57 protein-coding genes and 2 tRNA genes (2 of these 59 only partly in view) are annotated in these 57,671 nt (G+C 45.4%); 32 read left to right on the forward strand and 27 right to left on the reverse strand.

From position 1 onward, the window contains the following. Positions 1-242 carry the final stretch of a methyl-accepting chemotaxis protein gene (locus EHO57_RS02005; RefSeq protein WP_135647103.1) on the forward strand. It extends 1,834 nt beyond the left edge of the window, so only the last 242 of its 2,076 coding nucleotides appear in the window; its start codon lies off the left edge, out of view; its stop codon occupies positions 240-242. Between the two features lie 6 nt (positions 243-248). Beyond that, complete coding sequence (locus tag EHO57_RS02010) at positions 249-2,327, forward strand: methyl-accepting chemotaxis protein (RefSeq protein ID WP_135647104.1); 2,079 nt, start codon at positions 249-251, stop codon at positions 2,325-2,327. Positions 2,328-2,476: 149 nt separating this feature from the next. Here the strand turns inward: EHO57_RS02010 and hemW are convergent, their stop codons facing one another. Then, entirely contained in the window at positions 2,477-3,640 is a 1,164-nt protein-coding gene (gene hemW / locus EHO57_RS02015) for a radical SAM family heme chaperone HemW (protein WP_135647105.1), read from the reverse strand. Further along, on the reverse strand, positions 3,641-5,416 hold the full coding sequence (locus EHO57_RS02020) for a glycoside hydrolase family 3 protein (protein ID WP_135647106.1): 1,776 nt from the start codon (positions 5,414-5,416) through the stop codon (positions 3,641-3,643). It lies immediately after the preceding gene. Positions 5,417-5,518: 102 nt separating this feature from the next. Between EHO57_RS02020 and EHO57_RS02025 the strand changes: the two genes are divergently transcribed. From EHO57_RS02025 to EHO57_RS02035, 3 genes are all read left to right on the forward strand, one after another. Beyond that, on the forward strand, positions 5,519-6,199 hold the full coding sequence (locus EHO57_RS02025) for an arylesterase (protein ID WP_135647107.1): 681 nt from the start codon (positions 5,519-5,521) through the stop codon (positions 6,197-6,199). A 213-nt stretch (positions 6,200-6,412) separates the two neighbouring features. Beyond that, positions 6,413-7,273, forward strand: a complete 861-nt coding sequence (locus EHO57_RS02030; RefSeq protein WP_135647108.1) for a hypothetical protein — start codon at positions 6,413-6,415, stop codon at positions 7,271-7,273. Positions 7,274-7,418: 145 nt separating this feature from the next. Continuing rightward, positions 7,419-9,533, forward strand: a complete 2,115-nt coding sequence (locus EHO57_RS02035) for a molybdopterin oxidoreductase family protein (RefSeq protein WP_425460763.1) — start codon at positions 7,419-7,421, stop codon at positions 9,531-9,533. Here the strand turns inward: EHO57_RS02035 and EHO57_RS02040 are convergent. The 3 genes from EHO57_RS02040 to EHO57_RS02050 all read right to left on the reverse strand — a co-directional run bounded on the left by EHO57_RS02040 (position 9,530) and on the right by EHO57_RS02050 (position 11,600). After that, entirely contained in the window at positions 9,530-9,985 is a 456-nt protein-coding gene (locus EHO57_RS02040; RefSeq protein ID WP_135647110.1) for a VOC family protein, read from the reverse strand. The two genes, EHO57_RS02035 and EHO57_RS02040, sit on opposite strands and share 4 nt — an antisense overlap. Before the next feature lie 155 nt (positions 9,986-10,140). Then, positions 10,141-10,494, reverse strand: a complete 354-nt coding sequence (locus EHO57_RS02045) for a YciI family protein (RefSeq protein WP_135647111.1) — start codon at positions 10,492-10,494, stop codon at positions 10,141-10,143. Positions 10,495-10,532: 38 nt separating this feature from the next. Further along, positions 10,533-11,600 (reverse strand): HesA/MoeB/ThiF family protein, encoded by a 1,068-nt coding sequence (locus EHO57_RS02050; protein ID WP_135647112.1) that lies wholly within the window; start codon positions 11,598-11,600, stop codon positions 10,533-10,535. Positions 11,601-11,730: 130 nt separating this feature from the next. On the opposite strand from EHO57_RS02050, the gene EHO57_RS02055 reads away from it, so the two are divergent. The 8 genes from EHO57_RS02055 to clpX all read left to right on the forward strand — a co-directional run bounded on the left by EHO57_RS02055 (position 11,731) and on the right by clpX (position 17,376). Then, complete coding sequence (locus EHO57_RS02055; RefSeq protein WP_281283344.1) at positions 11,731-12,669, forward strand: GTP 3',8-cyclase MoaA; 939 nt, start codon at positions 11,731-11,733, stop codon at positions 12,667-12,669. Between the two features lies 1 nt (position 12,670). After that, complete coding sequence (locus EHO57_RS02060) at positions 12,671-12,913, forward strand: MoaD/ThiS family protein (protein WP_135647113.1); 243 nt, start codon at positions 12,671-12,673, stop codon at positions 12,911-12,913. 1 nt (position 12,914) lies between these two features. Further along, positions 12,915-13,355 carry a molybdenum cofactor biosynthesis protein MoaE gene (locus EHO57_RS02065; protein WP_135647114.1) on the forward strand — a complete coding sequence of 147 codons (441 nt, stop codon included), beginning with the start codon at positions 12,915-12,917 and terminating at the stop codon, positions 13,353-13,355. Beyond that, positions 13,339-13,947: a molybdenum cofactor guanylyltransferase gene (locus EHO57_RS02070; protein ID WP_135647115.1), complete on the forward strand. Its 609-nt coding sequence runs from the start codon at positions 13,339-13,341 to the stop codon at positions 13,945-13,947. The genes EHO57_RS02065 and EHO57_RS02070 overlap by 17 nt, the downstream gene beginning before the upstream one ends. A 55-nt stretch (positions 13,948-14,002) precedes the next feature. After that, positions 14,003-14,074, forward strand: a tRNA-Gly gene (locus tag EHO57_RS02075). 42 nt (positions 14,075-14,116) lie between these two features. After that, entirely contained in the window at positions 14,117-15,502 is a 1,386-nt protein-coding gene (gene tig / locus EHO57_RS02080; protein WP_135647116.1) for a trigger factor, read from the forward strand. Next, positions 15,499-16,092, forward strand: coding sequence for an ATP-dependent Clp endopeptidase proteolytic subunit ClpP (gene clpP, locus EHO57_RS02085; RefSeq protein ID WP_135588381.1), 594 nt, complete (start codon positions 15,499-15,501; stop codon positions 16,090-16,092). The genes tig and clpP overlap by 4 nt, the downstream gene beginning before the upstream one ends. Before the next feature lie 12 nt (positions 16,093-16,104). Further along, positions 16,105-17,376 carry an ATP-dependent Clp protease ATP-binding subunit ClpX gene (gene clpX / locus EHO57_RS02090; RefSeq protein WP_135647117.1) on the forward strand — a complete coding sequence of 424 codons (1,272 nt, stop codon included), beginning with the start codon at positions 16,105-16,107 and terminating at the stop codon, positions 17,374-17,376. On the opposite strand, the gene rktP is transcribed toward clpX, so the two are convergent. The 3 genes from rktP to EHO57_RS02105 are packed head-to-tail and all read right to left on the reverse strand — an operon-like array spanning position 17,373 to position 19,576. Continuing rightward, positions 17,373-18,473 carry an Arg-Lys translocation region protein phosphatase RktP gene (gene rktP, locus EHO57_RS02095; RefSeq protein ID WP_135647118.1) on the reverse strand — a complete coding sequence of 367 codons (1,101 nt, stop codon included), beginning with the start codon at positions 18,471-18,473 and terminating at the stop codon, positions 17,373-17,375. The genes clpX and rktP overlap by 4 nt on opposite strands. 2 nt (positions 18,474-18,475) lie before the next feature. Next, complete coding sequence (gene tatC, locus EHO57_RS02100) at positions 18,476-19,279, reverse strand: twin-arginine translocase subunit TatC (RefSeq protein ID WP_135647119.1); 804 nt, start codon at positions 19,277-19,279, stop codon at positions 18,476-18,478. 60 nt (positions 19,280-19,339) lie between these two features. After that, a complete protein-coding gene (locus tag EHO57_RS02105) occupies positions 19,340-19,576 on the reverse strand; it encodes a Sec-independent protein translocase subunit TatA/TatB (RefSeq protein WP_135647120.1) in 237 nt (78 codons plus the stop codon). A 120-nt stretch (positions 19,577-19,696) separates the two neighbouring features. Between EHO57_RS02105 and EHO57_RS18740 the strand changes: the two genes are divergently transcribed. The 7 genes from EHO57_RS18740 (at position 19,697) to EHO57_RS02135 (ending at position 26,359) form a co-directional block, all read left to right on the forward strand. Further along, positions 19,697-19,864: a hypothetical protein gene (locus EHO57_RS18740; RefSeq protein ID WP_167882318.1), complete on the forward strand. Its 168-nt coding sequence runs from the start codon at positions 19,697-19,699 to the stop codon at positions 19,862-19,864. Positions 19,865-19,867: 3 nt separating this feature from the next. After that, complete coding sequence (locus EHO57_RS02110) at positions 19,868-20,677, forward strand: hypothetical protein (RefSeq protein ID WP_135647121.1); 810 nt, start codon at positions 19,868-19,870, stop codon at positions 20,675-20,677. 50 nt (positions 20,678-20,727) lie between these two features. Continuing rightward, the gene (gene trxA / locus EHO57_RS02115) at positions 20,728-21,042 is read left to right on the forward strand and encodes a thioredoxin (protein WP_135647122.1); all 315 of its coding nucleotides are present in this window, start codon (positions 20,728-20,730) and stop codon (positions 21,040-21,042) included. A gap of 38 nt (positions 21,043-21,080) precedes the next feature. Then, positions 21,081-23,231, forward strand: coding sequence for a cAMP/cGMP-dependent 3',5'-cyclic-AMP/GMP phosphodiesterase (locus tag EHO57_RS02120; protein ID WP_135647123.1), 2,151 nt, complete (start codon positions 21,081-21,083; stop codon positions 23,229-23,231). A gap of 14 nt (positions 23,232-23,245) precedes the next feature. Then, entirely contained in the window at positions 23,246-24,376 is a 1,131-nt protein-coding gene (locus EHO57_RS02125) for an acyl-CoA dehydrogenase family protein (protein WP_135647124.1), read from the forward strand. A gap of 34 nt (positions 24,377-24,410) precedes the next feature. Next, positions 24,411-25,610, forward strand: a complete 1,200-nt coding sequence (locus EHO57_RS02130; protein WP_135647125.1) for an Lsa36 family surface (lipo)protein — start codon at positions 24,411-24,413, stop codon at positions 25,608-25,610. Positions 25,611-25,750: 140 nt separating this feature from the next. After that, positions 25,751-26,359, forward strand: coding sequence for a hypothetical protein (locus tag EHO57_RS02135; RefSeq protein WP_135647126.1), 609 nt, complete (start codon positions 25,751-25,753; stop codon positions 26,357-26,359). Here the strand turns inward: EHO57_RS02135 and EHO57_RS02140 are convergent. From EHO57_RS02140 to EHO57_RS18870, 14 genes are all read right to left on the reverse strand, one after another. Next, positions 26,356-27,624: an RNA polymerase sigma factor gene (locus EHO57_RS02140; RefSeq protein WP_135647127.1), complete on the reverse strand. Its 1,269-nt coding sequence runs from the start codon at positions 27,622-27,624 to the stop codon at positions 26,356-26,358. The genes EHO57_RS02135 and EHO57_RS02140 overlap by 4 nt on opposite strands. A gap of 61 nt (positions 27,625-27,685) precedes the next feature. Next, on the reverse strand, positions 27,686-28,036 hold the full coding sequence (locus EHO57_RS02145) for a YciI family protein (protein WP_135647128.1): 351 nt from the start codon (positions 28,034-28,036) through the stop codon (positions 27,686-27,688). A 107-nt stretch (positions 28,037-28,143) separates the two neighbouring features. Continuing rightward, positions 28,144-29,454 (reverse strand): MFS transporter, encoded by a 1,311-nt coding sequence (locus tag EHO57_RS02150; RefSeq protein ID WP_135647129.1) that lies wholly within the window; start codon positions 29,452-29,454, stop codon positions 28,144-28,146. Between the two features lie 81 nt (positions 29,455-29,535). Next, entirely contained in the window at positions 29,536-29,889 is a 354-nt protein-coding gene (locus tag EHO57_RS02155) for a phasin-related domain-containing protein (protein WP_135647130.1), read from the reverse strand. A 155-nt stretch (positions 29,890-30,044) separates the two neighbouring features. Next, on the reverse strand, positions 30,045-30,620 hold the full coding sequence (locus EHO57_RS02160; protein WP_008592198.1) for a bifunctional nuclease domain-containing protein: 576 nt from the start codon (positions 30,618-30,620) through the stop codon (positions 30,045-30,047). 59 nt (positions 30,621-30,679) lie between these two features. After that, the gene (locus EHO57_RS02165) at positions 30,680-32,557 is read right to left on the reverse strand and encodes an alpha/beta fold hydrolase (protein ID WP_135647131.1); all 1,878 of its coding nucleotides are present in this window, start codon (positions 32,555-32,557) and stop codon (positions 30,680-30,682) included. A 126-nt stretch (positions 32,558-32,683) separates the two neighbouring features. Then, on the reverse strand, positions 32,684-34,156 hold the full coding sequence (locus EHO57_RS02170; protein WP_135647132.1) for a sensor histidine kinase: 1,473 nt from the start codon (positions 34,154-34,156) through the stop codon (positions 32,684-32,686). 403 nt (positions 34,157-34,559) lie between these two features. Beyond that, positions 34,560-34,633, reverse strand: a tRNA-Ile gene (locus tag EHO57_RS02175). Between the two features lie 55 nt (positions 34,634-34,688). After that, positions 34,689-35,315 carry a hypothetical protein gene (locus tag EHO57_RS02180; protein WP_246050453.1) on the reverse strand — a complete coding sequence of 209 codons (627 nt, stop codon included), beginning with the start codon at positions 35,313-35,315 and terminating at the stop codon, positions 34,689-34,691. Beyond that, positions 35,312-35,806: an LIC_11959 family protein gene (locus EHO57_RS02185; protein ID WP_425460759.1), complete on the reverse strand. Its 495-nt coding sequence runs from the start codon at positions 35,804-35,806 to the stop codon at positions 35,312-35,314. Before EHO57_RS02185 ends, EHO57_RS02180 begins: the two co-directional genes overlap by 4 nt. Next, a complete protein-coding gene (locus tag EHO57_RS02190) occupies positions 35,806-37,173 on the reverse strand; it encodes a HEAT repeat domain-containing protein (protein WP_135647134.1) in 1,368 nt (455 codons plus the stop codon). The genes EHO57_RS02185 and EHO57_RS02190 overlap by 1 nt, the downstream gene beginning before the upstream one ends. Beyond that, entirely contained in the window at positions 37,106-37,597 is a 492-nt protein-coding gene (locus EHO57_RS02195; protein ID WP_135647135.1) for a response regulator, read from the reverse strand. The genes EHO57_RS02190 and EHO57_RS02195 overlap by 68 nt, the downstream gene beginning before the upstream one ends. A gap of 102 nt (positions 37,598-37,699) precedes the next feature. Beyond that, positions 37,700-38,818, reverse strand: coding sequence for a 6-hydroxymethylpterin diphosphokinase MptE-like protein (locus EHO57_RS02200; RefSeq protein ID WP_246050455.1), 1,119 nt, complete (start codon positions 38,816-38,818; stop codon positions 37,700-37,702). Between the two features lie 285 nt (positions 38,819-39,103). After that, positions 39,104-39,598 carry a DNA primase gene (locus EHO57_RS18870; protein WP_210410067.1) on the reverse strand — a complete coding sequence of 165 codons (495 nt, stop codon included), beginning with the start codon at positions 39,596-39,598 and terminating at the stop codon, positions 39,104-39,106. Positions 39,599-39,729: 131 nt separating this feature from the next. Here EHO57_RS18870 and EHO57_RS02210 point away from each other — a divergent pair, with 131 nt between their 5' ends. The 11 genes from EHO57_RS02210 to EHO57_RS18745 all read left to right on the forward strand — a co-directional run bounded on the left by EHO57_RS02210 (position 39,730) and on the right by EHO57_RS18745 (position 52,300). Continuing rightward, complete coding sequence (locus tag EHO57_RS02210; RefSeq protein WP_135647137.1) at positions 39,730-40,359, forward strand: TlpA family protein disulfide reductase; 630 nt, start codon at positions 39,730-39,732, stop codon at positions 40,357-40,359. Next, on the forward strand, positions 40,356-41,051 hold the full coding sequence (locus EHO57_RS02215; protein WP_135647138.1) for a type 1 glutamine amidotransferase: 696 nt from the start codon (positions 40,356-40,358) through the stop codon (positions 41,049-41,051). The genes EHO57_RS02210 and EHO57_RS02215 overlap by 4 nt, the downstream gene beginning before the upstream one ends. 71 nt (positions 41,052-41,122) lie before the next feature. After that, a complete protein-coding gene (secA, locus tag EHO57_RS02220; protein ID WP_135647139.1) occupies positions 41,123-43,840 on the forward strand; it encodes a preprotein translocase subunit SecA in 2,718 nt (905 codons plus the stop codon). After that, complete coding sequence (locus EHO57_RS02225; protein ID WP_135647140.1) at positions 43,837-44,319, forward strand: hypothetical protein; 483 nt, start codon at positions 43,837-43,839, stop codon at positions 44,317-44,319. The genes secA and EHO57_RS02225 overlap by 4 nt, the downstream gene beginning before the upstream one ends. 207 nt (positions 44,320-44,526) lie before the next feature. Beyond that, positions 44,527-44,781 carry a hypothetical protein gene (locus tag EHO57_RS02230; protein WP_246050457.1) on the forward strand — a complete coding sequence of 85 codons (255 nt, stop codon included), beginning with the start codon at positions 44,527-44,529 and terminating at the stop codon, positions 44,779-44,781. Positions 44,782-44,885: 104 nt separating this feature from the next. Further along, positions 44,886-46,319, forward strand: coding sequence for a TolC family protein (locus tag EHO57_RS02235; protein ID WP_135647141.1), 1,434 nt, complete (start codon positions 44,886-44,888; stop codon positions 46,317-46,319). Beyond that, positions 46,316-47,311, forward strand: a complete 996-nt coding sequence (locus EHO57_RS02240) for an efflux RND transporter periplasmic adaptor subunit (protein ID WP_135647142.1) — start codon at positions 46,316-46,318, stop codon at positions 47,309-47,311. Before EHO57_RS02235 ends, EHO57_RS02240 begins: the two co-directional genes overlap by 4 nt. A 5-nt stretch (positions 47,312-47,316) precedes the next feature. Then, positions 47,317-48,057, forward strand: coding sequence for a hypothetical protein (locus EHO57_RS02245; RefSeq protein WP_135647143.1), 741 nt, complete (start codon positions 47,317-47,319; stop codon positions 48,055-48,057). After that, positions 48,054-51,353, forward strand: a complete 3,300-nt coding sequence (locus EHO57_RS02250) for an efflux RND transporter permease subunit (RefSeq protein ID WP_135647144.1) — start codon at positions 48,054-48,056, stop codon at positions 51,351-51,353. Before EHO57_RS02245 ends, EHO57_RS02250 begins: the two co-directional genes overlap by 4 nt. A 141-nt stretch (positions 51,354-51,494) precedes the next feature. Further along, the gene (locus EHO57_RS02255) at positions 51,495-51,899 is read left to right on the forward strand and encodes a hypothetical protein (protein ID WP_135647145.1); all 405 of its coding nucleotides are present in this window, start codon (positions 51,495-51,497) and stop codon (positions 51,897-51,899) included. Between the two features lie 254 nt (positions 51,900-52,153). Next, a complete protein-coding gene (locus tag EHO57_RS18745; RefSeq protein WP_167882319.1) occupies positions 52,154-52,300 on the forward strand; it encodes a hypothetical protein in 147 nt (48 codons plus the stop codon). 87 nt (positions 52,301-52,387) lie between these two features. Here the strand turns inward: EHO57_RS18745 and EHO57_RS02260 are convergent, their stop codons facing one another. The 5 genes from EHO57_RS02260 to EHO57_RS02280 all read right to left on the reverse strand — a co-directional run bounded on the left by EHO57_RS02260 (position 52,388) and on the right by EHO57_RS02280 (position 56,835). Beyond that, on the reverse strand, positions 52,388-54,034 hold the full coding sequence (locus EHO57_RS02260; RefSeq protein ID WP_210410068.1) for an outer membrane beta-barrel protein: 1,647 nt from the start codon (positions 54,032-54,034) through the stop codon (positions 52,388-52,390). 302 nt (positions 54,035-54,336) lie between these two features. After that, positions 54,337-55,716 carry a CCA tRNA nucleotidyltransferase gene (locus tag EHO57_RS02265; protein ID WP_135647146.1) on the reverse strand — a complete coding sequence of 460 codons (1,380 nt, stop codon included), beginning with the start codon at positions 55,714-55,716 and terminating at the stop codon, positions 54,337-54,339. Further along, entirely contained in the window at positions 55,713-56,072 is a 360-nt protein-coding gene (locus EHO57_RS02270) for a hypothetical protein (protein WP_246050459.1), read from the reverse strand. Before EHO57_RS02270 ends, EHO57_RS02265 begins: the two co-directional genes overlap by 4 nt. Positions 56,073-56,122: 50 nt before the next feature. Beyond that, complete coding sequence (locus EHO57_RS02275; RefSeq protein ID WP_135647147.1) at positions 56,123-56,518, reverse strand: ribonuclease HI family protein; 396 nt, start codon at positions 56,516-56,518, stop codon at positions 56,123-56,125. A 2-nt stretch (positions 56,519-56,520) separates the two neighbouring features. Continuing rightward, positions 56,521-56,835, reverse strand: a complete 315-nt coding sequence (locus EHO57_RS02280; RefSeq protein WP_135647148.1) for a hypothetical protein — start codon at positions 56,833-56,835, stop codon at positions 56,521-56,523. A gap of 64 nt (positions 56,836-56,899) precedes the next feature. Here EHO57_RS02280 and EHO57_RS02285 point away from each other — a divergent pair, with 64 nt between their 5' ends. Then, a protein-coding gene (locus tag EHO57_RS02285) for an arginyltransferase (protein WP_135647149.1) crosses the window boundary here: on the forward strand, positions 56,900-57,671 show its 5' portion. It continues 17 nt past the right edge of the window; 772 of the gene's 789 nt are visible here — the first part of the coding sequence; its start codon is at positions 56,900-56,902; the stop codon falls past the right edge of the window.

The raw sequence follows: 57,671 nt of genomic DNA on the forward strand, positions 1-57,671 counted from the left end.
AAGATAACACGAAAGAGATCGCTGAGAGTGCAAATACTCTTATGAGTTTCAGCCTTCAGATAGAAGAGGCAGTAACCGAGCAAAGACGCGCAACGGAAGAGATCACTAAAACGATCTTAAGCATATCCGGAGGAACTCAGGAGATCGCCAACGGTGCGGATGACCTGACTACTTTCTCAGGCGATATGCATGGTCAATCGGAGCAGTTGTCGAATTTAATTGGAAGGTTCAAGGTAAATTAAAATAAGATGAGCATTCGACTTCGGATTTCTCTTTATATTTCCGTTATTCTATTCGTTGCGTTTGCGATACTCGCGACTTACAACTCTTACTCCGCTTACCAAAATCTAAGGGAAGAGGTGGAGCAAAGCTCGGATGTAACTGCAGAGAGATGGAGTTATGAGGTCATGGAGCAGTTGAACACTCTCATGGGGCTGATCCGAGGCGTTCGTTTTCCTTTGCTGTATGCTGCACCTCCTAGGGAACAAGTCATCCAAACTCTAAAAGAAGTACTGAAACGAAATGAGGATTATTTCGGGATGTGGCTTTGCTATGAGCCGAACGCGTATGACGGAAAGGATTTCTTATATAGAAACGCTCCCGGTCACGATGGAACTGGTCGTTTTATTCCTTATGTCAATCGGGCCAAGGCAGTCGACAAGATCGATCTGGAACCTGTGAAAGATTATGAGAACACGGACGGCTCCGGAGATTTCTATCAAGTCGCTAAGAAGACTGACAAGCCTACGGTTGTTGGTCCGTTTAGTTATACTGTGAACAATAAGCCGGTCCAAATGATCTCGCTTGTTGTGCCGATCAGTATGCCTGGACATTTTTATGGCGCCGCTGGAATGGATCTAGACCTTCAATTCTTACAGGAGAAGCTAGGAAATAAGAAGCCCTTCCGGGGCAAAGGATTCATTGCGCTCATTTCGCCTGTAGGTGTGTATGCGGTGAACGGAGAAAACTCCGACTTACTGGGTAAGAAGATCCAGAGCGCTGAAGAGTTAAAGATGTATTTGGAGAACGTGGAGAAGGGAAAAAGATTTACCTTTGAAGAAGGCGGTCATACCGGCTATTATTTCCCTTTTCATATCGGAAAGGATCCCAAGCACTGGTCGCTCTTGGTTAGTATTCCAAATTCGGTATATTATGAAAGCATTGGAGAGATTATTTTCGAGACGGCGCTTTCCACATTGATCATACTGTTGGTCGTCCTAGTCGCTTTGAACCTGATCTTTAAACAATTGGTAAGTACCGAACTCTTGAAGGCGATCGGTTTCTCGGATGAGATCGCAAAAGGAAATCTAGTCGTCGTAAACGATTATCCTAGGCAGGACGAGATCGGGACATTGTTCACTTCTATGAACCAGATGAGAGAGAATCTCTTGAATGTGGTTCGAGAGATGAGGACTTCTTCCCAGAAGTTACAATCCAAATCGGAGGAGATGTCCACATCCTCCCGTAATTTTTCGGATATCGCGCAAGCGCAGGCATCTGCGGCAGAGGAATCTTCCGCTGCGGTGGAGGAACTTGCTTCGTCCGCCCAGAATGTGGGGAAATCCATGGAGAGGGCAGTCGAGAATACCAAGGAGATCGATGGGAACTCGATGCGATTGAAGGAGCAGATCGCAAGTATAGACGGAGAGATGCAAGGCCTAGTTCATCTTGCTTCTGAATCCAAAAAGCAGGCAGTGACTGGAGAGAATGCGATGATCGCTTCTACAACCGCTATGGGAGAGATCGGAGAAAGCGCCTCTAGAATTACGGAAATCTTATCGATCATTACAGAGATCTCGGAAAAAACGAATCTTCTCGCGCTGAACGCCGCGATAGAAGCGGCTCGTGCCGGCGAGGCAGGAAAAGGTTTTGCAGTGGTCGCAGAAGAGATCGGAAAGCTTGCTTCTCAGACTTCGGCCAGCGTACAGGAGATCGGTGAACTGGTGGACTCCACGAATGATGCCGTGACGAACGGGAACGCGAAAGTAGAAGAAGCCTCTCAGATCCTGAAGCGCCTAAAGGGAAGCGTAAACGAATTCGAGACTTCCGCCAATAAAGTGCTCGGTTCCGTCAAGACCCAGGAGTCGAATACGAACCAGATCCAAAAGAGTTCCAATACACTCATGAACTTCAGTATCCAGATCGAAGAAGCTGTGAATGAACAGAAGAATGCAACCACAGAGATCACTAAGACCATCATCAGTATCTCGGAAGGGACCCAGGAGATCGCAAGCGGTGCAGACGACCTAACTTCATTCTCGGAAGAAGTGAAGATGCAAGCGGAACAGTTAGCAAAACTGATCGAGAGATTTCGAGTCGAGGAGTAGGGTGGCCCCCACCCTCATCGGGTGGTGGAGGTGGGTCGCCTAGTGGGAAAAGCCTGCGTTTCCTCTATCATAAAATCCTGATCTTTGCAAACGAAAAAAGATCAGGATTTTCATGTGGGAACTATCGTGAAATTTCGAATTTAGATTCCTTATTCCGTTTGAGCTAAGTCCAAAATCTCCGAATCCAAAAACAGGACCGCCTCCTTATTCCATTGGAAAATATTCCCATCCAGGGAACATTTCCCTTCGGAGGCCTTTACTTTAAGTTTACATAATATTCTATCTTTCTGATCCGGAATTAGATCTAAAAACCCACTCAGATCTACTGGCATAAAGATCCTGAATAGAGAAACTAAAAGCTCTTCAAATATATCTGGCTTTTCGTAAGGATCATATTGGATTTTCCTTAAATAGGTATTCGTATTCCGAGGATTGGAGTATCTTCCGCTAGGTAGGAAGCCGTGAGCTCCAGGGCCGATACCTAAATAATATTCGTATGTCCAATACTTCATATTGTGTCTGGAATAAAGTCCCGGTTTGGAATAATTCGAGACCTCGTATTGCAAGAAACCACGATCGGCCAGAAAATCAGGAAGATGCATTAGGATATTTTCCTGGACTTCTTCCGTAGGAGGAGGCACGGTCCCTGCAGAAACCTTTCTACTATATTCCGTTCCTTTTTCTACAGTGAGAGCATAAATACTGATATGGGAAACACCTGCTTTCAGAACCTCTTCGGCATCGGAATAAAACTCCTCTTCGGTTTGCTTCGGAACGCCGAACATCAGGTCCGCACCGAAATTTTGGATGGGAGAAGAAGTTAGAGCCTCCAGGATCCTAGGGTAGGTCTCCGGATCATAGTATCGATCCAGGAATTTAAGATTCTTAGGCAAGAAGGACTGGATCCCCACATGTATCCGATTGACGCCGGCATCGTGCAGTCCTCTCAAATATTCCGGACTAATATCCTCCGGATTGCATTCCAGGGTAATTTCCGAATTTTCCGAAAGTTGAATATTCTCTTTTAGGAATTTTATAAAATCTGCATATCTTTCCGGAGAGGCTTTGGAAGGAGTCCCTCCACCAAAAAAGACAGTGTCGAAGGTCATGTTTTTGTGATCGGGAAATTTTCCTATTCTTGTAAGGAATTCTTCCTTATACTTTGCAAATAATTCTCCTTCTAAAGGAGAAGGGGCCAAGCCTATCCCTTCGGAAAAGAAATCGCAATAGCTGCATTTATGAACGCAGAAAGGATAGTGTACATAGATTCCCGGTCGGTTGATCTTTCGAATGGCCGGGAATCCCGTTTCCAATTAAGGATCTACCTTCGCCGTTTCTTGTTCCGTTTCCGTAGCCGAGGATTTTTTGCTGGGCTTCAAGATCAGGTCCACCACGGGGATTTCTTCCTTTCTCTCCAACACGGAATATAATAATGCCTTTTTAGATTCGGGTGTCGGGGAGAAGGAGAATAGGATCTTCAGATTTGGGGTCTCCGGCAATTCCAAGAAAGGAGTCCCATAATGAAGAAGTACGAATTCCAAATTCGGATACCTCTTCGCTAAGGAAGAGGCAAGATCCAATTCGAGTTGGGTAAAGGAAGTCAGAACGACTCTTTTTCCTTCCTTCTTCTCTAGTTTCTTTTTTAAACTAGCGAGATCCAGATTCGTTAAAGAACGCGATTTGAGATCGGAAGAAAAGTCCTCGCCCTTTAGAGCAAACAAGGTGTCGGAAGAAGAGATCTTTTCAGGAGAAAATCCTTTCGGGAAAGAGACGATGGACTTTCTGCTTACATCCCTGTTTAAGAATTCCGAATTGTATTCGGAGAAGGAGAGATCTCTCTTCTTCTCTTGTTCGATGAAATGGTTTTGCAACGTTTCGGAGAATCCTTTCGGGAAGATGGAGGAAGCCTTTCCCTTTTTTTCCTCTTTGGAAAATTCCCAGACGATCCCGTACTTAAGTTTATGTAGGATCTGGCGTTTGACTGCTTCTTTTAGAACGTCCTTTCCTTCTCTAATTAAGGAACCTTTATTATAAGCCTTTAATATTTGATCTCTCATGGCTTCGGTAGTCTTACCCCAGCTTGTCATGAGAATGATATCGGCTCCCGCAAGAAGAGCTAGGACGCCTGGATCTTCTTTTTGGTAATGCTCGTCGATCGCATCCATTTCCATTGCGTCTGTGATGATCAACCCTTTGTACTGAAAGTCTTTTCTCAGTACATCTTGCAGGATCTTAGAAGAAAGAGTGGCAGGAAAATTAGGATCGATCTTAGGATATACGATATGCGCGCTCATCACCGCGTCCGCTCCGTTTTCGATTGCGGTCTTAAATGGGATGAGTTCGAACGCTTTCAATTCATCTAATGTTTTTTCTATTTTAGGGAGTCCTAAATGACTGTCCACATTTGTGTCCCCATGCCCTGGGAAATGTTTGATAACAGGAATGGAACCGCCGGATCTAGCTCCTTCTTCGAAAGCGATCCCCGCTTTTAAGACTGTTTCTAGATTGCTTCCTAAGGATCTGGTGTTGATCACTGGATTGAACGGATTATTGTTGATATCTAGATCGGGAGCGAATAGGAAATTCAAGCCAAGCTTTCTGAGTTGGTAAGAGGTTACGAAACCAACTTTCTTTGCTAGATCCGCATCTTTGGTCTGGCCTAAGGCCATGGCTCCCGGAAATTGTGTGACCCCGTCTTTGACCCGGATCACTCTTCCTCCTTCTTGGTCGACAGAGATGAGAAGAGGAAGTCCTGTGTTTTCCAATGCGCTTGTCTGCAGAGCCGAATTCAAAGTCTTGATCTCTGACTGAGAACCTAGGTTTCTCCCGAATAGGATGACTCCACCCGGTTTGATGGTCTCGATCTCTTTCTTAGCGATCGGATCCAAGGTAGTCGCAGGAATGGCGACATGGATGACCTGTCCTACTAATTCTTCCGGACTCAGTTTCCCGGTAATCTCCTCGGCTTGACGCAACATTCCGTCTTGGATTTCCTGGGCTTGTAGTTCGCTTCTATATTGGCTTATCCAATGGAAGAGAAAGAAAACGAGTACGGCAATGAGGCCGGTCAGTAAGATACGCTTGAGCATACATACTAGATCCTAGTCGTGTGCGGTTTCGTAAAGCAGAACTTACTCTTGGATTTTCGGGACCGATCCGCAAGTAAGAAGGTCCGATAGATAGGAGAAGCAATGAGCCGTTCGTTAGTATTCCATTCAATTTGTGTTTTGTTATGTGTATTTTTCCTGAGCGAATGCAAACAAGAGTCGTCCGAAAAAGATGGGGGAGTATCGCCTAAATTGGAACAGAAAACTTCCGGCAAACGGATCTTATTCTTCGGAGATAGTTTGACTGCGGGTTATGGATTGAACGGGCCCGAGGAATCCTTCGTTCACTTGGTCTTCGTCGAATTGAAAAAGAAGTATCCGGACCTGGAATATGTGAATGCCGGGGTCAGCGGCGACACCACTTCCGGAGGCCTCGCTCGTTTGGATTGGGTCTTACATTCTAAATTCGATGTATTCGTTTTGGAGTTAGGGGCAAACGATTCTCTGAGAGGTGTTTCTCCTAAAACCACGGAATCCAATTTAAGAGAGATCATTCGCAAGACTCGGGAGAAATTCCCCTCTATTAAGATTTTATTAATTGGAATGAGAACCCTCCCGAATATGGGACCTCAATACACCAAGGAATTTGCGGCAGTCTTTCCTAAGGTTGCCAAAGAAGAAAAGGTGACCCTTATGCCTTTTCTGTTAGAGGGAGTTGCCGGAAACCGGAGCCTGAACCAGAACGATGGGATCCATCCTACTGCCGAAGGTCATAAGATCCTAGCGAAAGACGTATTACCATACGTAGCTAAGCTATTGAAATAGACCTTTGAACAACAAATAGAAAATAGTAAGAACTGTTTCCATTTCAAATCATTATTTGTGGGAATGTTCGCAATTTACGTTAATCCGATTGTAGCGTACGTACGCAGTGTTTCATTTCATTTTGCTACTTGAGATACTTTTGGTCTGATGAAAAAAGGATATGAATTCTTAATACCTCTCTCCGGTCTAGAGGAACACGAAAGAAAGGAGAAAATGTCCGAGTTTATTCTGCTCGGATATGATATATCTCCGATCGTTAAACCTGCAGATTGGGGCTTTATCGTGAATCTTTTTGACGATGATCCGAATTACAAAACTAAACTTGCATATTTATTCGATCAAAGAGAGATTAATGGACCAAATCCTATAGTAGAATATTCAAAAAATGAAATGGAGAATGCGGATTTTTTCCTTGTGCGCCTTTTTCCTTCTTTGAGATCGGATTGGCCGATCCCACATCCGGATTATGACTACTGGTGGGATCAGCTTCTGCATTACAATCGGAAGCTTCTGGGATTGAAAAACTTACCGGAAAAAAGAATGAACTACGATAAGATCTTTTATGATCAGGGATTGCAAAACGAAGAGAACGCTTTTCAATTGCTTCAGGTCACGGATCTTTCGGTAAATAAGGTTTCTAAAAAATTAAAGGGAATTTTTGGTTTAAGCCAAGGTAATGTTGCGAAGCATATTCTCGCAAATCGGGATCTGTATGAGAAACATATAAAGCCTTTAGGTATCGGATCTCGTCCGATTCTGGACAGAAAGCGACAGAAAAAAATCGAACATGCGGTTCAGCTTGTACCTCAGGAAATTTCTCAGAAACGTTTAGAAAGTGGTTTCGAGTTTAAGGTTTTCGGTAAAAATAAGGTCTATATTCAACACCCGCATATTCCGTTTTCTGGATATTCAAGAGAGATCGGCCTGGATTATTTCGAGACTTCCGAACTGTTCGAAGATCGGATCTATGGAGTTTCGTATCGTTTACCGGTTATTTCCAGAAAACTCTATGATATCTTGCTTTCATATGAAAGTGGCGGAAATATATCTTATATTCCATTCTTACAAAGCTAATAATTAGTTCGGATATCAAATTAGATATTCGGAGTTTTTTCGGAAATGCTTGCTTTGGGATCCCAAATCGAGGATAACAATCCCTCGAAGGGAAGAGGCAATCATGGTCCGACAACATTATCGATCCTGTACTTTATGCGAGGCTATGTGTGGTCTCCGGATGGAGATTGAGGATGATACGATCGTCGCAGTTCGAGGCGATAAGGATGATGCGTTTAGCCGAGGTCATTTATGCGCCAAGGGACCGGAGCTCAAGAATCTTTATGAGGATCCGGATCGATTAAGGTACCCTCTAAAGAGAACTGCAAATGGTTGGGAGCAGGTGGATTGGGTATCCGCCCTAAGCGATATCGCTAAGAGACTCGTGGAGATCCAAGGGAAATACGGAAACGATTCCGTGGCAGTATACAGCGGAAATCCTAGCGTTCATAATTATGGATCCATGCTCTTCGGGCAAAGATTCATAGGCCGCCTAAGAACTAAGAATAATTACTCGGCCACTTCCGTGGACCAACTTCCTCATCAATTGCTGTCCTATTGGATGTTCGGGCACCAACTCATGGTCCCGATCCCTGACATAGATAGAACGAATTTCTTTTTGATCCTGGGGGGGAACCCATTCGCATCTAACGGAAGTCTGATGACGGTTCCCGATGTGAAGAAGAGACTGAAAGAGATCCAAGAGAGAGGAGGAAAATACGTAGTCGTCGATCCTCGTAAAACGGAAACGGCAGTGCATGCGGACGAACACCATTTTATCCGTCCCGGCACAGATGCGTTCTTCCTATTTTCCATTATAGATATCTTATTTAAGAAAAAATTAACAAATCCGTCCCCATTCGTAAATGAGGAGGATCTGCGCGAGTTGGAAACGTTTGCCTCCAAATATCCTGCGAAAGAGACACAAAAACTTACCGGGATCCCGGCCGAGACCACCGAAAGGATCGCATTAGAATTTGCGAATGCGAAAGGAGCGGTTTGTTACGGAAGAGTAGGCGTATCCACTCAAGCTTTCGGAGCGCTCTGCCAATGGCTGATCAATTCCATTAATGTGATCACAGGGAATATGGACTCTATAGGAGGAGCGATGTTCACTCTTCCTGCGGTAGATATGATCGATCCGAAAGGAGTCATGAAAAGTTCTCCCGGAAGTTTTCACCATTACGGATCACGCGTTCGGAACCTACCCGAGTTTAACGAAGAACTTCCTGTTGCGGCTCTCGCAGAAGAGATCTTAACCCCTGGAGAAGGTCAGGTAAAAGCATTCGTGAGTTCGGCAGGAAATCCTGTGCTATCTACTCCGAATGGAGCCCAATTAGAAAAGGCGCTTTCCGGTTTGGAATTTATGGTGAGCGTCGATTTTTATCTGAACGAGACGACCAAACATGCTCATTATATTCTTCCTCCTAGCTCTGCTTTGGAGCACGATCATTACGATCTAGTATTTAATATTTTTGCAGTCCGAAATACTGCAAGATACAATCAGCCTGCCTTCGAGCCGCAAGAGGGAATGCTCCATGACTGGGAGATCTTTTCCGATCTTACAAAACGTATCGAGTTATTGAAATCCGGAAAACCTCTGCCAAGCGAACTCATTCGCACAAAGATCACTCCATCCGCCATTTTGGACCATGCATTGAAGTCCGGACCGTACGGAGAAAAGTCCGGATCGTCCATCGAGATGAGCCTGGAATTATTGAAGAACAGTCCTCATGGAGTGGATCTAGGAGCATTGAAGCCTTGCTTTCCGAATCGACTCTGGACGGAAGATAAGAAGATCCGACTTACCCCGAAAGAAGTGGTCGGAGATCTAGATCGATTATGGAAGCATCGAGAAAAGTTACTCGCAGAAGCGGACCCTCGGGATAATTTCCTTTTGATCGGCAGAAGACATTTACGAAACAATAATTCATGGATGCATAATCTTCCTAAGCTTATGACAGGAAAAGATAGATGCACGATCATGATCCATCCCGAAGACGCAAGTATCTTAGGAATTGGAGAAGAAGAACTCGTGGTCATAGAATCTAGAGTAGGTAGGATACAACTTCCTGCAGAACTCACGGATGAGATGATGAGGGGAGTGGTCAGTATTCCTCACGGATTCGGTCACGGAAAAGAAGGAACTTCCATGAACGTAGCTGCAAAGTTTGCCGGCTCTAGTATCAACGATCTTACGGATGACCAGGCCTTGGACGAACTTTCTGGAAATGCCGCATTCAGCGGTATCCCGGTCTCCGTAAGAAAAAAGACCGCCTAAGATTCGTAAGCCTTTTTTAGAGCCGCAATGTCTATCTTGCTCATTTGCATCATAGACTGCATTACCTTTTGGGCCTTGGTCCTATCTTTGTCCCTTAGGAGTTCCCCAAGGATGCGGGGAATGATCTGCCAGGATAATCCGAATTTGTCCTTTAACCATCCGCATTGGGATTTTTCTCCTCCTGCGGAAAGCTTTTCCCAATATTCGTCGACCTCTTCTTGGGTGCTACAGCTTACGAAAATAGAGACTGCTTCCGAGAATTTGAAATGAGGTCCTCCGTTTAACGCATAGAATTCCTGTCCTTCTATTTGAAAGGTGGCGGAGAAGATCCCGGAATTTTCTCCCATGCGGGTGATCTCGCTCACTTTCATATCCTTGAAAATGGAAGAATAAAAATCCACTACCTCTTGTAGATCATTATTGTAACATAAGAACGGGGTGATTTTCGACATGACAACCTCAGGATCAGTAAATTTTTATATAACCAATAGGTTATATTTTGAGGAAGAGCAAGTCTTTTTTAGATTTGAGCGCTCGTTGAGCGGAATTTTTATAAAGGATCGATCCGCATTTTAGATCGGACTTTTCCGCGTGGATGATCCAGGCCCTATCTATCGTCCCTTCCCATGATCATTCTGACTTCTACGCTGTTACCTTCTCCCTGTAGGATGGGGCATTTTTTCGCAATGGAAACCGCTTCCGCAAAATCCATTGCTTGTACAAAGATATAGCCTGCCAGTGATTCCTTATCGCTTACATAGGGCCCGTTTTCGATCTTCGAATTGGACCGAAGCACCTTTCCTTCGACGGAAAGACCGATCCCTCCCTTGAATTGGCCCTTTGCCACGATCTCTTCGATCCAACGATCGTACTCTTTCATATATTCCTGCATTTGCTCGGGAGAAGGCTGGGCCTCTTCGCTTAAAAGATCCAGGCGCATGAGGATGGCGAATTCTTCCATATAGTGTTACTCCTTAATGCAATATTACAATCTAAGTCTTACGAAGTCTTGATCTGTTCTTGTCTCAATACTCTTCTTCCTCCTTGGAGGGAGTAAGATTTGAATCCTTTTTCTTGCAAGATCCTTGCCGCTCTCTTCGAGCGCATTCCCGACTCGCAAACCGCAATATAGATCTTATTCTTGGAAAAAGGGGAGAAGTCCGCATCGTCTATCTTAGATAAAGGAAAGAAGATCGAGTTAGAGATAGGAAATTCAAGGGTTTCCTTTAATTCACGAATATCTAATAGAACCGTATTCGGATCTTCTTGCAGCGAGATCCATTCAGAAAAAGTAATTTCCTCTTTGGGAATAGAGGAAGTCGTTTTTACCTCTCCACAAACGGTGCAATGGGGATCTGCTTGGATTTCCACTTCGTATACAAGAGGGGATTCCCATTCTATTTGAAAGGAAGATCTTGTAGGAGATCTTTCCGGAAACAGTAGATATTGGATGGCAAGAGAAGCTTGGTACATTCCTGCAATTGCAGTTTGTATTCCGAGAACGCCTCCTTCCGCGCAAGAAAGAAGGTCCGATCCATCTAGATCGGGATAGAGGCATTTATAGCAAGGCTTACCTTCCGGAGAGAAGATAGATATCTGAGCGCTTGTACGAAATACCGAAGCCGTTACGAACGGTTTTTTCTTTCGATGGGCGAGTCGATTGATCGCATATTTAGCAGGGACCTGGTCTGTACAATCTAAGATAATATCCCAGGCGTCGAATCTCGCCTCGTCTATGGGATCTCCAAAGACCTCATGGAAGATCTCCGTCTTCAATCCGGGAACTCGAGCGGTTAGGAATTGTGCAGTGATATCCGTTTTTCTTTTTCCTAGATCGGAAAGAGTAAATGCGGTTTGTCTATGAAGATTACTTAATTCTATCGTATCGAAATCCCAGAGGCCGATTTTTCCAATGCCGGCGGTTGCTAGGTGCAGACTGGCAGGAGAACCTAGGCCTCCTAATCCGATGACTAGGGCAGAGCTTGCCCTAAGTTTTTCCTGTCCGGGTTCTCCCAAAAAAGGAAGTTTGATCTGTCTAGAGAAATACTTTCTTTCTTCCGGATCCATAGAAGGATCATTGAACCAATTTTAGATCCGAATACAAGGAATTTTGCACAAGAGTACCTTCTTTCCTTGAAAAGCAAGAAGAGTATAAATTCGCTTTCTTTGAGAATGGACTGTGATAATCTGAGTTCTCGTGGATGCGTACGCAAGAAAATTCGAAGTGCTTAGAGTAAGTGTGACTTCTCTTTGCGGATTCGGATGTATGTATTGTGCTCCGGGAACCGCGGCCGAGTCCCAAGTTTCTGTCCCTGCTTCCTTTTTGAGTCCCGAACTATTTCAGAGGAATCTGAGCTTATTGTCTAAGAAGCTCTCGATCCAAGAGATCCATTTGACCGGAGGAGAACCTACTCTTCATAAGGAGTTGCCGGAACTCGTTCGGATCTCTAACAAAGAAGGTATCCAGGATATTGCAGTGACCTCAAACGGTTTCTTTCGGGATGGACTAATCCGCGATCTAAAGGACGCCGGGCTGACTCGAATGAATTTTTCTCTGGATGCGCTGGAACAGACTGCTTTTTCTAGGATTTCCGGCAAGAACCTTCCCCTAGATCGGCTATTGAACCGAATAGAAGAGGCACTCTCTTTCGGTTTGGATGTAAAATTAAATTGCACTGTATTAAAAACTTATAATGAAGATCAGATCCTTCCCTTATTGCATTGGACGGGAGCAAGGAATATATCGATCCGGTATCTGGAACTCATGAAAATGGGACCCTTGCAAGAAAAGCATTCCGAATTATTCTACTCGGCGGAAGAGATCCGAGATCGATTGAGCTCCGACTTCGAATTTCTTTCCGTTCCCACTCCTTTGGAGTCCACGGCTCGTTATTATGAGACCAAGGAAAAGTATAGATTCGGGATTATTGCCAACCATACGGAACCGTTTTGCGAGGGATGCAACAGGCTTCGCATGGACTCCCGAGGAAGGATCTACGGATGCTTGAGCGATTTTCGCTCCTTCCCGGTTTCGGAAGACGGTACCGAGTTAGAGGCTTCTTTACATGCTGCCATGCAAACCAAGAAAAACGTGTTTACTGGAAGCGAGCTTTCTATGAAATACATAGGCGGATAAGATGGTTGTTCAAATTTTATTCTTTGCTGCAATGAAAGACTATTTTCCTTCCCAGGATAGATTAGAGCTTTCGGAAAGTACGAATGTTAGGAGTTTGAGAGAGACCCTTGCTGAAAGAAAGCCGGAGGCTTCTTCCCTTTTGAGCCTAAGCAGGTTCGCCGTGAACCAAACCGTAGTCAATGACGATCATATTTTGCAGGAAGGGGTGGTGATCGCTGTTCTTCCCCCATCCAGCGGAGGTTAGAGTGTCGGTCTTAGAAACATTCGCCCATATTACGTTTGAGCCGATCCCTATCCCCACGAAATTGCCCGAGATCCCTGAAATGGGAGCGTTTGTTTTCTTTTCCGGAATTGTGCGTAACGTAAACGAAGGAAAGAAGGTGACCCATCTAGAATACGAAGCCTATGTACCGATGGCGAATGAGACCATTCGCAGGATATTGTCAGATGCAAAGGAAAAATGGGATCTATTGCATGTGGATTGTACCCATAGATTAGGGAAATTGAATATATCTGAGATCGCCGTAACTGTTGAAGTGGGTTCCATGCATAGGGCAGAAGCATACGCTGCAAATCGATATATCATAGACAGGGTCAAACACGAGGTACCGATCTGGAAGAAAGAATTCTATTCGGACGGTTCCTCCGAATGGTCGCAAGGCTGTTCTCATGAAGCGGAGCACTGAAAGTTCCGGTATCTTACTCGCAGGCGGCTTGAGCTCCCGAATGGGAAGGGACAAGGCACTTCTTTCCTTACGGGACGAGACCAATTTTCTGCAGAGATCCTATCGCAAACTTTCTAGACTTTGTGAAAGGGTATACGTTTCCATTCGGGAAGAACAAAGACAGATATATTCCGAGTACATTCCGAGCGGATCCTTGGTTTCCGATTCTATGGAGAAGGTGCAAGGACCCTTATGTGGCATCTTAAGTGCGTATTCCCTAGCAAGAAGCGAAGGAAATCCTAGTTCTTTTCTGGTTTTGGCAGTGGACATGCCTCATCTAAAACCTAAGACCTTACTCAGGCTTTTGGTCTATGGAAAGGATTCGAAAGACGGAGCCTTCTATCGGACTGAGGCCGGGATAGAGCCGTTATGCGGCCTTTATCGGTCCGAATTTCTCGCTTCGATTCTGGCAAGATCCAGGAAAGAGGAGGGGATTTCCTTTTCTCCCAAGGAATTATTGGAAGAAGCGGACCTCTCTTTATTCGAAATACCTGTTCGAGAAAAAAGGGGATTTTCCAATCTGAATACCCCTAAGGATCTGTTGGGTTTTTAGGCAAAAACCGATTTACAGGGGGTCTCGGAGAGAAATTATGGCTCTACCAACCAATGCGGGAATAGCTCAGTGGTAGAGCACCTCCTTGCCAAGGAGGGGGTCGCGGGTTCGAATCCCGTTTCCCGCTTATTACAGAGGAAAGCCTGTCCGCCCTCTGTCTTCTGAAACCATGGAATTCAAGACAAAAAAAAATCAAAACGCATCCGTAGAATTAAAACTTACCTTCGACAAGAACGATCTAGAAAAAGCGTTCGAAAAGGCTTATAAAGAAAAGCAGAAGGAGCTAAAGGTTCCCGGCTTCCGCCCGGGCAAGGCTCCTCTGGACATGGTCAAGCGTCATCTAGGCGACTCTGTCGCAAACGACGCGATCAACCTTCTTCTTGTAGAATCCATCAGCGATCTGTCCGCAAAGCTGGAACACAAGATGGTCCGCTTTCCGAAATTTACCGTAGAGGACTATGTTCCCGGTAAGAGCTTGGTTGCGACTGCAGTATATGATTCCGAGCCGGAAGTCACTTTAGGAAAATATAAAAAGATCAAGATCAAACTTCCGGAAGTCCAAGTTACGGACGAGGATGTTCTGGACGAATTGCAACTTGTTCGTAAGCAGTTGGCCCGTAAGCTCTTGAGAGAGCCTCAAGAAGGTTCCGAGGCTGGCGATATCGTGGACATGGAGTTCGAAGTGAAGGAAGAGGGCAAGGAGCCTACCAACGCTAAGAACGGTTCTTCCGATTACAAATTGGGAGAGGCAAATAATCTTCCTGGTTTCGACGATCATCTCTACGGAATGAAGACCGGAGAGCTAAAGAACTTCTCCTATACGTATCCTGCTGATTATGGGCGGGAAGATCTCGCAAATAAGACCGTCGAATTTGCGATGACCCTCAAGGCGATCTATAAGGAAGTATTACCCGAGTTAGACGACGATCTGGCAAACGAGTATGACGGATCTACTTCTCTGCAAGCATTGAAGGACAAATTCAAGGAAGAACTCACCAAGAATTATATCGAAGGCGTAAAATCCAAGAAAATGGAAGAGATCTACAAGGAACTCGTCGAGGATTCCAAGTTCATCTTCCCAGATTCGTATGTGAACGAAGAGTCGGAGCATGTATACCAAGGTATGATGCAGGACATTTTGGGTAGAGGCCAAGGGGGAAGGATCCCCAAAGAAAGTATTCCGAGTATCGAAAAATACGCAGAGATGGTCGGAAAGCCTTTGGAAGAGATCAGAAGCTCTTTCAAGGATATTGCGGAAAACCGACTTAAGGGATACTTCGCAAGACAGAAATTGGCCGCAGCCGAGAATATCTCCCTAAGTGACGACGATTTCGATAAGGAAATTGGGACACTTGCCTCAAGATACGGTATGTCCGACGCCGATTTTAAAAAAGAGTTGGAAAAAGGTAAACTAATCGAGACTTATCGGGACAATTTTTTAGCAAAAAAGATCGACGATACCCTCTTCCAGCTTGTAGAAAAGAAATACAACGAGAAGATGAGTATCCGTCAGCTAAAGGAATTCCTTTCGAATAAGGAAACTGGAGGAGTATGAGCGTAATTCCTGTCGTTATCGAACAAACGGGTAGGAGTGAAAGATCCTATGATATATATTCCCGTCTTTTAAAGGACCGGATTATTTTTCTTGGGAACGCAATTTCTGACGAGTACGCGAATGTTGTGATCGCACAACTTCTATTTCTAGACGCGGAAAACCCCGACCGAGATATCTATTTATATATCAATTCTCCGGGAGGATATGTTTCTTCCGGGCTTGCCATTTACGACACTATGCAGTATATTAAGGCCGATGTTCGGACTCTTTGCGTAGGTCAGGCTTCCTCAATGGCGGCGCTATTGCTGGCAGGAGGAGCGAAAGGAAAACGTTCCGCTCTTCCTCATTCCAGGATCATGATGCACCAGCCTACCGGAGGAGCTACCGGCCAAGCTTCCGATATCGCGATCCAGGCAAAGGAAGTATTGAAATTGAAGGAAGTCCTGAACGGACTCTATGCAAAACATACAGATAAGACCGTTGAGATGATCCAAAAGGATACGGAACGAGATCTGTATATGACTGCAGAAGAAGCGCAGGCCTACGGGATCATAGACTCCGTCATTTCAATCGAGCGCCAGAAGAATTAATAGGGGGATCCCGTGGCAAAGAAACCTACCGGAACCAATAGTAAGCAAAAATTATTTTGTTCGTTTTGCGGAAAAGAACAGGATTCCGTCAAACGGTTGGTCGCCGGTCCCGGTGTTTATATTTGCGACGAGTGTATTTCCCTCTGTAACGAGATCATCGCCGAAGAGCCTGAGCAGGAAAAAGAACGCACAGAGCTTTTGGGCGAGGTCCCGAACCCAGCCGCCATCAAGGCAATCCTAGACCAATATGTGATCGGACAAGACCATGCGAAGAAGGCTCTTTCCGTTGCGGTCTACAATCATTACAAAAGAATTTATCTCAAAGACAAGAAAGCCGATATCGAATTAGAAAAATCGAATATTCTTCTGATCGGGCCTACCGGTTCGGGAAAGACCCTTCTTGCACAAACGCTCGCTAAGATCATCAAGGTCCCTTTTGCGATCGTGGACGCTACCGCACTTACCGAAGCCGGATATGTGGGTGAGGATGTGGAGAATATTATTCTCAAGCTCATCCAAAATGCGGACAACGATATCAAAAAAGCGGAGATCGGTATCATCTATATAGACGAGGTGGACAAGATCGCACGCAAATCCGATAGCGCCTCTATCACGAGAGATGTGAGCGGAGAGGGAGTGCAACAGGCTCTCTTAAAGATCATAGAAGGTACAGTGGCCAATGTCCCTCCTCAAGGCGGAAGAAAACATCCTCATCAGGAATATCTGCAAGTAGATACCAAGAATATCCTTTTCATTCTGGGTGGAGCCTTTGTGGATCTGGACAATATCATCAAGACCAGGACAGGTGTGAAAACCATCGGTTTCGGTAGCGATGAGAAAGAAGGAAAAGTCCTCCGAGACGAGTCCAAGGGAGAGATCCTAGCAAGAGTGATCCCAGACGATTTGATGAAGTTCGGGCTGATCCCTGAGTTTATCGGTCGTATGCCTGTGATCGCGACTCTACAGGATCTGAGCATCGAAATGCTAAAACGCATCTTCAAAGAGCCTAAGAACGCAATTTTACGCCAATACACTAAGATTTTGGAAATGGAGAATGTGAAACTCTCCTTCGAAGAATCTGCCATAGACAAGATCGCGCAACTTGCGATCGAAAGAGAATCTGGAGCCCGCGGTTTACGAGCCATAGTCGAGAATTTGATGTTGGATCTGATGTATGAGATCCCTTCCCGTAAAGATGTGGAAGAGGTCATTATTACCGAAGACGCGGTTAACGGACTCAAACCTCCTAAGTTAGTCTTGAAGAAAGAACCTAAGATCGCTTAATCCCAAACCCGACCTACAGTCAAAATTGCCGCCTTCGAAAGGCCTTTCTTGCCGGTTTCGGCTTCTAGGAATCTTCCGAAATCTAAGGTGAGATCTCTGGAATTCTTATACTCTTTATTAGAGCTCCAATTTTGGAGTTTTGGGAAAAAGTGGGTTTCTGCGTTCCCGCTAGAGAGTTCCAACAAACGATCGCTCAGAACGACGAGAAATTCTCCTCGCTTTAAAGAGACTTTTTTCACATCTCTTTGGTTGCTTCGAAAATCATAGAAGATCTGTTTAGAATTCGGTAATACGTTCGTATTCCCATTCCTGTGAATGAATGCAGGAAGTTTTTGGTATTGCAGGATCCCAGCTTCTCCGTTCCTGGTCTCTAGATAAAAGAGGGTCAAATTCAAATAAGAGATTGGTGTGGAGCGAATGGCTCTATCAATTTTATATAATAGATCTTCTCCACGAAGCCCTGTAGTTTCTTGGGCAAGCGAGATCATTCCCTCCAGTCGGACCTTCAAAGCGGATTCCAAGGCACCGTAATTCGGGAAACCTGCGATAATCCCTAGGCAACCGTCCGCGGTAGGAATGATATTGGCGTAATCGTTTTCTGCCTTCTCCGAACTGCGAGGAAAGACCGTTATATCCAGATTCTTGATCTTATGCAAACGGACCTTATGAAAGAATTTCTGGATCTTGTCAGAAAGCTCCCTTTCCTTTTTGCCCAAAGCTTCTTGGGATACATTTTCCTCTTTCGCTTTCCTTTGATAGAGCGCGATCCGGAAATGTCTGGCCAGTTCTCCTAACTCATCTTCTCTTTCTGCCTCACCCGAATCTTCATATACGTCCTGGGTCCAGTTTTGTAATAGCTGGGTGAGAGAACGCAAGGATCTGAAATTAAACTGCAATAGATAGAATGTAAGAACTCCCAATATTCCGGAGAATAGGAATCCTACTAGGAGCCTGAGCCAAACAAAATGCCTGAGTTCCTTTCGGATCTCTTCCCCGAAAAGAAAATCGTCCAGGAGTAAATATAATAAAAATAGAATGAAAGAAGCGGTGAATGCTGCAAACGCCAACCTATGCTTGGATTGAATCTGGGAAAACATGACTACTTCCTTTCGATAATTGCGATCAAGACGAGAGAGATCGCGAACAAACCCAAGAGAGGGATGAAAAGCATAAGCATGGACATGATATCCGGTCCGGGAGAAAGTACCGCTGCCGCTACTGCCAGACCTAGGATCGCTTCTCTCCAATGAGAAAGTAGGAAAGAAAGTTTTAATATGCCAAGAGCAGCAAGTAATACCATGAGCACGGGCAATTGGAATGCAAGACCGAAGATCAGGTGTATATTAAAGAATACGTCGTAGTATTCGTCGATGGGAAGCTTTGTTTCTATATCCAAAGGACGAAAGGTGACTAGAAAGATCCTAAGAAAATTCTCGAAGGCTTGCGTCCAACAGAGCCATACTCCCAGCCAAAAAAGGATTGTGGAGAACGCGATGAGCGCTTTTCCGAGCCTTGCCGTCTTAGGTTCGAGCGCAGGGGCCACAAATCCCCAAAGAAAGACGAGAGTGAAGGGAAAACTCACGAGCACGGAGACCATAAACCCCGTTCTCAGATAGACCATGAACGGAGCCATCAGTTTGATCTGGTAGAAGGTGGCGCCTTCCCCCAAAACATTTTTATAAGGTCTCGTGAATATCTTATGGATCTCTTCCCCAAAGAACAAGGACGCTACAAAGAAGAAAGAGAACACAAAGATAGTCCTTAAAAGAACGCTCCTTAGTTCCTCTAGATGCTCTCCCAGGGTCATGAATTTTTCCCGCTCCTGTGTGAGAGCGTCTGGATCCGGACTGAGTTTCGGGGATTCTAGGTGTTTTTCTTTTAGAGGCTTTGTTTTTGAGGCCATAGGGTAAGAATGCAAATCATCCGAGAGGAATTTGCCCGAGAAAAAGCTCGGGCGATTCGATTACGCGGATTTTTTGGATTTCTTAGTGCTGGTTGCCGGCTTTTCTTCCGGTTCTTGGATCTTAGCGGATTCGCTATCGTCTCCTGAGAGGGACTTCCTAAAGGAGCGGATTCCGTCTCCTAAATCTTTTGCCAAAGAGGGAAGTCGCTTGCCTCCGAAGAGGAGAAGAGCTAAAAACAGGATAATGAGGATCTCCGGCCAACCTAAGTTTCCTATGAATGCAAGGGGTGAATACATGGATCTTCCTCCTTTGTTAGGATTTCGCGTCTGCAATATATGTCAAATAGTTAGTGGTAAAGATCCGATAATTCTATTAGGACCAAGGTCCTAATAGAAGGGTAAAGGAACCGAACCGGTATGAGAATAGAAACTTCTGCCATAGATTCGATCACAGTCCCCCTTCCAGTACAACAGCCCGGAAGCGAAGCGTCTATAGAAGAGGATCGGAAAAAAGAGGAGAATACTCCGAATTCCGATTATCTCTATGCACTTTCCGTTGGTAGCTTGATCAATGTGCAGGTATAAACAATGGCTCTGACAAAGGAACAAAAACAGGAATTCCAGGAGAAACTCGTAGATTTTCGGGCATTTCTGGAAGATTTGAAAAAGGAAGGAACCCTTCTAAAGGCTCAGTCCAGAAAGGAACCTAAGATGGAGCCGTACTTTAATGTGGCTCTTTCTCTCAATGCTATTAAGAATATAAATACCTGTCTTTTGATAAACGAAATCTCCGTGGCTGTCTTGGATCTGAAATCGGATACCTACCTGAACCAAGGACGGAAGGAAATTTATAGCGCAATTTCTTTCATGGAGAAGGTCGTGGGCACCGACTTTGAGTCGGGTCTTGCCGAAAACAAGGATCTGCTCGCTAAGATCGAGGAGTTCAATCCGGTCCAAAGACTGAATTACGTAAAGGGGCTTCGCGTATGTACCACGAATACGATAGAGGCATTCGGTTCTAACTCCAAATGGAAATGGAGCTTTCCCGAGATCCATTTTAAAATCGCCATACTTAGTAAGAATCTTTTTGACTTCCGAGCTTTTGAGAGGGAAAGAGACTTAGAGAATCCGTATTATTATCCCAGACAAGAGCATTATAATTTGATCCTGGAGCTTTGTAACTATGCGGCCCAGGAATATCGGGCAAAATTCGATCTATCTACCCAAGACGCGGGAGATCTGAAAAAGTCCATTTCTCTCTTGGAGGTAAACCGCAAAATCTTACAAACTACGGGCGAAACTGAGGACTTAGGGAAGACAAAAACCCTGATAGAATCCTTAAAAGAAAAGGTAGAAGCTATAGAAGCGGAGAAGGAAAAGAAGAAAAAGAAGAAATAGACCCGTCCAATTTGTTATAAAGAGTGGGAAAAAAGGAGAAAATCTAGCTCATGGCATTGACCGAAATAAACGACTCTACTTTCAATTCCGAAATCACTGAGGGTATGGTCCTAGTGGATTGCTGGGCCGAATGGTGCGGACCCTGCAGAATGGTTTCCCCGGTTTTGGAAGAACTTTCCTCGGAGTTGAACGGTACCTTAAAGATAAAGAAATTGAACGTAGACGATAATCAGGACACCGCTCAGAAATTAAATATACAATCCTTGCCGACACTTTTACTTTTCAAAGACGGCCAATTGGTGGATAAAATTATTGGAGCCCTTCCTAAGGCGCAAATCAAGAGCTTCATCGAAAGGCATAAATAAGCTTTTTCTAAAAACAAAAACACTGCGGCAGAAATCTCATGCTAAAAGAACAAACCAGGGGATACATTGAACTTCCTAGAGGGGGCTATCTCGTAGATACGAGTGAAGGTTATTTCCAGATCGGCTCTCCTCCCGAAACCATCAAGGACACGATGGCGGAAAAGAAGACCCCCCTGGTATTCATTCTACCGAACAAATTCTTTCATGTAGAAAAAGGGATTAGCACTGCAGAGCTTGAATTTCCCATCTACTTTAACTTCTTCTTAAGACAAAAGAAAACCACCATTATCTGTACTGCGGAACAAAAAGACCAGCTGATCACTGTATTAAAGGAATCCTTAATGGGTCCCGAAGAGATCAACTTGGAATCCGAGTATTTGAATGGGGCAGAGTCCTACGGCTTCCCGGATATGAAAGCGGAAATGGGATATTTCCGAGGATACAAAGGACTGAACGATGTAGTTGAGTTCCTAGTATTCGATACGGACAATATGGTGAACCTGGGCAAGGTGCTGGTTCGCAAACTTCCTTCCGGAGATTTCAGGATTACGGATGGTACCAAAGAGACCGAGATCCCCGGAGAAGTGGGATTCAATATCAAGTATGAGATCGGTCATAGGTTAGAAGAGCCTTTCCAGGCTCCTATATTAGGAATTACTTGTTTAGGACCTTCTCATGGGTTCGATCCTGAGGACAATACTTCGGGCTTTATTATCTGGTTGAACCACCAAGGGATCATGGTAGATCCTCCAGTAAATTCCACGGAATGGCTTCGCATGTCGAATGTGAATCCTAAGCTAATCAACCACGTTATTCTCACTCACTGCCATGCCGATCATGACGCAGGAACCTTCCAAAAAATCATGGAAGAGACAAAGATCACGATCCATGCGACTGCGACGGTGATGGAAAGTTTCATTCGTAAATATTCCGCACTTACCAAAATTCCCCGTAAAGAATTATTGGAACTATTCAATTTCCAACCGATCATCATCGGAAGACCGGCAATGATCAACGGGGGAGAATTCAATTTTCATTATGCACTTCATTCGATTCCTTCCGTAGGATTCGAGTTCTTCTTTCAAGACCAATCCTTCGTTTATACTTCGGATCATTTGAACGAACCCGAAGTTCACGAGAAGATGTTCCAAAAGGGAGTTCTTCCTGAATCTCGTTGGAAATTCCTGAAGGAGTTCCCTTGGGACAGAAGGATCATCTATCATGAGGCTGGAATTCCGCCGCTGCATACGAGAGTCAGTTACTTAGCGAGCCTTCCTCCGGACATCCAAGAAAAGATCACTGTGTATCATATCGCCAGAACGGATATGCCGGAAGGCACGAAACTGAAGCTCGCCCGCTTTGGGATAGAGAACACTGTTTATCCAGAGATCACTCCTCCGAAGCATATGGAGGCTTACAACCTTCTGGATATCCTAAGCCAGATCGATATCTTCAGCGGTTTTCCGATCGAAAAGGCGAAGGAGTTCCTACTGATCGTCCGAGAAGAGAAATACAAGCGCGGAGATCAGATCATTAAGAAGGGAACTCCGGGAGATAAATTCTATATCATCGCTTCCGGGAATGTAAAATTCGAAGGACTACTTGCGAACGCAGAGATCGGACCGATCAAACGCTACGGGCAATACGAGTATTTCGGCGAGGCTTCTCTGGTTTTAGATCTACCAAGGGCCGCAGACGTATATGCAGAAACGGATGTAGTAGCTCTTACAATAGATAAGAACAAGTTCTTACAATTTATCCGTAATACGGATCTCAGACAAAACCTGATCCGACTGAACAGCATTCGCGATAGCAATTCTTGGAAGACCCTGATCGATTCCAGACATTTCAAAGGACTGACTAGCCATCAGGTCACTCAGCTTGAGATGATTATGCGACTTTCGAAGGTGAACAGGGGTTCAGTGCTCATCGCGGAAAAAGCGTTTTACCACGAAGCATATATCATTCGTCATGGAAAAGTAAGCGTATATCAGGGAGGCAAAAAATTGGCCGAACTGAGCGACGGAGACTTCGTGGGAGAGATTTACGCGATATCCAAAAAACTGGCATCCAGCTATACGTTCCAGGCGGAGTCGGAAACGGAATTGTTTTCTATTTCACAGAACGAACTAATCCAGTACATCAAACGGAATCCCGGCGTTTACATGAGAATGAATACCGTCTACTAAGCGGGGGGATAGAAATGGATAGAGTCCTACAATTTACCGAAGAGCATGAAGCTTTTCGCGACATGGCGCGCAAATTCTTTGAAACGGAAGTTACTCCTCACCACCATGAGTGGGAAAAAGTGGGAATGGTCCCCAAGGAGCTTTGGAAAAAAGCAGGAGCGAGTGGACTACTCTGTCCAGATGTTCCAGAAGAATACGGTGGCTCAGGCGCAGACTTCCTATATAACGTTGTTGTAATAGAAGAATCTTCCAGATCCGGGAATAGCGGATTTTTTGTTTCCCTCCACAACGATGTGATCGCTCCTTATATCTCCGCTTACGGAAATGAAGAGCAGAAAAAGAAATGGTTACCTGGCTGTTGCAGCGGGGAAAGCATTTTAGCGGTCGCTATGACGGAACCTGGAGCTGGTTCTGATCTTAAAAATATCCGCACGAGCGCCGTTGACAAAGGCGACCATTACTTAGTGAACGGTCAGAAAACATTTATTTCCAACGGTCAGCTTGCAAATCTGGTAATTACTGCAGTTAAGCATGAAAACGGAACGATCTCACTTGTTATGATAGAAGAGGGAATGAAAGGCTTCGAAAGAGGTCGTAACCTCGAGAAGATCGGGCTCAAGGCTCAGGATACCTCGGAGTTATACTTCAACGATGTCGTGGTTCCTAAGGAGAACGTCCTCGGAAAAGGCGGACAAGGTTTCCGTTATCTGATGATGAAACTCGCGCAAGAGCGTCTTGTATTGGCGATCGCGGCGGTGGAAGCTACCGCTCTAGTCCATAGAATGACGTTAAAATATATCAAAGAAAGGATGGCTTTCGGGAAGAAGATCGGATCTTTTCAACACATCAAATTTCAAATGGCGGAGATGACCACGGAACTAGAGATGTGCCGCACCTTCGTCGACAAAGTGGTATCGGAGCATATCGCAGGAAAAAAATTGACCGTAGAGGCTTCTATGGCTAAATATTATTCCACCGAGATGCAAAAACGTCATACCGACCTTTGCCTCCAATTCTTTGGCGGTTACGGTTATATGATGGAATACCCGATCGCAAGAGCGTATTTGGATGCTAGAATCCAGACGATCTACGCGGGAACCACCGAGATCATGAAAGAAATTATTGGTGGAAGTTTAGGTCTCTGAAATAATCTCGAAATTGCCCTCGTCCAAGGTAAAGATGGTACGAATGGCTCCGAAAACGAGTTTTCAAGGGCGGTGCGTGCGAAGCGCCGCCTTCATTATTTTAGGCGTTAATCTGTATTTTTTCAATTTCTCGCCTGTACAAGCCCAGGTGACTTGTACTCCTCCTACCTCCGGAAATAATGTATGTAGTATTATTCCGGCTTCTACTTACGCAGAGTTCAACGGATTAGAACAAAAGATCAGGACAGATTATCTGAACGAGATCACCAAGTCCATGGCGGACTCCGCAGTTCTTTCCAACTTGAACGCCTCCATGATGGGACCTGGAACGATCAATCGTTTCCAAGTGGGTGCGGGCGTTACCTTGGCTGGAGTAAAGAGAGACGATATCAATATCCAATACCAAGACATCTCCATTCCAAAATTGCCGAATGCGGGTGCTTCCTTGAACACAAGTGCTATGGCAGGCGTGAACTTGGGATGGCTTCTGGGTAATGGAGCCTCGGACCAAGACGCGGAAGCGAGATCCTTTCTACATCGTATCAATATCTATGCACATGGTTTCCAAGGAAAGATCGGACAAGGAGATCTTAGATCCGTAAGTAGCTCAGTCTCTAACGATCTGACGGTGAATGGAAGCATCAATAGTTTTGGGGCAACAGTTAGATTCCAACTCTTGAGAGAGAGATATACTCGATTGGATTTCTTCGGATTTACCGGTTTGAATCTTGGGATAGGGTTCCATAGGACTTCCGAAGACATGAACTTTAACTATCATCCGGGAGTGGCCAATGCGGTAAAGGTGGCCTTCGGACCTGCTACAGGTAAATGGGATGGGGATGTGAACTTCGGATACCAGTCCAGAGTGCAATCCGTTCCAATCGATGTCCGCACAGGTGTGCGCTTGTTTTACTTCTTAACCGTATTTGCTGGAGCAGGAATGTCGAGTAATTCGGGCAATACCAAACTGAACTTAAACATTTCCGGACCAGTGTATCTGGCCTTGGATCCAAACGCATCCGGCCTTCCTCCGCAAGCGATCCAACAATTGAATGGGAACGCTTCCGGAAAATTGGGCTTAAGAACGAGCGGCTCTGCTAACGTAAAAGGCCAAATGAACTATTTGATCGCCGGCTTTGAGATCAATATACTTATGTTTAAACTACTCGCAGAAGGAATGATGACTGACGACAAAATCTACTCTGCAAACGTAGGCATTAAGTTCGCCCTCTGATCTCTTTGCAAAACCGCTTTTTTATTCGGTTTCTTTAGAAAAGGGCACGCCTTTTGCATTAAGTAGATTAGAATGCAAAAGGCGCTAGTCTTCCTGGATAGTTTGTTTAGGAATTCAGCAAATAGCATCCAAGGTAAGAAATGATCACCACTCCTGGAAAACCGCTACACCTTTCCTGCATCCCCCGAGGGGATGCATATGCCTTAAAGGTCAATATTTCCAAGAACGAAATTGGGATTATTTATAGGGTTACTGCGGTTCTGTATGTCCATGGTTGGAATATAGAAGAGGCAATCGCGGAAACTTCTACCGACGGTTATATCCAAGACATCTTTATTGTTAAGAGAATTGACGGAAGTCCTATGACGGACGAGCACTTGAGTGCCATCCACGCGGATCTAAAGGAGTTATTTTACGGAGGAATGTCCGTAATGAATTACTTAGCGCAACATCCGGAAAAAATGGAAACTCTTCGTTCCAAATTGGAAACTTCTCCGGAGATCTTTCTATTCAATTCTGAGATCAGCGATTCTACCGTTATGGATCTTAGAATGGAGGATAGGCCGGGGATCCTATTTGAGATCTCTCAGATCCTATTCTTGTTCGGTGTGGATATTCTCTCTTTTAAGGCTGTTACTGATTCCGGACAGGTGAGAGATACATTCCTTTTGAGACTCGAAAATGGTTCCAAGCTGGACGAGAACCTTCACTTCTTCCGATTGAAAGAAGCTTTGAACGCAGTTCTTTAATTTACTTCCTCCAGGCCGCAGATCTTTTTTCGGATAAATTCCTTTTCCACTTCATTCTGGGTGAGTTCGAGAGCGTCTCTATAAGATTCTTTTGCCTCTTGTATTTTCCCCATTCTGAATTGGATATCTGCCTTGGCTAAATAGAAGGGTGCGAACGCTTCTAATTCTATTCGGATCGAGTCTAAGATCGCGAATCCTTCTTCCAAATTACCTGCCATGGAGACTGCAACCGCATAGTTCAATCGGATAACAGGGGTATCTAGGAAACTCAGAAGGATCCGGTAAAAGTGGACGATTTCCTTCCAACTTGTATATTCCGGACCAGGGGACTTAGCGTGAAGAGCGCTAATCGCCGCTTGGATCTGGTACGGACCTAGATGGCCCATATAAAATGCCTTTTCCACCAGACCCAATCCTTCTTGGATCTCGGACGTGATCCAGAGAGTCCGATTTTGTTCATTCAATAATTTTAATTCTCCATTGTGCCCGAGTCTCGCATTCCTTCTGGAATGGTTCAGGAGCATTAGGGAAAGTAAGCCCAAGATCTCGGAGTATTGCACAGTAGGGATGTCGATCTTTGTCGGACTGCTTCGAACCAGCAATTCCAAGACTCTACAAAGACGAATGGCTTCTTCGCATAGATCTCCTCTGATCAGTTTGTTGCCGGTGGTGGACGCATACCCTTCCGTAAAGATCAGATAGAGTACGGTAAGAACCGAATCCATTCTTTCTGCCAATTGTTCCGCAGAAGGAACGGAATATGGTATCTTCTCCTCTTTGATCTTTCTTTTTGCACGAACCAGTCTTTGGGCGATCGTAGGAATGGGAACTAGAAAGGCAGAAGCAATTTCCGCTGTGCTCAATCCACCTAATGTATGTAATGTGATTGCGATTCTCTGTTCTGTAGAAAGAGAAGGATGGCAGCATGTAAAGATCAACTTTAACCTTTCGTCTGGGATCTCCGCGTCATCTTCTTGAGATTGCTCTTCCATTTTGATCAGTCCTTCTAGAATGCTCGGATCTACGGAGTCCGGTCTTTTTTTCCGGAATCGATCTATGAGCTTGTTTCTTGCAACTGTGGTCAGCCATGCACCGGGCTTTCTAGGGATCCCGTTTTTTGTCCAATTTTCTAGAGCGACCAGGAATGCATCCTGCAGTACTTCTTCTGCGATGCCCAGATCTCCTGCCATTCCGACGAGTACAGAAAGTATCTGGCCGTATTCTTTACGGTGCAGTTCGTCTATTCGCGTATGTACTTCATTCATTTTCGAAATTATAGAATAGAGGAGAAACCTGTCGGAATTAATTCTCCGACAGGTTTTTCTTTTATTTCATTGCTACGATCGGGCGAACTTCGACTGCGCAGCGTTTGGCGGCAGGACATTGGGAGGCCCACTCGATCGCTTCTTCCAGGCTTTTGCAGTCTATGATATAGAATCCTCCGAGTTGCTCTTTGGTTTCTGCAAATGGGCCATGGGTCGAGACTATTTTGCCGTCCTTGCTCCTAACGGTCGCAGCGGAAGAACTCAAATGAAGTCTTTCCCCGGATACAAATACGGAGGCCTTGATCAGATTCTCCGTGAAGATCTTATAGTCCTCGGAAGTTTGTGTGAATTCGCTTTGAGGGATATCCGCGAAATCCTTTTCATCCACGTAGATAAGCAGTTGGTATTGCATGTTTGGCTCCTTAGAGGTTCTTAACCTCTGCAAGACCGACGCAATCGGTATCTCGAAATCGACATACTCCCGAAAAAGTAGGTCTTCTTCCGAAATTTATCGAGGTTTTAATTCTTAGGATTTGGCTGTTTTACGAAGAGAAACAAGCCTAAAAATACGAAGCTTAGGATCCCTGAAATTAAAAAGGAGAATTGGGGGCCTTTTTGGGAGTATAAAATACTGAATAAAATAGGGGAGAGTCCTCTTCCCAGAGAACCTAAACTCCTCAAGATCCCTAAATTCTTTCCTTGTTCGTCCGCAGCAGAGAATAAGGAAACGATAGCGGAGATAGAAGGGTTTAAGAACGCACTTCCCATCGCGAGAAAGGTCAAGGCAGCAAAGAGTATGTACTTGGATTCCTCGGGTGTTAGTAAAGAAGCGGTGTACAAGAGTGAAAATCCGATCACTAAGAAGAAGGAGGCGAGGAGGCCAACTTTCTTTTCGGGGACCTTGCCGCTCATTCTTCGGATCACTCCGCCTTGGATAAAGACGATGATCATTCCGATATAAACGAAGGTATATCCGATGCTGATCGGTTTGAATCCTAAAAACTGATCCAGATAGAAGTTCAAAGAGAATTCGAAACCGGAAAAGAATAATAGGAAAAACAAATTTAGAAAAGCGATATATAGGATTTCCTTGGAGCCTAGATCGAACACTCCTAATACGGGATGCATCCTTCCTTCTCTCGCTTTTCTTAAGTTATGAGGAAGCGTCTCCCTGAATCTAAATAGTACAAGGAGTAAATTCAATAGAGAAGCGCAGGTCGCCATCAAAGCAACTGCGGGAAAGATCGTCATTTTTTCCCAAGGGAAAAATGGGAAAAGATAAGAGGGATCCGTATGTGCTAAGATCCCACCTAGAGAAGGTCCTGCGATGAAGCCAAGGCCTATTCCTGCGCCAATCATTCCCATTCCCTTACTTCTGTCTTGCTCTGTAGTGGAATCTGCGATCGCTGCCGTTGCGACCGAAATATTCCCACCCATCAAACCGGTGATCAGCCTGGAGAGAACGAATAAGGAAAAACTACCGGAGAAGAGCCAAACCAAATAACCTAAGAAACTACCCGTGCAAGTAAAAACTAAAACAGGTCGTCGTCCCGTGCTGTCGGAAAGTTTTCCCCAGATCGGAGAGAATAAGAACTGAAGAATGGAATAAAGACTCGCTACGATCCCACCGAATAAGGCCACGAAGAGTTTCCAATCGGCAATCCTTCCTTCCAGGATCCTGGAAGTGAGACCTGCCAAAAGATCCAATACAGGGTCTCCCGCTTGGGCCAGAAAATGATTTAGTGTTTCAGGAAATACAGGAAAGATGAGAGAGAATCCCATCATATCGATGAAAACTGTAAGGACTAGGATAAGGGATTGTTTCCTCATGGGCGGGTCAGATGTATTACCTAATATTCGGGACCCAGTTTCTTTGTCCCGAATTTTTCTCCGCCCTTGAGAAAGGGAGACTTACTTCTTGGTGAGTTTTTTCAATTCCTCGATTGCTGCCTTTGCCTTTGTTTTAATATCCTCTGGTAGCATTTCGTCTATCTGAGTTGAGATCTTGGCAAAGTTTTCCTTGAGCTGATTTACGACTGCAACAGAGCTATCGTTCGCAGTCTTCAGTTTCTCCTGCGCGTCCCAAACGGTTTTTTGAACCAGATCCCGGAGTCGATTTGCTTGTTCGGATTGGTCCTGAGATCCCTTAGTTTTTAGTTCTTGGTAGACCTTGTCCAGGTCTGCTAAACTTTGTTTGAGTTTCCCTTCTCCAGATTGAAAGAGTGCAATGCCGGCGTTTAGAACGTCCATAAGTGCTTTTTCCATAAGCGATTCCTCCGATACAGGGAACCAAGATTATAATAAAGAGTCGGATCGGTCCAGCGACTTGCGGATCATACTTGGAAAAAGCCTGATTTTATTAAAGCGCGCTCTGGTACCGCTGAAGGATCTTAGATTTTTGGTGAGAAAACAGGAAGGAATTAGGAGGGATTCTCTAGAAGTTTGCGGATTTGGTCTCGGATCTTTGCGGCGGTCTCGTAGTCCTCAGCCTTGAGAGCGTTGTCCAGGGAATCTTGTAGTATCTCCAACTGGGATTTAGGCAACTGGGAGATCTTTTCCTTTCCGATCGTCTCTCCTGGGATCTCGTCGTCTTTCATGACGATTCCCGCCTCTTCGATCACCTTTTTTGCCAGATAAATGGGAGCATTCGCACGAAGCGCCAAGGCAATGGAATCACTCGGACGAGCGTCTAGAACGATGAGTTCCTCGTCTTTTCTCAGAGTGATCTTTGCGTAGAAGGTATTGTCTATGATCTCTTCGATCGCGATCTTTACGATCTGCACTCCTAGAGTAGTCAGAAGGATCGTCATCAGATCGTGAGTCATCGGCCTAGGAGGTTTTGTACCTTCCAAGACAGAAGTAATGGAATGAGTCTCTAAAGGGCCGATAAAAATCGGGACCACCCTCTGATCCGAATCGTCCTTCGCCTTTAAAAAAACAGCGAATCCGACATTGGTCAGAGAGATATTGTATATGGTCGCTTCCAAGAGATCCATTTCCTAGTATTCGAACCTACCTTCGATTCCCGAAATGTCAAGCCTTCTAATCCTGGGGCTCAAGTCGAGTTTAATCCTTTAATCCAGGTGTCGATTTCGGCGCACATTTCTCTCACTACAGGCATATGAAAAACGATACCTAAGTGTCCCTGTTCATAGGTAACGATCTTATTCTTTTTGTGAGGAAGTGCAGCTAAATCGTTCTCGATGGTTTCGCTCGGGACCACTTTGTCCACGGAACCGAGAACGGAAAAAAGTGGGACCTGCAAATTTTTCTGTAGAGCGGTGTAATCCAGAGTTCCGTCATAAGAAAGGAAGGATCGGTCTTGGCTCAATTGAGATCTCAAAAATTGTAGAACAACCTTCGTAGACTCTTCGCAGAAAATATCTTCGATCAGAAAATACCATTCTGGAGGAGAGATCTGTTTGTATCCCACGAAGTCTCTCAGGTTGACCACCTTCGCGTGTAAGTCGAACGAGACGGCACGCAAAGAAGAATGAAGTCCTAGAAGGAACTTGAAGAATTTATTCAAGTCAACGGTAGGCAGAGTAGTCTGCAAAGAGAAGGAAGTAAGATCGAACAGAAAATCGGAAATCGTTTTAGAAGGAACCAATTTCAAGCCCATCTTCAGAATATCCAAGCCGGGGATCTGCGCTTGTAAGCGGATGAAATTGGGAGAAGTGATGGATACGATCCCTGCGATCGTTTCTTCCGGATTCGGAAGTGTTATGCCGGAATTGGATTTGCGTTTTACGATCTCGTCATATGCGGAAGAGTAGAAGCGAGGGATCATTCCCCCCATGCTATGACCGACTACTACGAGTTTTTCATTCGGGAAATTCTCCCGTATCCAAGCAAGCACCGCTGGGAAATCCTCTTGGATAAAATCGTCCACAGTCCAGCCTTCTCTGATCCCGAATAAGGGAAGCGTCCTTCTGGACCTTCCCCGCATATCCATGGAGAAGACCCTATATCCGTAACGAAGGCAGAGTTCTCTTGCCACCTTGTCCATAACGGATCTTCTGCAGAAGAATCCTGGGATAAGTAAAAGGTTTTTGCCGGAATCGTTCCTGTCCTTTGGCTCGAATCGTTTCAAGCTAACGGAATAACCATCTCCCGAAGGGATGATATAACTCGCATCCAAACGATAGGATCTTTGGTAGGTATGAGAATCGAATACGATCGTTGTGACCGGTTCCGCTTGGCCAAAGCCTCTCGTATAAAAGAGATGCTTAGCTCTGGAATGAAGGTCCGATTTCTCTATATTCTTTCTTGCGTAATACGGATCGCCTTTGACCCCCATTTCCTTGGAGATCACGAAGTCCACGATATCGTAGAGGCTGTACAATTGCTGGCGGACTTCTTCTTCCTGCTCGGGAGTCATATTGTCCCTGCGGATCCCCCAAAGCATTCCGATCGGAAAGCCTTTGATAAACAGAGGAATTCCCGCTGCATAGTTCATTGTCTTGGTAAGAAGCTGCTTTAAATTGGGATGCACTCTTTCGTCGTGCAAGCTATGGAAATAGACATCCGGTCTCGCCTTTTTCTCGACGGAGACAATCGCCTCTCTCAAGTATTTGGCGGAAAGATTGTCCGGATCCTGGATGGAAATAGGGATGGTAGTCTTGATGAATTCTTCGATACTCTGGACCCCGATCCTTTCCGTGACCTGTTTCATCTTAAAATGAGTAGAAGAGGCAACGATCTTGAGATCCTTATCCTGAATGGCCTCGAAAATAGAATATTGGAATACTGGCTTTCCGTTCGGAAGGGTCATGGAGACCATCTTATTCACGAAGGCAGTCCATACTTTCTGTAGGAACAGATTCGTGCTCTCGGAGAGAGGGAAGATATAGATATCCTCGGCTCCTACGGAATACGAGCCGCCTTTTCTACGGGGCTTGGGGTTGACCTTTCGGGCTAGGGTCTGGTCCATTGTTTAAGTTTCCAACCGGCCCTTTTGGCTGGCAATCTGGAATTCTATAAGAATTCTCGCTTAAAACGCGGATTTGAGAGAGATTTATCAAATTTTTCTGGATCTAGTTTAGAAAACCTGGATGGATCATTCCCCTACGCAGAGACGAATTTGTATTTTCTTCTCTCCGTTGAATTTCCAATGCAGATCTCCTTTCATTTGGGTGACTAACAATTTTACCAGTTTGAGACCCAGGCCCTCTGAGGAATCCAGATCGAAATCTTCTGGGAAAGGGACACCGTTATCGGAGACTTCCAAATTCACAACTGTTCCTTCTTTGCGAAGAAGGATATGCACCTTACCTTCTTTGTTTCCGGGAAAGGCGTATTTGAGAGTATTTGTTAGAAGTTCGTTTACTACCAAACCGAATGGGATTGCCGTCTTTGCATCCATCTCTAAAGGCTCCAGATCCTGGAGCAGGGAGATCCGATTCGTATCCTGATGGAAGGCGTTAAGTAGGGTTATGCTGATCCTGTCTATGTACTTATCCAAGCGAACTATGTTCAATCCTTTGGAGGTATAGAGCATATCGTAAAGATTGCCTACGGAATGGATACGATGTACAATATTTGCAAGGGAATGCTTAACGTTTATTTCGGAGGAATTCTCCGCTTCGATCTCGATGATACTACTGATCATGGTCAGACTATTTTTAGTCCTATGCTGCAATTCCTGAAATAAAAACTCTCTTTCCTCCAGATCCTTGGAAAGGGATTCAAGAAGATTGCATTCCTTAGAAATATCACGAAAAACTAATACTGATCCTATGGTATAGCCTCTTGCCGAACGAATAGGCGCAGAAGTCTCTGAGATCCTGTATTCAGCTCCGCTTTTGGAAAGAAGAAGGGCCTCGTTCTCCAAACCCATGATCTTTTCCCGAGAAGTTACGTGGTCGATCGGATTTCGGATCCTTCTTCTGGTCCTAGCATTTACGATCTTAAACACCCTTTCGATCGGTTCTCGGATCGCATCCTCCGCTCTCCAACCAGTCAATACTTCGGCAACATAGTTCATATCCGTAATATTGCCTAACTCGTCTGTGGAGATGACCCCGTCCCCAATGGACCTAAGAGTGGCTTCTAATAATTCTTGGTTCTCTTTTAGAGACTCTTCGCTTCTTTTTAGACGAAGATGTGATTCATAAAGCTTGAACGCCATCTTGATGGACGCGAGAAGAACGGTTTCCCCCGAATTCTTTACCACATAACCGTAAGAAGTAATCTTTTCCGTTTTTGCTACAACTTCAGGCTCCGTATGACTGGAGAGGAATACGATCGGAATTTCCCGTAATTTAAGGATCTTTAATGCAGTATCGGTGCCATCCTCTTCTTCTCTGAGATCGATATCCATTAGAATGAGGTCGATCGTATAATCATTCGTTGCGATTCGGATGGCCTCTTCGGCTGAATAGGCAGGAATCACCTTGTATCCGTTTTTTTCTAGCCTCTGGGTTTCGGAGAAGGCAATGATTGCCTCATCCTCCACGAGAAGGATGGTCTTCTTTCTCTCCTCTTGGCCTGTAAAATTTTCCTTAAAGATACTGGCGACTGTCTGGATCATTGGATTTCTCCTAACGTAAATTGTGTCAACGGTTGAGATGTTATCTATATTTTGACACAATTTCCCACGGGAGAAATTCCGAGGCAAGCAAAACCGGAGAAAATGAATTTTTTGGAGCTAAAGTAAAAGGAAACGAAAACTAGATCGAAGGATCTAGTTGGAACATAATAAAAACGTTATTCTGTCGCATAACAGAAGGACTTGCCGTTTTGCAGTTTGCCTTCCTGGCAAACTTGGCTCCACGGCGTCTTTTGCACTCGCTTTGCCATCCTGGCTCGCGGCGCAATCGTTTACGCTTCCTATGGGGCGCTACGATTGCTTTCGTGCAAAAGCTTCAAGTCCTACTGGGCTAAGCTTTATGAGATTTTTGGATTTGATCTGTGAATAAATGAAGAAGATATTTTGGGCCCAGAAGGACTTGAACCTTCGACCCGCAGATTATGAGTCTGCCGCTCTAACCAACTGAGCTATAGGCCCGAGAGCCTCCAGTTTTTTGGAAGCTCGATGCGTTTCAAGTCGATTTTGTTAGAAGTCATTTTGTTTTCAGGTAACGACTCGGATTTCCAAACCATTCTTTTAGATCGGCTCTTTCCTTGTAGAAGGCAATGTAGATCGTGTAGGCCTCGTCTCCTTTTCTGATGAGATAGAATAGGATCTGGAGAGGATTCCCTCCGGAGTTATCTTCCTTGGTCCATTGTAGTATCTCCGCGTTTTCTAGTTTTATTTTTTCCGGAGAATGATTTGGAAATACCGCTTCCAAAGCCTGGATCCCGGTTTGTTCCTCTCCGGTTCGGTCCAATTTTCTCCAGATCACGAGCCAGGCCCTGTCCTTGAGCGGAACGGCCCTCCATCTTTTTCTGGATTCGGTACGGACGAGCGCCTTCTCCGGAAAATCGATTTTCAGGAAATTTTCCTGAAAAAGTTCTCCCGGTTGATAGACTTTCTGGTCCGGATCCAGAGGGACTGCGAAGAGAGCGCCCGTGACTGGAAATAGGATCAGATAAAGAAGGGCGAAGGCGGAGAGGAAGGTAAAAATGGAATTTTCCCTGATCATGGAAACGGAAGGAATACGGATAAGACTGCGAGAGAAAGAGATCAGGATGGAGGATAGAGAAAAGAGTAAGCGACGAAGAAGAAACAACAGTTGCAAGAAGATCAAAAAATAATCTCCTCCAAGATGAGTTCTCTGTATTTCGTGAGTTGAAAGACTGGAATGGATTGCTTTTCCTTACGATCGGCGAGTGTATCTTCTCCTTTTTTCTTGAATTTGGAAATGGTCTTATTCTCGAAGACAATGACTCCCATATATTCTCCGCTTACCTCGTAAGGTGCTCCTCCAGCGAGTCTGGAAACGTATTTTCGTAATCTTCTATCGAATTTGTTGTCTCTATATTTATAATATACAGTGTGCCCGTTCCAATCGTAAAAGACCGCATAGTTTCCTTGCAGTCCTTGGAAGAACAGTTTTAGGTTTTCCGGATAATTGGGAGAAGAATCGTTTAGGCGATCTTTTAGGTCTAAGGCTCGGGGCTCCTGGAGCGAGATTGTGCCTCTATAGGTGTTTCCGGCCGGTTCTGCGAGTAGATTAGAAATACTGAATATACTAAGTAGGATCCAAACTAGACCGAATGAAAGGCCGGAGAAACTCACTATTCGCTCTCTAGATCTTCGGATTCGGGAGGTTTTCCGCCCCCGCCGCCACCACCGGAAGGAGGTGACCCGCCGCCGGGTCCGTCCCCGCTAGGAGCTCCTCCGCCCGAAGGGGAGGAATTCGAGCCTCCGCTGAGAGGAACTGGACTCGAGCCATCTCCTCCGCTGCTAGGACGGGATCTTCTGGAGCCTCCCGTTCTACGAGGCCCGGTCTTGGAAGTTTCCTTTTGTTCCACTGTGGGAGGAGTATAGGTCGGATCCAATTTTTTTCGAAGCTGGTCTAGTGCCGCCTGAGCCGCTCTCTTTACTTTCTCACTCGGATCTCTTTGAGCCTTATATTCTAGGATCTCTATGACTGCGGGATCTTCCGTTTCCGCCAAATGCTTGATGGCTCTCAATCGCACGGTAGCATCGTCGTCCCTGGCAAAAGAATATAATTCTTCTATAATGTCTTTATCGCCTAAGGAAACAAGAGCGGTGATCGTATGTATCTTTAGGGCTTGGTAGTCCTGGATATCATTCTTGGATTTTAGATTTCTGATCTTATCCAGCAATTCTCTAAGCGGTGCAATGGCAGCTGTGGATTTGATCTTTCCGAGAGCGTTTACGGAATAGGCTCGGATCGTGATCGGTTCCTTCTCATCTTTGACCGTAGTGATTAGCACGTTCTCGATGGAAGAGTTCTTTACCTTTCCAAAATACAATGCGATCTGGGCACGCACTTCCGGATCGTTGAATTTCTCCTGAAATCTTGCCTCCAAAACGGAGAATGCATCGTGCGCTTCCGGAAATTCTCCCAGAGCGTCTATGAGTGCGATGAGGAAATTGGAATTCTTAGTGAAGTCCTGAGCCTTTAATAGCTCGGTCATGGTGGAAATTCCGGAACTCAACTTGAGTTTCTTTACCACATAGACTGCTTCTTTCTGCACATCTTGTTGGTCGTACTTGAGTAATGCGATGATCTTGTCTTCGAATTGGGTGAGACTCAGGATCCCGGAGATCCGAAGGGCATAGATCCGCATGGACCAATCGGGGTCTTTGGCGAGGATAGATCCTACTTGGTCGTAGAGTTCTCCCGCTTCTTCTTTCGGAAAATCTTCCAGTTCTCGGATGGCAGTGGCTCTTTCCTTGGTAGTTCCGTATTTCAGGACCTTGGAAAGGACTTCTCTTTTCTTGCGGATCTGTTCTTCCGTATATTTGGGCTTAGGCGGAGCTTCTTTAGCGAATAAGAGTCCGGTCTCGCCGGAAAGGCAAAGAGTTAGGCAGAGGATCCAAAGGTACTTGGGAGAGACCCTAGGTCTATTCTCCTGTTTGTTGTAATTTGCGGTTTTCTTCTTCAAGGTCCTTAATTCGTCTATTGAGTTCATTGACTAAGTGTTGGTTCTCCAGATTCTGCCGGAACTTTTCTATCAAAGATCTGATATCTCTGGTTAGATCCTCTATATTCCAAGGTTTTTCCACGTATCTGCTTAAACCGCCGAAATTAATCGCATGAATGGCCGAATCCAGACCCGCCTGTCCGGTAAGCAGAATTTTGATCGAATCAGGGGACCGTTTGTGGACGGATTCCAAGAAATCCGCTCCCTTCATTCCCGGCATGACCTGATCCGTAATAATGACTTCGATCACAAAGCCGGAGGACTGGATCTCCTCTAAAAGTGCTAAGGCTTCCTCAGCGCTTCTAGCGGTCTCGATCTCATGAGTCTTACCGAACTCGTTATGAAGTTGTTCTTGGAGAGTTTCCAGAACCGACACTTCATCATCGACACAAATAATATAACCTTTATTCATAATCCTGACCAGGACCGGCTTCCCGGAACTATAGAGTCTTTGGGATTTGAGCGAGAATGTCAAGAGGAAGAATTCTTCCTCCATTACAGCTTAGAGCTTGTTTCAGTCCTTTGGGTCCAAGAGCCGACTCATATTCGGGACGAGCTTTCTGATCTCCTGGGGAAGGTCAGGCACTTGTTCGCAGAAGGATCTCCAGTTCTTTCCTGTCCCAGGAAAGGGAGAATGAAATTCCTCTAGGACCTTCTCCCAATCCGAAAAAGAAGGAGTATCTGCAGAGAGTTCTGTTTCGATCCGGATCGGGCTCCAACTCTTAAGAGAATCTAGGACGACCGTTCTTGTTTTCCAACGGGATTCCGGGGAATATCTGGCAGAATAGAGACTTCTCTTTCTGTTTAGAAAAAAACGATCGTATCTTTCGTATCCACTCGCTCTGCAATGAGTCTTTCCTCCTTCTCGAGTAAAACCAAATCCTTTGAGTAGAATTGCCTCTGCTCCCAAATTCTGGAAAAACGAGATGGCCAGTCCGGAAACATTTAGGCTCGGGTTCTCCAGGATCGGAGCCTTGGGAAAGAATCTGGCTCTGAGGATCTGGTCCAAGGGAAAAGTGGAAAGATAGATGATCTTGGGATTCTTCAGTTCGAAGATCCTGGTAGATCCTCCAAACCAGGTCAGGATGGGAATGTCCTCCGGCACATTTTGTGGAAAATGGTAAGAAGTCCCGAGCCCGCTGTCTATAGAAAGAACTGCGTTTGGTCGGATCCCGCTCTCTAACAAGAACCCGAGAGAAGTGTCCGAAGAAAGTAGAAATACTTTTTCTTTGTTTGCAAGGATCCAATCCAGTTCCTTCTCCAAATTGGGAGATGCGCCTAGAAAGCAACCGATCCGTTTTGGCTGGGTGGGAAGGGAATGAGTTAGGATTTTGTAGTAACTTCGACGTTCTTCTACATCTTTCAAGTGCTTGAAGAAGTTTCTGACCCAAAGTCTTCCGTATTCTGCCTTGGCGGCCTCATTCTGGGATCCTGATTTCCGGGTTTGGAAGAAGGAAAGGATCTCTCTACAGATTTCGGGATAACGTCTCTGGTAGCTGGGATGTACAAAGACCCGGATGGAACGGATCTCGGGACTCAGCCAGGATCTGAGATCCAGGGACTCAAACTTCTTCCAATCGAAGAAGATCTTCGGGATCTCCGTTTCGGATCTTTCGGAAAGAAGACTTTGCATTTTAGGGATCCACTCCGGAGCGGCAACGGATTCTAATTCCCCAAAAGGCTCCAAGAGAAGAAGGGGAGAAGGAACCGGTCTTTCCTTCAGATAGGAAAGAAGATGATAGCCGCAGCCAATCCCGATGAGTACGAGTAACTCGTCTTTCTGGAGATCGGAGGGAATTTGGCGAGAGATCCTCTCGCCTTCTTTTTGTGGGTCTTGGGTGGAATGTAGATAAAAGGAGGAAGACTCCTCCTTAAGATTGATAGAACCGTCGGATTGACGAACTAACTGAAAGATAGATCAGTCCTCGTCTTCTTCCTCATCTGAATCGTCTTCTTCGTCCTCGTCCAGATCGTCATCCTCTTCTTCCTCATCATCGGAATCCTCTTCTTCATCGTCGTAGGATTCTCCCTCTTCTCCATCTTCCATGTCCATAAGAGGTTTCGCAGCCTCTTCTGGGATGAAATCCTCTTCCATATCTTCTTCTGCGATAGGAGCTTGAGGTGCTTCGAAGAGTCCGTTGAATTGGGAATAAGTAGCTCCGCCTGCTTGCGCATTCTCTTGCTCGATAGCGGCTCTTTCTTCTTTCGTTACGTATTTGTATTGTACTTCTTCGTTGGCGAGTGCGAACATCGCTTGGACTGCGAGTTTGCGGCCTTTTATTTTCTTAGGCAGTTCTAACCTTTCGATGCGATCCAGAATTTGGAAGCCGGCAACGGCTCTTTCATACTTGTTTTTTTTGGCCAGTTCAATTAATGTAACAATATCGAATTCTGAGTTCTGATTCTGGGTCATTTTTCGTTCCTGTGAAGGGGATGAGGCCTTAGAATCTACCATGATTCTCGATTTCCCTTCTCTGTCAATCCCTTATGTCTTCCGTTTATTCCTTGAATTTCAGGGGGAATCTCGGATTTTGGTAAACGCCCATGGATTCTCAGGCCAACTCCGATTCCAGGCTTAGTTACCCTCGTTTCCGAGGGATTTTCTTCCGCCTAAACATTCTTTTTATAACGGCTGCCCTAGCAGTCTGTGCTCCTTCCGAACAATCCAATTTAGGAGTGCAATCCTTTGAGGGAATTACCTTGGAAGGAAAGCCCATCCGGATCTCCGAGATCCCAGCAGAAAGGGTCGCTCTCAATGTGTACGGTCCGAACTGCATTCCTTGTGTGAAGGAAGTTCCTGTTTTAAATTATCTGCATGCGGAATTGCAAAAGGATCCTCATATCAAGTTGTACATGGTCGTAGATCCTACAGTTTTCTTTGATAATCCGGAGACTCTTTCGGAAGAAGAGTTACTCAAGCAGGCTTCCGTTCTTATGAAGGAAGAAGTAAGGAAATTCGGGATCAAGCTTCCTGTCATTATCATGAAGAATCCTTTTCGCATTTCTCGCAGCGAAGGCTTAGTAACCGGAACTCCGGAAACTCTCCTATTCAAGACCAAGCCATTAGTACTATATTATAATTTTATAGGTCCCATCAGCGAAGAGGCGGATGCTGCCAAGATCCCGAAAGATATGAAAGTGATCTTCTTCAAGAGAATGGCCGGTCAATCATGAGATGCCTTATCGTTCGATTCAAGGATTGCGAAGGACCAGGCACCTTATTAGAAGCAATCGAATCAAGAAATTATAAAATTACCTATCTGAACGCATACGACCACAGGGTGCACTTGATGCCAGGTGCGCACCAGATGTTCGATCTAGTAGTTCTTCTGGGCGGTCCGCAAACTGTACATGATCCTGCGCAAGGGAAATTCTTTCGTCCTTGGTTAGACCTCGCGTCCAATCTGATCTCTATGAAGGACAAGAAAGTGATCGGGATCTGTTTAGGTTCTCAGATCCTCGCTTCTGCCTTCGGTGCGAAGGTTTATGTTGGGGAGAAGGGACCGGAAGTCGGCTTCTCCGATGTAAAAATAGAGAACTCCTCTCATCCTGCTTTTAAAAAACTTCCCGGCAAGACTTCCTTTCCTGCATTCCATTTACATGAGGATGTATTCGAACTTCCAAAGGGAGCGAATCGCTTGCTGCAAGGAAGCTTTTATCCGAACCAGATGTTCGAGTTTGAGAACAGGATCTTTGGCATCCAATGTCATTTGGAAGTAACAGAAGCGATGCTTTCTACCTGGAAGAAGGTACATGTGGAGTTTATCCAAAAAGCAGGATGGATTCCTGGACCGGAAACGGAAGATCTGAGGTCTCAAATGGAAGACGCCGGAAAAGCCTTATTCGAAGGGATTTTGGATTTATAATATTCTTTGACGAAAGGCTTCGGTGCGATTCCGAAGCGATATACTGAATTGAAACGATTGATGGTGCATACATGATACAGAAAATTCTAAGGGTCCTATTCGGAAGCAAATACGAAAGAGACCTGAAACGACTTACTCCGATAGTTCTTCAGATCAACGCTTTGGAAGAATCCATTCGCGCGTTAAGCGACACTGATCTGGCTTCCCAAACTAGAAAGTTCAAGGAGAGATTGGCCAAAGGGGAAACCTTGGACGATATTCTTCCGGAAGCATTCGCGACTGTGAGAGAGGCCGCTCTTAGGAAATTGGGCATGCGCCATTTCGATGTGCAGCTCATGGGAGGGATCGCTCTTCATTGGGGAAATATCTCCGAGATGAAGACCGGAGAGGGTAAGACCCTGACTTCCACGTTAGCTGTCTATTTGAATGCTCTTGCCGGTAAGGGTGTTCATTTGGTCACAGTGAACGACTATCTTGCCAGAAGGGATGCCAACTGGATGAAGCCGATCTACGATTTCTTGGAATTAAGCGTAGGTATCATCCAGCACGATATGGAGCATGATGAACGAAAGGCGGCTTATTCTTCGGATATTACCTACGGAACGAATAACGAGTACGGTTTCGACTATTTAAGGGACAACATGGTCTCTCATATCGACCATAAGGTACAAAGAGGACATTACTTTGCGATCGTGGACGAGGTGGACTCCATCTTGATCGATGAGGCTCGGACTCCTCTGATTATTTCCGGACCTTCCGACGAATCTACAGACAAGTATGTTCGAATTGATCGCATCATTCCTAAATTGATAGAAGGCGAGGATTACGAGAAAGACGAGAAGGCTAAGAACACTCTTCTTACTGAGAAAGGTGTAGCTCATGTCGAAGAGATCCTTCAGATCGATAACTTATACGCGCCTCAGAACGTGGATCTTGTGCATCACGTTCATCAGGCATTGAAAGCTCATAAGATCTTCCAAAGAGACGTGGACTATGTGGTCCAAAATGGGGAAGTCATTATCGTAGACGAGTTCACCGGTCGCTTGATGTCCGGAAGAAGATACTCCGACGGTCTTCACCAAGCCTTAGAAGCGAAGGAAGGGGTTACGATCGCTCGAGAATCCCAGACTCTCGCGAGCATTACTTTCCAAAATTATTTCCGTCTGTATGAAAAACTTTCCGGTATGACGGGAACTGCGGATACGGAAGCGGAAGAATTCCATAAGATCTACAATCTGGATGTGATTGTAATTCCTCCTAACGTTCCGGTTCAGAGAAAGGATTCCGCCGACAGAGTATATAGAACCGAGAAGGAAAAGTTCACCGCCATATTGAACGAGATCAAGGATTGCCAGGCCAATAAGCAACCTGTGCTTGTGGGAACTATATCCATCGAAAAATCCGAAGTTCTTTCGAGGCTTCTTACTCAATCCGGAATATCGCATAACGTATTAAACGCTAAGTTCCATGAGAAGGAAGCGGAGATCATCGCAAATGCCGGAAAACCGGGAGCTGTTACCATCGCCACAAACATGGCGGGTCGAGGAACGGACATCGTGCTCGGAGGAGCTCAACTCTTTAAGGAAAGTCTGGAATCCTGGACGGAATCCGATCCGGTGATCAGCGAATTCAAGGAAGCTACAGTAAGAGCAGACTTTGATAGAGCGGGAGAGATCGCTGAAAAACTGGATTCTCAGAGTAAGAGATCTAGAGCGAACGAAATACTTACAAGCGCCAAGATCTGGAGAAAGAACCATGAGGACGTGCTTAAATCAGGCGGTCTGCATATTCTGGGAACGGAAAGGCACGAGGCGAGACGGATCGATAACCAGCTAAGAGGTAGGTCCGGTCGCCAGGGAGATCCAGGTTCCAGTCGATTCTATCTTTCTCTCCAAGACGATCTAATGAGGATCTTCGGATCGGATCGGATCGCAGGCATCATGGAAAGATTGAAGATGCCGGAAGGACAGGAAATCGAACATCCAATGGTGTCTAACGCGATTGCCCGAGCTCAGAAAAGAGTAGAGGGCCATAACTTCGATATCCGTAAACATCTACTCGAATACGACGACGTGATGAACCGCCAGAGGATCGTCATCTATAAGATGAGAAACGAGGTCTTAGAAGGCGGGGATGTTACTGCTCTTGTGAAGGATTTCTTAGAAGAGATCATCGAGGCGCAAGTGGTCCTTACCTGCGACAGCGGAAACCCGAACAACTGGGAATGGGAAGCTCTGCAAGAATGGTTCGTGGGACTCGGACTTCCTTGGGAAGTGGATCAGGACGAGATCAAGAAGGCGAAGAATGCGCAACTCGCGATATTCGATTCTTTGAATCACACCGCTCAGAAATTTTATCAGAACAAAGCGGACGGCATTGGACCGGACGTTTGGAACTTACTAGAGAGAAACATCTTCCTGGATATTTTGGATCATCGCTGGAAAGAGCATCTCTATTCCATGGACCATCTCCGAGAGGGGATCTGGACCGTAGGATATGGAGAAAAGAATCCATTAGTAGAATATAAACTACAAGGGTTCAGGATCTTCGACCAGGCCATAGAGAACATGAAGTACGAGATCGTAAGCTTCTTGATCCGAGTGGAAGTGACCGAGAAGACCCAAATGCCGGAAGAGAAGAAAGAATATAAAAAAGTCGGTCAGGAAATTACAGGTGGCTTCCAAGAGCTAACCGATTCTAAGCCAAGAAACAAGGCGTCGGAAGCCTTGCCTGTGGCTTCGGGCGGTGGCGGTTCGGAAAGAAAAACCAGTCGGAGAAAACGTAAATGAAGACAAGATATCTAGTAATCTTCTCTTTCGTATTCCTCTCTCAATGCGCCTATTTCTTGGGCGATACAAGCGGCGGTAGAGAGGCGAAAACCCCTAAGCAATTGTACGCGGAATGTATGACCACATTCCAAGACGACGCGAAATGCAAGGAATTCGTGCTCAAGTCCATTCCGGACGCGGATGTCACTATCTTAGGGCAGAATGCGAATCCTACCGTAGATCCTTCTTCTCTTAAGATACGCGCGGATCTGATTAAGTCTCTTTTGTATCAAAATAAGATCTATGTAAAAGAGATGATCGGAGAGCCGGATGAAAAGAGGACGATCAATAATTGGGCTCCGGGTATGGAGGAATGGGTGTATACAAGACCGATTACGAAATACGCAGAAGGATCTAGGCCGGACAGAGAGCTAAGACTCCATTTCCAAAAGGGAACGGTAGTCAGAGTGCTTCATACTCCTCCATCTGCTGCACGTTAAGCCGAATTCCAGTTCTTTAATAGGTTTTTCTATCGAAGAGAGACCTTCGCTTTTGGCATAGTGAATAGTTGACGAAATAATCGTCTATATTCTTGTGGCATAATAGTGCGGCGCATATCTTACATTCTGCTAGTTTTACTACAGGTCGCTCTTGTTCTATTTTCTTCCTCTCTGGAATGGATGGATAAGGAAGAAGAGAGCCATAAGATGGCTCTATCTCAAAATAAGAAGACTGCCGCCGTATTTATCGAAGCCGATCTGAAAGACTCAGAAGGCTTGATCTACACCCAGGCCCGCGAACGAGACACGAAACCGGTCGAATTCATTGCGGAAGCAGTCTCTTCTAATCCTTGGACTCCTTATTCTTTTATCTCTAAGATCGTTTTCATAAACGGGCAAATCAGACCAAAAGAATTCCTATCTCTTCTACTCACGAATCTACCACCCCCAAGCCTCGTTTAATTCCATTCAAATTCGAGGAGGAGCCAAGCCTTTTCAGGGGCGAGCTCTAACTTCAGGAGTATTCAAAAGCAAAAGATCATCTTTTGGGATAATTTCGTACATATATGATTAAAAAGGTGCTAACATTTCTAATCTTGGTTTGGGCCACAGGCCAAACCGTTTCTCAAGAGCCCCAGCCTTCTCCGAATAACGAGAATGGGACCCAGGGAAGCGGAGAGATTTTGCAGTTAGAGAATAGAGCTGTATCCAATCTCTCGAACGAAGATAAGGAAAGGACACAGATCCGGATCGAACTTGCGAAAGCGGAAGAACTTCTTTGGAAGAACAATCTTCTCTTGCTCGCTTCAAAGTTCAATATTGACGCTAAAAAGGCGGGAATTGAACAAGCAGGGCTCTATGCGAATCCGAACATCTTCATCGATCAGAGTATTTTTGCAGAGCCGACCCAACGTTATTTCGACTTTACCCGGTCCGGACAAACGGTCGTTCAGATCCAACAAGTATTCCTTCTTGGAGGAAAGATAGATAAGAGGATCCGAGTTGCAGAGCTCACAGCAAAGATGAGCGAACAAGAGTTTTACGATCTCGCAAGAGCGTTGATCACGAAGCTCCGTAGGACCTTCTACTTTATTCATTATTATAGGGAAGCGATCGCTTTCTACGACGGCAGCTTGGCTGCTTTGGAAAAGACTGTTTCTTCTGCCGATCTTGCCTATAAGAGAAGGGCAGTTCTCCAATCGGAAGTTCTGCGTCTTAAGGCTCTTCTATTCTTCTTAAGAAAAGAAAGAGAGGACTTGAGGATCAAGGTACTGGAGAAGGAAGCGGATCTACGAGTTCTTTTGAACGAAGAATCGTACAAAGCTGCAGATATAGCACTGGTTCCCGTTCTGGATATTGATTTCGTAGAAAAGCTGAGTATCGACGGTTTGAAATTGGATAGTATGCTGGGTAAGGCCAGAGAATACAGACCGGACCTGAAAAAGGCTGTGCAAGCATTACGATACGAAGAAGCGAATCTAGAATTGCAACATGCGAACGCGATCCCGGACCTGGCCTTCGGTCCCATGTACAATAGAGGGGGAACTGCGTTCCAGAACTATTGGGGGGTTACAGCCCAGTTGAATATCCCGATCTTCGATAGAAACCAAGGGAATATCAAGGCTGCGGAAAAATCCATTCTAGTTAGAAAGCAAGAACTGAAGAATCTCATTCTAGAAGTAGAAAACGAAGTGAATGTTGCTCTTGCTACCGCCAAGGCGAAAGACGGTTTGTATCGTAGGTTTAGGAACACTTACACCAAAGATTACTCGGACCTGGCACAGGATATGATCCTTAGTTATGAAAAACGTTATATATCGATTTTGGAATTTGCAGACTTCTTCGAAACATATCGATCTAGCATAGTCGAAATGCTTCGCCTTCAAACGGACAGAATGGAAGCGATTGAAGGAGTGAATTACTCCGTCGGAACAGGTTTGCTAATACCAGGCTCGAAAACTACCGGAGAATCCGGTAATACCCAAGGGGGCTCGAAATGATACCATCCTCAAATAAATTCAGAATCCTACTCATCGTTATAGTCGCGGCTCTATCGATCTCCATCGTTATCTTTGGCTTCAATAAGCACTCCAAGAAGAATCCGGTACATCCTCAGAAAGCGATCGTTCACGATAAAGGGGAACGCATCGAATTCAAGGAAAATAGCCCTGGATTGAATATTATTAAGACCGCACAGATCGGAAAAGAAGGCGAATTTGTAAATGTAGAAGCGCCTGCCCGATTGATCGCTACCGCAGCTCCTTCGGTTTCCGAAGGAGAGCATATCGTGCTTTTCGAGTCGGCGGAATTGAACGATCTCTACGTAGGCTATATTCATTCTAAGAACAGTTTAAATCGATCCCGCAAGAATTTGGAACGTATCAAGGATATGTTTAAACACCGTGTCGCTACGGAGAAGGATCTGATCGAGGCTGAAACGAATGCGGATAACGATGAGGCGGAACTCGCCGAATTCGAAGGAAAGCTGAGAGCGGTTGGATTAAACCCAGCGCAACTTGGAAAGTCCTCCAGCAAGAAAGCTTGGATCATCTCCGACGTACCCGAATCCCAGTTAACTAATTTAAAAAATGGTAAAAGAGTGATCGTTACCTTCTCCTCTTTCCCGAACCAACAATGGAAGGGAACTGCAGAAGCGCTTGGGGACAACGTCGATCCTTTCACAAGAACCGTGAAAGTGCGTATCGCTATCGAGAACGAGGGTCATAGATTAAAACCCGGGATGTTTGCGACCGTTCAATTCCCGGAAGAAATGAACGGAGAAAGTGTGGTTATCCCGTTCAATTCGGTAGTCACCGTCGAGGGTAAGAATTACGTTTTTGTGGAAGAGGTTCCGAACGAATTCTTCCGCAGAGAAGTAGTCCTCGGGATCTCCACAAGAGAAAGAGTGAATGTTTTAGAAGGACTGACCAGGGGAGATAAGGTTGTAGTAGAAGGGGCGATCCTTTTGAAAGGCCTTAGTTTCGGATTTTAATTCTTATGCAGAAAAGATTACTCAGCATAATCTTCGCGGCTTTGCTTGTTTGTTCTTCTTCTCTATTTTCTCAAGAGAAGTACGATTCCAAGCAACAAGACGTGACTCCTGACTGGAGTCCCGATCCTGATAGAAAAAGCCGTTTCGGAGACGATAAGAAAACCAAGGATGAGGATCCTTCTAAGCCACTTCCCAAATCCACTAATTTCTGGGTGTATGGAGCGACAGTAGGTTCTCCGGGAAGCATCAACTTCAATGTAGGTTATTATTATAAGGACCTTGTGTTCCGTGCTTCAGGTGGGAATTGGAAGCCTCATTGGTGGGGTTGGCAAGCGGACCTAGGATTTAGTTTTTGGAAAACTCCAACGATTGCTCATAGTGTCTCGGTAGTCATCGGCCAATTCCAAGTGGATCCATATTCTCCGGATCTAGGGCACGGAGGTCAGAACCAATATCCTACGAATGTAAACGTTCCCGGTTATGAGCACAAAAACCCTACCTATGAAGATACGATCATCCGTTCTTATATAGCGCAACAGAACCCGAATCTCGCTACCTTTCTAGAATACCAGAGTAGGGATAATCGTAAATTGCATTTAAGCCAGAGATACATTGGATTGACTTACGATTTTCTTTTAGGGAACTTTTTCTTACAATTAGGCGGTGGTATAGGCGCCGGGGATTATAAAAATCCTCAGTTGCTTATTCAAATCGGTTATCTATTCGATACGAGGTCTTCGGAGTGATCAGCAAACTAATCGAGTCCGTTCTTAGATTAAGGGTCCCTACACTTATCGGGGCGTTAGTCGCCGTATTATTGGGAGTTTGGGCCTGGACGGATATCCGAAAAGAAGCGTATTCGGACATCGCGGACACTCAGGTCCGTTTGATCGCTAAATTCCCTGGCAAGGCCGCTGTAGAAGTGGAGGAAAGGGTCACTCTTCCTATAGAAAGGGTCTTGAATGCCATTCCGAAAGTTGCGGTTCGTAGATCCAGGACCATCAACGGTCTAGTCGTCTTTCAATTCGTATTTGAAGATGGTACCGACGATTATTTCGCTCGTATGCGTTTGATGGAACGGGTTGCAGATGCGGATATTCCCGACGAAGTGGAACCGACTCTCGGACCGATGAGCTCTCCTGTAGGTGAGATCTTTAGATACGTTGTAGAATCTTCCGGCAATCATACTCCAATGGAACTCAGAACGATCCAAGACTGGATCGTTATGCCCAAGATGCTTTCCATTCCTGGGATCGCAGACGTGGTTACCTTCGGAGGTCTTCCGAAGCAATTTCACGTAGTTACTTCTCCCGATAAATTGGTACGTTATAAATTAACGATAAACGACGTGATTGAGGCGATCCAAGCCAATAACTTGAATACGGGAGGAAACCTTCTTCTGCAAGGGGAGCAAGGATTTCCGATCCGGTCATTGGGTGCGATCCGTACTCCGGAGCATATAGAAAATATCGTCGTAAAAACGGTGAATGGGGTTCCTGTATTCATCCGGGATCTTGCCACAGTAGAGATCGCGCATCCTATTCCGAGCGGGGTACTGGGATATAGCGTTCGTGTGGATGGGAATGTAGTGGATGTGGATTCTTCCGTGCAAGGTCTAGTCGCTATGAGACGTTGGGGCGATCCGAACGAGATGGGAGATCGGATCCGTGCTAAGGTTAAGGAGATCAATGAAAATTATCTTCCGGACGGAGTGCAACTTCGGACTTCTTACGATAGAAGCGATCTCGTAAACTATACTCTACGAACTATCGGCAGAACTCTCTTAGAAGGGGTTTTCGTTGTAAGTTTGGTTTTGATCTTCTTTATTGGAAGCGCTAAGGCTTCGTTGGTCGTTGTCGCGACAATTCCATTCGCACTTTTATTTGCCTTCCTTCTCATGGATCTAACAGGCATTCCTGCGAGTTTATTATCTTTGGGCGCGATCGACTTCGGTATCGTAGTGGATGGGGCAGTCATCATGGTGGAAAACATCATGAGAAGATACAGGGATGCAAGTCCTGTGGAAAAGAGTAGGGGGATCATCAAGCTCACTGCAGAAGCTGCTTCCGAGGTCGGAACGGAGATCTTATTTTCCATTTTGATCATCATTCTCGCATATTTGCCTATCTTCTCCTTTGAAAGGATAGAGGGAAGATTATTCAAGCCGATGGCTTTCACGATTTCTTTCGCTATCTTTGGGGCCTTACTCTTCTCCATGACGGTAGTCCCTATCCTGATGACATACATGTTCCGAGGATACTTTGAATCGGCAAACCCGGGACCGATCGCTTGGGAGAACCCGATCTACGGTTGGTTGGAAGTACGTTATAAAAAGTTAATATCTTTCTTAGTGGATCGATCCAAGAAAGTTGTGATCTACTGCTTCAGCGTTGTGACGGCTCTCTTGATCGTTGGCGGCCTCAAGCTCGGGACTGAGTTCCTTCCTGAGATGGACGAGGGAGGATTCAATCTCCGTATCTTCTTCCCGGTAGGGATATCGCTACCGGAGGCGAGAAAGTTCATGCCTAAGATCAGAGAGATGATCTATAGGAACGAGCAGGTGAACGTAGTACTTTCTCAGCTGGGAAGGAACGACGACGGAACGGACCCTCTTCCTCCAAACCGTTTGGAGGTACTCGTTGGTCTGAAAGACTACGATGATTGGAAGGAAAGGATCACTAAGCAGGAATTGCTTTTAAGAATGAAAAACGAACTGGAAGCGGGACTTCCGGGCGCAAGGGTAAGTTTTTCTCAGCCTATCATGGACAACCTTTCCGAAGCGATCATGGGAACGATTGCTGACTTAGCCGTATTCGTTTCCGGAAACGACTTGAAGATCATGAGAGGTCTTGCGGAAGATATCCTGGAAATCGTAAAAGAGATGCCTGGAGCGAGCGAATACGGTATTGAGCAAGAGGCAGACAGCCCTCAGTTGACGGTTCGGATTGACCGAGAGGCAGCAGCTCGCTATGGGATCAATGTAAGCGATATACAGCAAATGGTGGAAGCGGCGATCGGAATGCAGAGGATCAGCACATTGTATGAAGGTCCTTCCGATGTTCCTCCTAAGACACCGGCAAGATTCGGGATCGTAGTCCGATTCTCTAAGGATTATAGAGCCTCTATGAGAGCAGTCGAGGCGATGCCGATCATTTCTCCAAAAGGAGAAAGGATCCCTCTCTCCCAATTAGCGAAGATTACTTTAGAAGACGGACCGACTATGATCTTCCGACAAGAAGGAAGAAGGACGATCACAGTTCGTACTAACGTGCGGGGAAGGGACCAAGGCGGTTTCGTTACTGAACTGAGAAAGAAGATCCAGCAAAAGATCAAGCTTCCGGAAGGGTATGAAGTCAGATACGGTGGTCAGTATGAGAACTTGGCGCGAGTAGGTAAGAAACTTGCACTCGTAATTCCGATCACCGTGGCGATCATCTTCGGAGTATTATTCTTACTTTATAGAAATTTGAAATACGTTTATGTGGCTCTTGCCTGTTTGCCACTATCCTTAGTAGGAGGGATCTATGCTCTTCTCTTACGAGGATACTACTTTAACGTATCCAGTGGTGTCGGGTTCATTTCCCTTTTCGGGATTGCCACCATGTCGGGCGTGTTATTCGTCTCTAGGACCAATCACTTGCTTCATGAAGAGCCTACGATCAGCATTAAGGAAGCGGTAAACCGTGCAGCTGTGATCCAACTTCGCCCTATGCTCATGACCATGCTCTTGGCGTTGCTTGGTCTGATCCCTGCGACTCTTGCGTCAGGGGTTGGGTCGGATGTGCAGAGACCGCTTGCTACTGTGATCGTAGGGGGATTATTCTCCGCTTTACTCCTGGTCTTAACCGTTCTTCCGTCCCTGTATTTGATCGTAGTGGGAGAGAGGAAAGGGTTTCTTTCCACTGGAACCGCTCCGGGCAGCGATCTTTCCCTTCATCCGGAAGCATATATCTCTCTTTATGAAGATGATGAGGAATCTCCGGTCCCGAAGAGGAATGGAAAAAAATCGAAGCCGATCCTCTCCGGAAAGAAACGAAAATAACGATCCAATCGGGATCCTGAGGGCCGCCAAGCGCGGCCCTTTTTATTCATTCACGATCACAAGAAGGATCTAAAAACGGAATTGACTTAAAGGATCCAGAGAGTATGCACTATGCCGGAAAAAAGGAACGGGTGGTGACACATGAATTTCTCCGAAAAAATCCTGATCATCGCAGGAGTCTTGAATTTGGCATACGGAAGCCTAACCGGGTTCCCGTATGCTCTCGCTAGGAAGAAGGCGGAATTTCCTTCTAGATATTTGCAAGCGGCTCATATCGGTTCTCTGATGCAGGGGGCCATGCTTCTTGGGCTTGCGATCGCATTTAGATATGCGGCGGCTCTATCCGATTCGCTTGCGTTGACTGCTGCTTGGGCCTTGGCAGTATCCTCTGCGTTTTTGGCCTTGAAGGATACGGCGAATTGGCTCCAAGGAGTTAAAGATGAATTCCAGGACAATCCTCCTTTAGGAAAGGCTCTGGGCGGCATCGGTGTGCTCAGCAATTTGGTCGGGATCGCGATTATTGTTTATGGAGTCTTGATTTCCTAAGAACTATAGCTTTGCTTGCTAGGATGATAGAATACAAGGGCTTTCGGGGGCCGCACTTGGTCTTGTTGGCGACTTTGGTTCTATCATCTTTATGCCCATTCTGTCGACGAATTCGTGTTCCCGAATTCATCTAGGATACTCCAAAAATCCAAGCCGCTTTTTAAAAAAGAGAGAACAAGAACCGAAGAAGAAGGCCAGCGCTTTTGCAATGGGATGGGCTTTTTCTCGTCTCTTTCTTTTAGAGGGCCAGGGGAATGAGCGAGAATTTAAAGTCCAAATTGGAGAGATCACACAAGAGAGGTTTCTTTAGTAAGGCATTTCGATCTCTCTGGAACCTTCTTCCTCATCGACTCAGAATGAGCCTTGTGGCCATGTCAGGACAATCCGATCTGGATTTCTGAGTTCTCGTTTTTCGGGGTTTAAAGATAAAAAAAAGAGCGCTCTTTCGAGCGCTCTTTCCATATCCAAAGAAATCTTTACTAGTTCAATTAGAACTTAGCAACAACACCTAAGGTCAGACCAAGTTGGTCTTTTCTCTTGTCTCCATGGATGTCGATGAATTGATAACCGGTTGCCCAGTCTCTTCTCAAATCCAATTTGATCAATAGATTTTCAGTAAAGTTCCAAACCGGGGTAACGGTGAAGGTTCTGTACTGTCCGTAGTTAGCTGCTGCTCCGGAGTAGTTCTTGTAGTTCTTAGGATCGATAGCCGCAAGGATCTGGTTGTCCGTTAAACCAGCGAAGATCGGGTTGGATGCCTTGATTGCTTCTGCAAGAGCAGTGTTGATCTGCTGTTGGTAAGCTCCCAAGTAGCCGTTTCCACCGTTTACGCTGGTGTAAGTAGGATCGCCGCTGCTTGCGTTCGGTCCGTGAAGGATACTGAAGGTGTTCAACTGACCGTTGTTCGCCTTGTCGTTCAAATACTCAATACGAACGTTCACTCCCCAAGTTTCAGTAATTTTGAATTTGGAGAATACACCGTAAGATTGGTAACTACTCTTGTTGTGAGAAGTGTTTACTTGTCCGCCAAGAACAGTCTCTGCAGTATAAACGTTCGCAGAGTTGTATTGTTGTTGAGCCAGGTTCGCGTTAGCCATAGCTCCGGACTTTTCACTCCAGGTATAGTCTAAGTCGATTTGGATCCTGTCGGTCGGAGTGATAGACAAGATTGCATGGTTCATGAACCAATAATCCTTGTTATACTTCATTCTTTGACCGGTAGGAAGAACTGTTCCAGCTCCGTTCACGCTTCCTGTTTCCAAATAGTTAGCGACTAACATTTGGCTAGGATCTACGACTCCGGTGTATCCAGAAGCGAAACCATCACTGGAATACAATGTGTTCCAGGTAAGGGATAGTTTATCTTCGATCAGAGTTCCTTTCAACTGAGTACCGACCGCTTTGTGTTCGTTCGAAGACTCGAAGAAGGAGTTCGTAGTCGTGCTGGTCAAGTTGCCCGGAGTAGGGCTAGTGTAACCGGTACCACCACCACTGTTGTACAGATAAAAGGTTCCAGCCCATTTATCGGTAAACTGAGTAGTTAAGCGAGCACCGGTGTGAATGAATGGGATCGTGTTTTGGAAGATGGCCCCTATCGTGTAGTTAGGGTTGTTCATCGACTCAAGCACCTCGTAGCCGATATGTGTTGCCATCTTTCCGATATCCAATGTCATCCCTTTTAAAACCGGGAAATACATACTCACGTATGCTTGTTTCAGCATGTTGTAGTTGTATACCTGGTTAGAAGTTGTATAGGGAGCTTCCTGATACGCGTTGTTCTGACCGTTTTGGAAGTCGACTCGGAATCCCCAAGGACTGCCTTTCTCGGCCGTTTTTTGAATTGCAAGAGCTGCGGCGTTAACACCGAAGTTTTTGTTGCTAGTTTCGAAAGCGTGAGTCGCGTCGATTGCGTTTCCTTGCAGTGGGTTGTTATTGTACATGTAGTACACATCCACGAATCCGGAAAAATCGACAGCTTCATACCATTTCTTTTCTTCAGGCTCGGGTTCTGCAGCCTTAGCAGGCGCCGCTGTTACCTTTTGATCTGGAACCTCTTTCTTAGCTTGGGCAAAAACCGAAGAGGCGGTCACCAGAGTAAAGGTAGCAATGAGGCTTAATGTCTTTTTTCTCATCATTCTCCTAAATCTCCTATGCTGATCTATATGCAACTAGCGTGCCAAGAGAATAAAAATGAGCAAAGAGACTAAATTCGGCTTAAAAACGATTCTAAATCACTAATTGGGTGCTTAGAAAATACCAGTTTTATTTGCTTAATTTTTAATAGGGACAATATGCTTATTTTTTAAACATATTATGGTTTGCACAGTTTTTGGGCAACAGGCGGGGGTTGTAGTATCTTCGACAAGGAGAAACTGTCCGAATACTAAATCGAACGGTCTACTTCACCTAACATCTCTAGATAAAAGTGCTTCTTTACTTAGCTTTGGAAGGAGGAGCGAATGAGTTCCTGCAGCTTCTCTTGAGAGTTATAGTCCGGTTCCATTAGAACCTTCTCTAAACAGAGGCGCAATGCTTCGCCGAGCATTTGAGGGGGAAGGTTCGGAAATTCCTTTCTGATCCAATTTCCATCGATCGCCAGATCCGAAAGAAGAAGCGCCGCGTCCTTCTTCCATTCTTCTTCTGCTTGGGAAAGCCAGTTAGAATTTCCAAGATGAGCCTGGCTGAGGCTAGCCAGTTCCCGGCACCAGGTGAGGAGTTCCTTCTTTCCGGAGTATTGGGCAATGGGGTGAAGGACCCATTTCCGGATCGCAGAGGCATTTTTCAGCAGAGAAGAGTATTCCTGGATAGAATCGAGGGTCCTGGCCAAAAACTGGGAGTCCTTGCTCCTTTGGTTGGAGAAACGTAGGTCCTTGAAGAACCGAGTCGATTCCGCGGACAGTTCTTCTTTAGCAAAATGAGTGAGTAGGAAGTATGCAAGCCTCGTCCGATCCGGTTCCGGCTCCAGGTTTGCAAAATGGGAAAGTTCTTCTTCCCATTCGATTTCGGTGAGAAGTCTAGTGCCGGCAACCCTCGCGTCATTTTTGTCTAAGGATCCCTTCTCGCTTTGGGAAGGCCTAAGATTTGCATATAGTTTGGATTGGGTGAATAATTCCAGGATCCCGTATTTTCGGAGGAGAAGGAGAGATGGTTTTGGGTCCTTGCTTTTTAGTAACTTTAGAAATTCATCATGTATCCTTTCGGGGGAAACTTTCTGTGTAATGGTTTTGCATTCTAAAATTGCCTTCTCCGTTTCGGGATGGATCTTGAATCCTAAGATAGAGACAAATCGTATCGCTCTGACTGGGCGAAGTCCGTCTTCTGTAAATCGTGAGATTGGATTTCCGATCGTACGGATCAGGGAATTCTGTATGTCTTTGATCCCTTCGTGTTCATCCACAAGTTTCTCGTTCGCTAGATCCAGGGCGATCGCATTCATAGTGAAGTCCCTTCTCTTTAGGTCTTCGCTCAGGCTTACACCGAAGGTGACCGTTTCGGGTCTGCGTCCGTCCACATAGTCTTCGTCTTTTCGAAAAGTCGTAAGCTCATAGGATCTGTCTTTGAGTAGGACGGTTATTGTTCCGTGCTTGATCCCGGTCGGAACCGTTCTTCTGAATATCTTCTGCACTTCTTCCGGTGGAAGTGAGACTGCCATATCGTATTCGTGGGGGATCTTTTCCAAAAGAAGATCTCGTACACTTCCTCCTACGAGATAGACCTCTCCATTCGCGTTACGCACTGTCTTGGTGATCTCGAGTAGATCCTCCAGATAAGGAGAAGGGATCTTTCGAATGAGTTCCTTCGGATCCGAGTTCATCATTGTTGGACGAATTTCTTCCAAAGAGGAAGGTATCTTTCTTTCAGTTGTGGATTTTGGGCGAGTATATCTTCTACTTGCTTTTTGGTCTTCGCATCCACGGAGACTCTAAGAAAGGGAAGGTCAGCTTGCTGGGAGAGGATCTTGTCGATATTTCTCTCTGCTTCCTGCCAGGCAAGGTCACAGATCTCTTTATATTCCGTCTCTTTGTGCTCGTTGCAGAGGAGAGCGAGCTCCAAGTATTTTCCTTCTTTCTTTAATTGGAGCATCTTGTTCAGGATATCTCCCTTGCAGTCGCAGAGAGTTAGCGCTAATAGGCTGAGTACGGCGAATAGAATGCTTCGATGTGGAAAAGGCATCGAAGGAACTGTCTTGTGGATTCCCTCTTTAGGAAACCTTTTTTTAAGATCTAAGATTCGAATGCAAGGTTTGCGAGCTTGTCCGCTCTTTTGTTCTTCTCTCTAGGAACATGGTAGATGGAGAACTGTTTCAGCTTAGAGCTGAGGGCTTTTGCCTTCTCTTTGGCTTCTTGCAAATGAGGGGATTTGACCTTGTATTCCCCCCGGAACTGTTTTACTACGAGCTCCGAGTCCAGATAGGCCACGACTTCTTCGGCTCCCTGTTCCAGGCAATGGTGAAGGCCTGCTTCGAGAGCGGCCCATTCCGCCATATTATTGGTGCCGTCAGAGATCCTACGGGAGATGGAATAGACCTCTTCCTTCTCGGAATATACCGCGACTCCTATAGAAGAAGGCCCTGGATTTCCCTTGGAGGCCCCGTCGCAGTAGATTTCCAGTTTTTTCAAGATCAGTCCTTCTTCTCTTTGTTAGGAAGAACGAGGGAGAGCGGTCTCCAGACCAGAAGATATCCGAGTAAGATCAGACAAGATGCGAAAAAGGAGATCGCTCCTAAAAGTAAGGATTGCGTGTTTCTATACCAACGATCGAATTGTATGGGGAAGAAGAGTCCTCCCAAGAGGCAGAGAAATCCTGCGAATATGCTTGCGAATTGGATCCAGGGCTGGGATAGAAAATAAAAAATATAACTCAAAGCGGCGAAACCGAATGCGAGTTTATAAGCGCTCCAACGTACGAACTGATCCATAAACAATCTGAATACCATTGATAGTCCTATCCTTCGGAGGCTTTGGTTTGGCAATGGAAAAATAACAGGTGGCACCATTCTAATGCAGATCGATTATTTTGAATTTCTGGATTCTCTTCCGACTTCTCCTGACTCCGCTTGTTCGTATTATCCGGAGAGAATTTCCAGGATCAAAGGCTTTGCTTGGAAGGAAAAGATCGCGGCTTCCGTTCTGGACTTTCTATTTAGATTCGGTTTTAGAAGATCGGGAAATTTCTATTATAGGACGGATTGTCCCAACTGTTCTCATTGCTTGAGCTATAGGATCCCGTTGCATACGTTTTCTCCCAATGCAAACCAGAAGAGGATCCAGAGAAAGAACGCAGATCTCAGGATCACCGTTTCTTCTCCTGAGATAAATTCGGAGAAGAAGAGTCTGTATTCCAAATACCAAAGGTCCAGGCATGAAGGTTACTACGGAGACTCGGAAGAAGAGTTAGTACAAGCAATGAGGATGCAGATGTATGACGGTTCCGGAAATTCAAGAGAGATCCAGATCCATACGGAAGAGAGACTTTTAGGTTGGATGCTTTTAGATCTGGGAAAAGAAACGGTGTCCGCATTGTACTCCGTATTCGATCCGGAAGAAGAGAAAAGAAGTCTCGGGAATTTTCTGATCTTATCGGCCATCCTTTGGGCTAAGAACAACGGGTTCCTAGAATTTCATTTGGGTCTGTATCTTCCGAACCACCCTAAGATGGATTATAAGAGTAAGTGGAAGCCGGCCGAGATCTTGGAGAAGAAGACTGGGGTTTGGGAGAAGTCGGAGATCTTTCTTCCGAAATATTTTGACTTGTATGGAAGGGAAGGCAACG

The organism is Leptospira langatensis, from assembly GCF_004770615.1.
GTDB classification, from domain to species: Bacteria; Spirochaetota; Leptospiria; order Leptospirales; family Leptospiraceae; genus Leptospira_B; species Leptospira_B langatensis.

Coding starts and splice junctions, on each gene's coding strand:
- EHO57_RS02010 (WP_135647104.1), top strand. CDS start 249: ATGAGCATTCGACTTCGGATTTCTCTTTATATTTCCGTTATTCTATTC.
- EHO57_RS02020 (WP_135647106.1), bottom strand. CDS start 5,416: ATGCTCAAGCGTATCTTACTGACCGGCCTCATTGCCGTACTCGTTTTC.
- EHO57_RS02025 (WP_135647107.1), top strand. CDS start 5,519: ATGAGCCGTTCGTTAGTATTCCATTCAATTTGTGTTTTGTTATGTGTA.
- EHO57_RS02030 (WP_135647108.1), top strand. CDS start 6,413: ATGTCCGAGTTTATTCTGCTCGGATATGATATATCTCCGATCGTTAAA.
- EHO57_RS02035 (WP_425460763.1), top strand. CDS start 7,419: ATGTGTGGTCTCCGGATGGAGATTGAGGATGATACGATCGTCGCAGTT.
- EHO57_RS02040 (WP_135647110.1), bottom strand. CDS start 9,985: ATGTCGAAAATCACCCCGTTCTTATGTTACAATAATGATCTACAAGAG.
- EHO57_RS02045 (WP_135647111.1), bottom strand. CDS start 10,494: ATGGAAGAATTCGCCATCCTCATGCGCCTGGATCTTTTAAGCGAAGAG.
- EHO57_RS02050 (WP_135647112.1), bottom strand. CDS start 11,600: ATGGATCCGGAAGAAAGAAAGTATTTCTCTAGACAGATCAAACTTCCT.
- EHO57_RS02060 (WP_135647113.1), top strand. CDS start 12,671: ATGGTTGTTCAAATTTTATTCTTTGCTGCAATGAAAGACTATTTTCCT.
- EHO57_RS02070 (WP_135647115.1), top strand. CDS start 13,339: ATGAAGCGGAGCACTGAAAGTTCCGGTATCTTACTCGCAGGCGGCTTG.
- tig (WP_135647116.1), top strand. CDS start 14,117: ATGGAATTCAAGACAAAAAAAAATCAAAACGCATCCGTAGAATTAAAA.
- clpP (WP_135588381.1), top strand. CDS start 15,499: ATGAGCGTAATTCCTGTCGTTATCGAACAAACGGGTAGGAGTGAAAGA.
- rktP (WP_135647118.1), bottom strand. CDS start 18,473: ATGTTTTCCCAGATTCAATCCAAGCATAGGTTGGCGTTTGCAGCATTC.
- tatC (WP_135647119.1), bottom strand. CDS start 19,279: ATGGCCTCAAAAACAAAGCCTCTAAAAGAAAAACACCTAGAATCCCCG.
- EHO57_RS02105 (WP_135647120.1), bottom strand. CDS start 19,576: ATGTATTCACCCCTTGCATTCATAGGAAACTTAGGTTGGCCGGAGATC.
- EHO57_RS18740 (WP_167882318.1), top strand. CDS start 19,697: ATGAGAATAGAAACTTCTGCCATAGATTCGATCACAGTCCCCCTTCCA.
- EHO57_RS02110 (WP_135647121.1), top strand. CDS start 19,868: ATGGCTCTGACAAAGGAACAAAAACAGGAATTCCAGGAGAAACTCGTA.
- trxA (WP_135647122.1), top strand. CDS start 20,728: ATGGCATTGACCGAAATAAACGACTCTACTTTCAATTCCGAAATCACT.
- EHO57_RS02120 (WP_135647123.1), top strand. CDS start 21,081: ATGCTAAAAGAACAAACCAGGGGATACATTGAACTTCCTAGAGGGGGC.
- EHO57_RS02125 (WP_135647124.1), top strand. CDS start 23,246: ATGGATAGAGTCCTACAATTTACCGAAGAGCATGAAGCTTTTCGCGAC.
- EHO57_RS02130 (WP_135647125.1), top strand. CDS start 24,411: ATGGTACGAATGGCTCCGAAAACGAGTTTTCAAGGGCGGTGCGTGCGA.
- EHO57_RS02135 (WP_135647126.1), top strand. CDS start 25,751: ATGATCACCACTCCTGGAAAACCGCTACACCTTTCCTGCATCCCCCGA.
- EHO57_RS02140 (WP_135647127.1), bottom strand. CDS start 27,624: ATGAATGAAGTACATACGCGAATAGACGAACTGCACCGTAAAGAATAC.
- EHO57_RS02145 (WP_135647128.1), bottom strand. CDS start 28,036: ATGCAATACCAACTGCTTATCTACGTGGATGAAAAGGATTTCGCGGAT.
- EHO57_RS02150 (WP_135647129.1), bottom strand. CDS start 29,454: ATGAGGAAACAATCCCTTATCCTAGTCCTTACAGTTTTCATCGATATG.
- EHO57_RS02155 (WP_135647130.1), bottom strand. CDS start 29,889: ATGGAAAAAGCACTTATGGACGTTCTAAACGCCGGCATTGCACTCTTT.
- EHO57_RS02160 (WP_008592198.1), bottom strand. CDS start 30,620: ATGGATCTCTTGGAAGCGACCATATACAATATCTCTCTGACCAATGTC.
- EHO57_RS02165 (WP_135647131.1), bottom strand. CDS start 32,557: ATGGACCAGACCCTAGCCCGAAAGGTCAACCCCAAGCCCCGTAGAAAA.
- EHO57_RS02170 (WP_135647132.1), bottom strand. CDS start 34,156: ATGATCCAGACAGTCGCCAGTATCTTTAAGGAAAATTTTACAGGCCAA.
- EHO57_RS02190 (WP_135647134.1), bottom strand. CDS start 37,173: ATGAACTCAATAGACGAATTAAGGACCTTGAAGAAGAAAACCGCAAAT.
- EHO57_RS02195 (WP_135647135.1), bottom strand. CDS start 37,597: ATGAATAAAGGTTATATTATTTGTGTCGATGATGAAGTGTCGGTTCTG.
- EHO57_RS02200 (WP_246050455.1), bottom strand. CDS start 38,818: ATGCAAAGTCTTCTTTCCGAAAGATCCGAAACGGAGATCCCGAAGATC.
- EHO57_RS18870 (WP_210410067.1), bottom strand. CDS start 39,598: ATGACCCAGAATCAGAACTCAGAATTCGATATTGTTACATTAATTGAA.
- EHO57_RS02210 (WP_135647137.1), top strand. CDS start 39,730: ATGGATTCTCAGGCCAACTCCGATTCCAGGCTTAGTTACCCTCGTTTC.
- EHO57_RS02215 (WP_135647138.1), top strand. CDS start 40,356: ATGAGATGCCTTATCGTTCGATTCAAGGATTGCGAAGGACCAGGCACC.
- secA (WP_135647139.1), top strand. CDS start 41,123: ATGATACAGAAAATTCTAAGGGTCCTATTCGGAAGCAAATACGAAAGA.
- EHO57_RS02225 (WP_135647140.1), top strand. CDS start 43,837: ATGAAGACAAGATATCTAGTAATCTTCTCTTTCGTATTCCTCTCTCAA.
- EHO57_RS02230 (WP_246050457.1), top strand. CDS start 44,527: ATGGCTCTATCTCAAAATAAGAAGACTGCCGCCGTATTTATCGAAGCC.
- EHO57_RS02235 (WP_135647141.1), top strand. CDS start 44,886: ATGATTAAAAAGGTGCTAACATTTCTAATCTTGGTTTGGGCCACAGGC.
- EHO57_RS02240 (WP_135647142.1), top strand. CDS start 46,316: ATGATACCATCCTCAAATAAATTCAGAATCCTACTCATCGTTATAGTC.
- EHO57_RS02245 (WP_135647143.1), top strand. CDS start 47,317: ATGCAGAAAAGATTACTCAGCATAATCTTCGCGGCTTTGCTTGTTTGT.
- EHO57_RS02255 (WP_135647145.1), top strand. CDS start 51,495: ATGAATTTCTCCGAAAAAATCCTGATCATCGCAGGAGTCTTGAATTTG.
- EHO57_RS18745 (WP_167882319.1), top strand. CDS start 52,154: ATGAGCGAGAATTTAAAGTCCAAATTGGAGAGATCACACAAGAGAGGT.
- EHO57_RS02260 (WP_210410068.1), bottom strand. CDS start 54,034: ATGATGAGAAAAAAGACATTAAGCCTCATTGCTACCTTTACTCTGGTG.
- EHO57_RS02265 (WP_135647146.1), bottom strand. CDS start 55,716: ATGATGAACTCGGATCCGAAGGAACTCATTCGAAAGATCCCTTCTCCT.
- EHO57_RS02270 (WP_246050459.1), bottom strand. CDS start 56,072: ATGCCTTTTCCACATCGAAGCATTCTATTCGCCGTACTCAGCCTATTA.
- EHO57_RS02280 (WP_135647148.1), bottom strand. CDS start 56,835: ATGGTATTCAGATTGTTTATGGATCAGTTCGTACGTTGGAGCGCTTAT.